This is a genomic window from Microbacterium sp. R1, assembly GCF_015159725.1.
GTDB lineage: Bacteria > Actinomycetota > Actinomycetes > Actinomycetales > Microbacteriaceae > Microbacterium > Microbacterium oxydans.
Genome location: NZ_JADDUD010000006.1, coordinates 1 through 55970, shown reverse-complemented (window position 1 = coordinate 55970; position 55970 = coordinate 1). Strand labels below are relative to the sequence as shown.

The 55970-nt window shown below is 64.8% G+C and carries 57 protein-coding genes (1 of these 57 running past the window's edge); 32 read left to right on the top strand and 25 right to left on the bottom strand.

The window, feature by feature from the left end:
• From ILP86_RS18315 to ILP86_RS18295, 5 genes are all read left to right on the top strand, one after another.
• Positions 1-1260 carry the 3' portion of an L-serine ammonia-lyase, iron-sulfur-dependent, subunit alpha gene (locus ILP86_RS18315; protein WP_193762599.1) on the top strand. 237 nt of this gene lie to the left of the window's left edge, so 1260 of the gene's 1497 nt are visible here — the last part of the coding sequence; the start codon falls outside the window, past its left edge; its stop codon occupies positions 1258-1260.
• Positions 1261-1330: 70 nt separating this feature from the next.
• Complete coding sequence (locus ILP86_RS18310; RefSeq protein ID WP_046746703.1) at positions 1331-2086, top strand: AAA family ATPase; 756 nt, start codon at positions 1331-1333, stop codon at positions 2084-2086.
• 42 nt (positions 2087-2128) lie between these two features.
• A complete protein-coding gene (locus ILP86_RS18305) occupies positions 2129-2725 on the top strand; it encodes a TetR family transcriptional regulator (RefSeq protein ID WP_058631477.1) in 597 nt (198 codons plus the stop codon).
• 83 nt (positions 2726-2808) lie between these two features.
• Positions 2809-3594, top strand: coding sequence for an ABC transporter ATP-binding protein (locus tag ILP86_RS18300; RefSeq protein WP_061016081.1), 786 nt, complete (start codon positions 2809-2811; stop codon positions 3592-3594).
• On the top strand, positions 3591-4325 hold the full coding sequence (locus ILP86_RS18295) for an ABC transporter permease (RefSeq protein ID WP_046746701.1): 735 nt from the start codon (positions 3591-3593) through the stop codon (positions 4323-4325). The genes ILP86_RS18300 and ILP86_RS18295 overlap by 4 nt, the downstream gene beginning before the upstream one ends.
• A gap of 20 nt (positions 4326-4345) precedes the next feature.
• On the opposite strand, the gene hrpB is transcribed toward ILP86_RS18295, so the two are convergent.
• From hrpB to ILP86_RS18280, 3 genes are all read right to left on the bottom strand, one after another.
• A complete protein-coding gene (gene hrpB, locus ILP86_RS18290) occupies positions 4346-6901 on the bottom strand; it encodes an ATP-dependent helicase HrpB (RefSeq protein ID WP_193762598.1) in 2556 nt (851 codons plus the stop codon).
• 76 nt (positions 6902-6977) lie between these two features.
• Positions 6978-8570: a flotillin family protein gene (locus ILP86_RS18285; RefSeq protein WP_046746700.1), complete on the bottom strand. Its 1593-nt coding sequence runs from the start codon at positions 8568-8570 to the stop codon at positions 6978-6980.
• A 169-nt stretch (positions 8571-8739) separates the two neighbouring features.
• Positions 8740-9168, bottom strand: coding sequence for a MarR family winged helix-turn-helix transcriptional regulator (locus ILP86_RS18280; RefSeq protein ID WP_045264204.1), 429 nt, complete (start codon positions 9166-9168; stop codon positions 8740-8742).
• A 447-nt stretch (positions 9169-9615) separates the two neighbouring features.
• On the opposite strand from ILP86_RS18280, the gene ILP86_RS18275 reads away from it, so the two are divergent.
• From ILP86_RS18275 to ILP86_RS18260, 5 genes are all read left to right on the top strand, one after another.
• Positions 9616-10353, top strand: coding sequence for a TnsA-like heteromeric transposase endonuclease subunit (locus tag ILP86_RS18275; protein ID WP_058631474.1), 738 nt, complete (start codon positions 9616-9618; stop codon positions 10351-10353).
• Positions 10353-12356 carry a Mu transposase C-terminal domain-containing protein gene (locus ILP86_RS18270; RefSeq protein ID WP_082682575.1) on the top strand — a complete coding sequence of 668 codons (2004 nt, stop codon included), beginning with the start codon at positions 10353-10355 and terminating at the stop codon, positions 12354-12356. Before ILP86_RS18275 ends, ILP86_RS18270 begins: the two co-directional genes overlap by 1 nt.
• Positions 12353-13381, top strand: coding sequence for an ATP-binding protein (locus ILP86_RS18265; RefSeq protein WP_058631472.1), 1029 nt, complete (start codon positions 12353-12355; stop codon positions 13379-13381). The genes ILP86_RS18270 and ILP86_RS18265 overlap by 4 nt, the downstream gene beginning before the upstream one ends.
• The gene (locus tag ILP86_RS20040) at positions 13378-14280 is read left to right on the top strand and encodes a TniQ family protein (RefSeq protein WP_363512367.1); all 903 of its coding nucleotides are present in this window, start codon (positions 13378-13380) and stop codon (positions 14278-14280) included. The genes ILP86_RS18265 and ILP86_RS20040 overlap by 4 nt, the downstream gene beginning before the upstream one ends.
• 482 nt (positions 14281-14762) lie before the next feature.
• Positions 14763-15425, top strand: coding sequence for a hypothetical protein (locus ILP86_RS18260; RefSeq protein ID WP_164743609.1), 663 nt, complete (start codon positions 14763-14765; stop codon positions 15423-15425).
• Here the strand turns inward: ILP86_RS18260 and ILP86_RS18255 are convergent.
• On the bottom strand, positions 15306-15590 hold the full coding sequence (locus tag ILP86_RS18255) for a helix-turn-helix domain-containing protein (protein WP_205802387.1): 285 nt from the start codon (positions 15588-15590) through the stop codon (positions 15306-15308). The genes ILP86_RS18260 and ILP86_RS18255 overlap by 120 nt on opposite strands.
• A 262-nt stretch (positions 15591-15852) precedes the next feature.
• On the opposite strand from ILP86_RS18255, the gene ILP86_RS18250 reads away from it, so the two are divergent.
• Positions 15853-16275 (top strand): hypothetical protein, encoded by a 423-nt coding sequence (locus ILP86_RS18250; protein WP_153002306.1) that lies wholly within the window; start codon positions 15853-15855, stop codon positions 16273-16275.
• An 86-nt stretch (positions 16276-16361) separates the two neighbouring features.
• Positions 16362-16739, top strand: coding sequence for a hypothetical protein (locus ILP86_RS18245; protein ID WP_058631468.1), 378 nt, complete (start codon positions 16362-16364; stop codon positions 16737-16739).
• Positions 16740-16762: 23 nt separating this feature from the next.
• On the opposite strand, the gene ILP86_RS18240 is transcribed toward ILP86_RS18245, so the two are convergent.
• The gene (locus ILP86_RS18240; RefSeq protein WP_127481839.1) at positions 16763-17275 is read right to left on the bottom strand and encodes an HAD domain-containing protein; all 513 of its coding nucleotides are present in this window, start codon (positions 17273-17275) and stop codon (positions 16763-16765) included.
• 395 nt (positions 17276-17670) lie between these two features.
• On the opposite strand from ILP86_RS18240, the gene ILP86_RS18235 reads away from it, so the two are divergent.
• From ILP86_RS18235 to ILP86_RS18205, 7 genes are all read left to right on the top strand, one after another.
• Entirely contained in the window at positions 17671-18696 is a 1026-nt protein-coding gene (locus tag ILP86_RS18235) for a RelA/SpoT domain-containing protein (protein WP_127481840.1), read from the top strand.
• Between the two features lie 319 nt (positions 18697-19015).
• A complete protein-coding gene (locus ILP86_RS18230) occupies positions 19016-20104 on the top strand; it encodes a nucleotidyltransferase (RefSeq protein ID WP_374706401.1) in 1089 nt (362 codons plus the stop codon).
• A gap of 227 nt (positions 20105-20331) precedes the next feature.
• Positions 20332-21648 (top strand): ThiF family adenylyltransferase, encoded by a 1317-nt coding sequence (locus ILP86_RS18225; RefSeq protein WP_164743634.1) that lies wholly within the window; start codon positions 20332-20334, stop codon positions 21646-21648.
• The gene (locus tag ILP86_RS18220) at positions 21645-22130 is read left to right on the top strand and encodes a Mov34/MPN/PAD-1 family protein (protein ID WP_082682572.1); all 486 of its coding nucleotides are present in this window, start codon (positions 21645-21647) and stop codon (positions 22128-22130) included. Before ILP86_RS18225 ends, ILP86_RS18220 begins: the two co-directional genes overlap by 4 nt.
• Positions 22087-23478: an SAVED domain-containing protein gene (locus ILP86_RS18215; RefSeq protein ID WP_206549486.1), complete on the top strand. Its 1392-nt coding sequence runs from the start codon at positions 22087-22089 to the stop codon at positions 23476-23478. Before ILP86_RS18220 ends, ILP86_RS18215 begins: the two co-directional genes overlap by 44 nt.
• A 359-nt stretch (positions 23479-23837) precedes the next feature.
• Entirely contained in the window at positions 23838-24407 is a 570-nt protein-coding gene (locus ILP86_RS18210; protein ID WP_058631462.1) for a TlpA disulfide reductase family protein, read from the top strand.
• The gene (locus ILP86_RS18205; protein ID WP_045278969.1) at positions 24404-25165 is read left to right on the top strand and encodes a cytochrome c biogenesis CcdA family protein; all 762 of its coding nucleotides are present in this window, start codon (positions 24404-24406) and stop codon (positions 25163-25165) included. The genes ILP86_RS18210 and ILP86_RS18205 overlap by 4 nt, the downstream gene beginning before the upstream one ends.
• Positions 25166-25262: 97 nt before the next feature.
• Here ILP86_RS18205 and ILP86_RS18200 read toward each other — a convergent pair whose 3' ends face one another.
• The 14 genes from ILP86_RS18200 to ILP86_RS18135 all read right to left on the bottom strand — a co-directional run bounded on the left by ILP86_RS18200 (position 25263) and on the right by ILP86_RS18135 (position 38162).
• Positions 25263-26621, bottom strand: a complete 1359-nt coding sequence (locus tag ILP86_RS18200) for a M23 family metallopeptidase (protein ID WP_058631461.1) — start codon at positions 26619-26621, stop codon at positions 25263-25265.
• A gap of 193 nt (positions 26622-26814) precedes the next feature.
• Positions 26815-27498, bottom strand: coding sequence for a copper resistance CopC family protein (locus ILP86_RS18195; protein WP_058631460.1), 684 nt, complete (start codon positions 27496-27498; stop codon positions 26815-26817).
• Positions 27495-29393: a cytochrome c oxidase assembly protein gene (locus ILP86_RS18190; RefSeq protein WP_058631459.1), complete on the bottom strand. Its 1899-nt coding sequence runs from the start codon at positions 29391-29393 to the stop codon at positions 27495-27497. The genes ILP86_RS18195 and ILP86_RS18190 overlap by 4 nt, the downstream gene beginning before the upstream one ends.
• Positions 29390-29905 (bottom strand): DUF3515 family protein, encoded by a 516-nt coding sequence (locus ILP86_RS18185; protein ID WP_058631458.1) that lies wholly within the window; start codon positions 29903-29905, stop codon positions 29390-29392. The genes ILP86_RS18190 and ILP86_RS18185 overlap by 4 nt, the downstream gene beginning before the upstream one ends.
• Positions 29890-31353, bottom strand: coding sequence for an apolipoprotein N-acyltransferase (lnt, locus tag ILP86_RS18180; protein ID WP_232762584.1), 1464 nt, complete (start codon positions 31351-31353; stop codon positions 29890-29892). Before lnt ends, ILP86_RS18185 begins: the two co-directional genes overlap by 16 nt.
• A 124-nt stretch (positions 31354-31477) precedes the next feature.
• Positions 31478-32428 carry a cytochrome c oxidase assembly protein gene (locus ILP86_RS18175; protein ID WP_058631457.1) on the bottom strand — a complete coding sequence of 317 codons (951 nt, stop codon included), beginning with the start codon at positions 32426-32428 and terminating at the stop codon, positions 31478-31480.
• Positions 32429-32453: 25 nt separating this feature from the next.
• Positions 32454-32789 carry a DUF6804 family protein gene (locus ILP86_RS18170; RefSeq protein ID WP_045278974.1) on the bottom strand — a complete coding sequence of 112 codons (336 nt, stop codon included), beginning with the start codon at positions 32787-32789 and terminating at the stop codon, positions 32454-32456.
• Complete coding sequence (lspA, locus tag ILP86_RS18165; RefSeq protein WP_058631456.1) at positions 32786-33319, bottom strand: signal peptidase II; 534 nt, start codon at positions 33317-33319, stop codon at positions 32786-32788. Before lspA ends, ILP86_RS18170 begins: the two co-directional genes overlap by 4 nt.
• Complete coding sequence (locus tag ILP86_RS18160; RefSeq protein ID WP_165875501.1) at positions 33312-33929, bottom strand: copper resistance CopC family protein; 618 nt, start codon at positions 33927-33929, stop codon at positions 33312-33314. Before ILP86_RS18160 ends, lspA begins: the two co-directional genes overlap by 8 nt.
• Before the next feature lie 43 nt (positions 33930-33972).
• Positions 33973-34887, bottom strand: a complete 915-nt coding sequence (locus ILP86_RS18155; protein WP_058631454.1) for a cation diffusion facilitator family transporter — start codon at positions 34885-34887, stop codon at positions 33973-33975.
• An 8-nt stretch (positions 34888-34895) separates the two neighbouring features.
• Positions 34896-35882: an NAD(P)/FAD-dependent oxidoreductase gene (locus ILP86_RS18150; protein WP_058631588.1), complete on the bottom strand. Its 987-nt coding sequence runs from the start codon at positions 35880-35882 to the stop codon at positions 34896-34898.
• Complete coding sequence (locus ILP86_RS18145) at positions 35882-36547, bottom strand: thioredoxin domain-containing protein (RefSeq protein WP_058631453.1); 666 nt, start codon at positions 36545-36547, stop codon at positions 35882-35884. The genes ILP86_RS18150 and ILP86_RS18145 overlap by 1 nt, the downstream gene beginning before the upstream one ends.
• A 70-nt stretch (positions 36548-36617) precedes the next feature.
• Entirely contained in the window at positions 36618-37091 is a 474-nt protein-coding gene (locus tag ILP86_RS18140) for a hypothetical protein (protein WP_153002304.1), read from the bottom strand.
• Between the two features lie 66 nt (positions 37092-37157).
• The gene (locus ILP86_RS18135) at positions 37158-38162 is read right to left on the bottom strand and encodes an acyltransferase family protein (RefSeq protein ID WP_058631452.1); all 1005 of its coding nucleotides are present in this window, start codon (positions 38160-38162) and stop codon (positions 37158-37160) included.
• Positions 38163-38291: 129 nt separating this feature from the next.
• On the opposite strand from ILP86_RS18135, the gene ILP86_RS18130 reads away from it, so the two are divergent.
• From ILP86_RS18130 to ILP86_RS18080, 11 genes are all read left to right on the top strand, one after another.
• Positions 38292-38651, top strand: coding sequence for a helix-turn-helix transcriptional regulator (locus tag ILP86_RS18130; protein ID WP_058631451.1), 360 nt, complete (start codon positions 38292-38294; stop codon positions 38649-38651).
• Positions 38648-40564, top strand: coding sequence for a cation-translocating P-type ATPase (locus ILP86_RS18125; protein WP_058631450.1), 1917 nt, complete (start codon positions 38648-38650; stop codon positions 40562-40564). The genes ILP86_RS18130 and ILP86_RS18125 overlap by 4 nt, the downstream gene beginning before the upstream one ends.
• A complete protein-coding gene (locus tag ILP86_RS18120) occupies positions 40564-41172 on the top strand; it encodes a cadmium resistance transporter (RefSeq protein WP_058631449.1) in 609 nt (202 codons plus the stop codon). Before ILP86_RS18125 ends, ILP86_RS18120 begins: the two co-directional genes overlap by 1 nt.
• Entirely contained in the window at positions 41169-41702 is a 534-nt protein-coding gene (locus tag ILP86_RS18115) for a signal peptidase II (RefSeq protein ID WP_227751395.1), read from the top strand. The genes ILP86_RS18120 and ILP86_RS18115 overlap by 4 nt, the downstream gene beginning before the upstream one ends.
• Positions 41699-42685, top strand: a complete 987-nt coding sequence (locus ILP86_RS18110) for an arsenic resistance protein (RefSeq protein ID WP_058631448.1) — start codon at positions 41699-41701, stop codon at positions 42683-42685. The genes ILP86_RS18115 and ILP86_RS18110 overlap by 4 nt, the downstream gene beginning before the upstream one ends.
• A 668-nt stretch (positions 42686-43353) precedes the next feature.
• Positions 43354-44013, top strand: coding sequence for a TlpA disulfide reductase family protein (locus tag ILP86_RS18105; protein WP_308431974.1), 660 nt, complete (start codon positions 43354-43356; stop codon positions 44011-44013).
• A complete protein-coding gene (locus ILP86_RS18100; RefSeq protein WP_058631446.1) occupies positions 44010-44759 on the top strand; it encodes a cytochrome c biogenesis CcdA family protein in 750 nt (249 codons plus the stop codon). The genes ILP86_RS18105 and ILP86_RS18100 overlap by 4 nt, the downstream gene beginning before the upstream one ends.
• A 124-nt stretch (positions 44760-44883) precedes the next feature.
• Positions 44884-46458, top strand: a complete 1575-nt coding sequence (locus ILP86_RS18095) for a cytochrome c biogenesis protein ResB (protein ID WP_307861169.1) — start codon at positions 44884-44886, stop codon at positions 46456-46458.
• A 335-nt stretch (positions 46459-46793) separates the two neighbouring features.
• Positions 46794-47810, top strand: coding sequence for a c-type cytochrome biogenesis protein CcsB (gene ccsB, locus ILP86_RS18090; protein WP_058631444.1), 1017 nt, complete (start codon positions 46794-46796; stop codon positions 47808-47810).
• Positions 47811-48001: 191 nt separating this feature from the next.
• Complete coding sequence (locus tag ILP86_RS18085; RefSeq protein ID WP_058631443.1) at positions 48002-48469, top strand: signal peptidase II; 468 nt, start codon at positions 48002-48004, stop codon at positions 48467-48469.
• 301 nt (positions 48470-48770) lie between these two features.
• Positions 48771-48962 (top strand): hypothetical protein, encoded by a 192-nt coding sequence (locus tag ILP86_RS18080; RefSeq protein WP_136054584.1) that lies wholly within the window; start codon positions 48771-48773, stop codon positions 48960-48962.
• 646 nt (positions 48963-49608) lie between these two features.
• Here the strand turns inward: ILP86_RS18080 and ILP86_RS18075 are convergent.
• The 6 genes from ILP86_RS18075 to ILP86_RS18050 all read right to left on the bottom strand — a co-directional run bounded on the left by ILP86_RS18075 (position 49609) and on the right by ILP86_RS18050 (position 54596).
• Complete coding sequence (locus tag ILP86_RS18075) at positions 49609-50454, bottom strand: F510_1955 family glycosylhydrolase (protein ID WP_058631439.1); 846 nt, start codon at positions 50452-50454, stop codon at positions 49609-49611.
• 143 nt (positions 50455-50597) lie between these two features.
• Positions 50598-51191, bottom strand: a complete 594-nt coding sequence (locus tag ILP86_RS18070; protein WP_058631438.1) for a DUF305 domain-containing protein — start codon at positions 51189-51191, stop codon at positions 50598-50600.
• A gap of 86 nt (positions 51192-51277) precedes the next feature.
• Positions 51278-51712, bottom strand: a complete 435-nt coding sequence (locus tag ILP86_RS18065) for a DUF6153 family protein (protein WP_058631437.1) — start codon at positions 51710-51712, stop codon at positions 51278-51280.
• 53 nt (positions 51713-51765) lie between these two features.
• Positions 51766-53904, bottom strand: a complete 2139-nt coding sequence (locus ILP86_RS18060; RefSeq protein WP_193752183.1) for a heavy metal translocating P-type ATPase — start codon at positions 53902-53904, stop codon at positions 51766-51768.
• Positions 53905-53959: 55 nt separating this feature from the next.
• Positions 53960-54283 carry a heavy-metal-associated domain-containing protein gene (locus ILP86_RS18055; protein ID WP_058631435.1) on the bottom strand — a complete coding sequence of 108 codons (324 nt, stop codon included), beginning with the start codon at positions 54281-54283 and terminating at the stop codon, positions 53960-53962.
• Positions 54284-54314: 31 nt separating this feature from the next.
• Positions 54315-54596, bottom strand: a complete 282-nt coding sequence (locus tag ILP86_RS18050) for a metal-sensitive transcriptional regulator (protein ID WP_058631434.1) — start codon at positions 54594-54596, stop codon at positions 54315-54317.
• 215 nt (positions 54597-54811) lie between these two features.
• On the opposite strand from ILP86_RS18050, the gene ILP86_RS18045 reads away from it, so the two are divergent.
• Both ILP86_RS18045 and ILP86_RS18040 read left to right on the top strand, forming a co-directional pair.
• The gene (locus tag ILP86_RS18045; RefSeq protein ID WP_058631433.1) at positions 54812-55213 is read left to right on the top strand and encodes a hypothetical protein; all 402 of its coding nucleotides are present in this window, start codon (positions 54812-54814) and stop codon (positions 55211-55213) included.
• Positions 55210-55728, top strand: coding sequence for a DUF305 domain-containing protein (locus ILP86_RS18040; protein WP_227751394.1), 519 nt, complete (start codon positions 55210-55212; stop codon positions 55726-55728). The genes ILP86_RS18045 and ILP86_RS18040 overlap by 4 nt, the downstream gene beginning before the upstream one ends.
• Positions 55729-55970 lie beyond the last annotated feature (242 nt).

The following is a 55970-nucleotide window of genomic DNA, read 5'->3' as shown; positions in this document are numbered from 1 at the left end:
ACCTGCGATCCTGCCGACGTCCGTGCAGCCTGGACCGATCTGCCCGCGCAGGCCATGATCCGCATCGACGGCACCCACGACGTCCCCTTCGCGAAGGACGACATCGTGTTCGCGCCGCGCACCCGGCTTCCCGGGCACCCGAACGCCATGACGATCACCGCCTGGGACGACTCGGGTGCGGTGCTCGCCGAGGAGACCTACTACTCGGTCGGCGGAGGTTTCATCCGACGCGACGGCGAGGAGGCGAAGCTCGCGACCGCCGGATTCCCGTATTCCTACGCGGATGCGGCGTCGCTGCTCGCCCTCTGCGACGAGAACGGACTGTCGATCGCCGAGGTGGCGCGACTGAACGAGACATCGCTGCGCTCGGAAGAGGAGGTCGCTGCCGGGCTCGATGCGATCTGGGATGCGATGTCGGGGTGTGTCGATGCCGGCCTCCACGCCGAGGGCACGCTCCCCGGGATCCTCAAGGTCAAGCGGCGTGCCGGTGTGATCCGCGGCCAGCTCGAGGAGGTGGAAGCCGACGGGCATCGCGAGCTTCCCGGGGAATGGCTCGGGGCTTTCGCGCTCGCCGTGAACGAGGAGAACGCGGCGGGCGGTCGCGTCGTCACGGCGCCGACCAATGGAGCCGCAGGCATCCTCCCAGCCGTCGCGATGTACTGGTGGCGTTTCCTTGCCGACTCGGGGCTCGGGGCGGGCAATGCGGTCACTCCGTACGGCGAGCTGGTCGGCAGTGCGCTGCTCGGTTTCGAGTCCGACGTGCGTGCGGTGAGCGACGGGAGCGAGCTCGACGAGGAGCAGACCGCTGAGGCGAATCGTCGACGCGGCATCCGTCGCTTCCTGCTGACCGCGACGGCACTCGGGTCGCTGTTCAAGGCCAACGCGTCGATCTCCGGCGCGGAGGGCGGGTGTCAGGCCGAGGTCGGCAGCGCCTGTGCCATGGCGGCCGGCGGCCTCACCGCGGTGATGGGCGGCACGAACCGGCAGATCGAGAACGCCGCCGAGATCGCGATGGAGCACCACCTCGGCCTCACGTGCGATCCGATCGGCGGGCTCGTGCAGATTCCGTGCATCGAGCGCAACGCGATCGCCGCCTCGACCGCCGTCACCGCTGCGCGGCTCGCCCTTCGCGGCGACGGCAGCCACTACGTCTCGCTGGACGCCGTCGTCGAGACGATGCGCCAGACGGGGGCCGACATGTCCACCAAGTACAAGGAGACGAGCGAGGGTGGCCTCGCTGTCAACGTCATCGAGTGCTGAGGCTCCTTCCCGTGTCCCTGTCGGGGGATGCGGGTAGCCTCTCCGAGACGCCACACGGGGAGGGATCACGATGGATGCGTTCTGGGAGCCGACCTCTCGGCGACGACGGCAGCAGCCCGTCGTCGCGGTCCGTCCGAACGATGAGGCGCCGACGACGGGCACGGGGTGGCCGACGAACATCCCCGCGGTCGCCCAGGTGCTGCGTGAGGGGATCGACCTCGACCCCGGGGTGACCTTCCTGGTCGGCGAGAACGGCAGCGGCAAGTCCACCCTGGTCGAGGGCGTCGCGATCGCGTACGGCCTCTCACCCGAGGGAGGTTCCCGGCAGGCTCGACACACCACGCGGGCGACCGAATCGCCATTGTCCGAGTGGTTGCGGCTGCAGCGGGGAGTGGGCTCGAGCCGTTGGGGGTTCTTCCTCCGTGCAGAGACGATGCACTCCTTCTACACCTACCTCGAGGAGAACCCGTCGACCAGCGCACCCGATGTGCCGTTCCACGAGATGAGCCACGGCGAGTCGTTCCTCGCACTGCTGGAGAGCCGTTTCGACGAGCCGGGCTTCTACTGCCTCGACGAGCCGGAGGCCGCGTTGTCCTTCAACTCCACCCTCGCCCTGATCGCCGTGCTCCGACGCATCGCCGACGAGGGAGGGCAGGTGCTGTGCGCCACCCACTCGCCGGTGCTGGCGGCCCTGCCGGGAGCGAAGATCCTCGAGGTCGGCGAGTGGGGTGTGCGCCCGGCCGAGTGGGACGACCTCGAGATCGTGAACCACTGGCGTTCGTTCCTCGAGCATCCGACGCGCTATCTGCGTCATCTGCTCGACTGACCGGCGCGCCGTGCCATCGCCGCGCATCATAGGCTGACGGGCATGACCGAGCACAAGCCCCCCAGGCGGCGTGGCCGTCCCCGCGGCGTCTCGGACTCGCGGGCGCGCATCATCGCGTCCGCCGTGGACGACTTCGGGGAGAAGGGCTACGACGGAGCGACGATCCGCTCCATCGCCGCGAGGGCCGGGGTGGACTCCGCCCTCGTGCACCACTACTTCGGCACCAAAGCCGACCTCTTCGCCGAAGCCGTGGGCATCCCGCTGCGTCCGGACATCGATGTGCCGGGGATCCTCACGGGTCCGCGTGACGAGGTCGGTGAACGTCTGATCCGATACGTCCTCGAGGCGTTCGAGCAGCCCGAGGTGCGCCGGCGCGGGGTCATGCTCCTGCGCACCGCGATCGGGAGTCGGGTGACGACACCGCTGCTGGCAGGTTTCCTCTCGCGTGAGCTCCTCTCCCGCATCTCGCGGAGCCTCGACGTCGACGACGCCGACCTCAGGGCATCGCTCGTCGCCTCGCAGATCGCCGGGATGCTGATCGCCCGATATGTGCTGAAGCTCCCGGCGCTCGCTGCCGCCCCGGTGGAGGACCTCGTCGCACGGCTGGGCCCCACGGTGCAGCGCTACCTCTTCGACTGAGCTCCACCCTCTTCTGCGCTCCACCTTTCTGCGCTCTGGAGAACCCGTTGACGCCGTCGAGCGGGAGGCGCATAATTCATCGCATGATGAATAATGCTGCCGTCGAGATCACGCAGCTGCGCGTGCGGCGCGGGGCCGTTCGTGTGTTCGACGGCATCGACCTCGCCGTGCCCCGCGGCCAGATCACGGGGCTGCTGGGTCCCTCGGGGTGCGGCAAGACCACGCTCATGCGGTCGATCGTCGGGGTGCAGCGGATCGCGTCGGGCGACGTGACCGTTCTCGGTGAGCCGGGCGGTTCCCGCCAGCTGCGGCATCGTGTCGCGTACGGCACGCAGGGCGCCTCGGTCTACGGCGATCTCAGCGTGCGGCAGAATCTCACCTACTTCGCCTCGCTCCTGAAGGCGCCGAAGGACGATGTCGACAGGGTCATCCAGGAGGTCGGTCTCGGCGCGCAGGCGGCGCAGCTCGTCGATTCGCTGAGCGGCGGCCAGGCGACGCGGGTGTCGCTCGCGGTCGCGTTGATCGGCGCCCCCGAGCTCATCGTGCTGGATGAGCCGACGGTCGGCCTCGACCCTGTACTGCGTGCCGAGCTGTGGAGCCTGTTCCGACGCCTTGCCGACCGGGGCGTCACACTCATCGTCTCGAGCCACGTGATGGACGAGGCTGTGCGCTGCGACCGGCTGCTCCTGATGCGGGAAGGGCGGATCATCGCCGACACGACACCATCGTCGCTGCTCGCCGACACCGGCACGAGCGACGCCGAAGCCGCGTTCCTCGCTCTGATCGAGCGCGACAGCGCGGCCGGCGCCGCGACCACCAGGCGGGCGCGGCGAGAGGCGCACGAGCGGAATGAGGAGGTCGAGGGATGAACGGCCGTCGGCTGTTCGCGACCGCCGGGCGCGTGCTCACGCAGCTGCGGCACGACCCGCGGTCGATCGCCCTGATGCTCATCGCCCCGAGCCTGCTCGTCGGTCTCTTCGCCTGGCTGTTCAGCGAGCAGGACGGTGTGTTCGACCAGTTCGGCGGTGCGATCCTGGCGCTGTTCCCGTTCATCGTGATGTTCCTCATCACATCGATCACCACCCTGCGCGAGCGCCGTTCCGGCACGCTCGAACGGCTGATGACCACGCCACTCGAGAAGGCCGACTTCATCCTCGGCTACGCACTCGCGTTCGGGCTGATGGCCCTGCTGCAGGCGGTGATCACGGTGTCGTTCGCGGTCGCGGTGTGCGGCCTCGACGTCGACGGGCCGCTGTGGCAGCTCGGCCTCGTCGCGGTTGTCGATGCTCTGCTCGGCACGGCGCTCGGGCTGCTGGCGAGCGCGTTCGCCCAGACCGAGTTTCAGGCCGTGCAGTTCATGCCGCTGCTGGTGTTCCCGCAGATCATCCTCGGCGGTCTGTTCATGCCCCGAGACCAGATGCCCGATGTGCTGCACGCCATCTCCGACTGGCTGCCGCTCAGCTACGCGATCGACACGATCAACGCGGTCGCGGCGGGGGACGAGGGCGCAGACGTGTTCGGTCCGCTGCTCATCGTCGTGGCGTTCGCCGTCGGCGCCCTGGCGCTTGCCGCCCTCACACTGCGGCGGCGAACTGGCTGAGACCGGCTCGGGGGTGCGGGTCAGCGAGCGGCGCGGTTCTTGGTGTGCTTGGTCGGCGCCGCGGCCCATGGGTCCTCGGGCCACGGGTGCCGGGGGTAGCGGCCGCGCATCTCGGCGCGCACCTGGGCGTAGGGACCGGACCAGAAGGAGGCGAGGTCGTCTGTGACGGCGAGCGGCCGCCCCGCCGGGGACAGCAGGTGGAAGAGCACGAGAACGCGTCCGTCCACCAGCCGCGGCGTCTCCGCCCAGCCGAAGCACTCCTGCAGCTTCACTGCCACGACGGGGCGTGCGGTCGCGTCGCCGTCAGGCTCCGGGTAGGTGATGCGCACCCGGGACCCGCTGGGCACGGCGAGCCGTTCCGGGGCGAGCGTATCCAGGTGCACGGCTTCCGGCCAGGGCAGCAGACGGCGAAGGGCGGACGTGAGATCCAGCCGGCTGGCGGGGGCGCCGGACGCGAGGGCATCGAGCTCCGTCGCCAGCCACGTGTCGAGCGATTCGAGCAGCCCCGAGTCCGACACGTCGGGCCAGGGTTCGCCGAGCTCGCGTCGCAGCAGCGCGAGTCGGCGGCGCAGGGCATCCGCACTCTCGGACCAGGTGAACATGCCGAGTCCGTCGCGTCGGAGCGCCCGCTCCACTGCATCCCGGCCTTCCGACGCCGCCGCCCGCACCGGCACCGATGAGCGGACGATCGCCCCGATTCGGCGCTCACGGCGGGCCTGCACGCGACCTCCGACGAACTCGGCCTCGATGCGGTCTGTCATCAGGTGGCTGGCCGCGCTCTCCATCTGCCCCTCCGTCAGCACCGCCGCCGATCGGATGACCGCGCCGGAGCCCGCCGCCGCCCGCGATGAGGCCCGGGTGACGTCGGCCACGGCCAGCCACTCCACGGCGGCGAGCGGACCGGTGACCCCGGCCCGGGTGCCCGAAGCCAGCAGGAAGGTCGCGCCCGACTCCGAGCGCTCGACGCGGTGGGCGACACGGTCAGGGAAGGCCAGCGCGATCACGAGACCCACTCCCTCGAGGCCCGAACGCGTGTCCGGCGTCGGATCGACCATCCGCTCCAGGCGACGCGCGTCCTCGTGCCAACGGCGAGCGTCGGGGGTCCGACTTCCGCGCAGTGCGATGAGAGCGTGGGCGACGTCGGCGTCGGGGACGCGCTGGTCTCCGCTCAGAAGCGCGACCACCTCAGCGGCGAGTCGGTTCCCCACCACGGGACTGCCGTCCCGCAGCGCCCTGGCCAGTCGCGGGTCGGTCGGGATACGTGCCAGCACTCGGCCGTCTGCCGTGGCGCGACCGTCGTCGTCGATCGCGCCGAGTCCGCGGAGCACGGCCACGGCGTCGGCGAGGCTGTCGGCTCGCAGCGGTTCGATCATGCGCAGACCCGCGCCACCCGGTGCGCCCCAGCAGGCGAGGAGGAGGGCGGCGTCGGCGAGGTCGGCCGTGGCGATCTCCGGCGACGGACGAGCGGGAGCCGCGGCGTAAGTGCGCTCGTCGACGCAGCGGATCACGGCGCCGGGGCCCTGCCGGGTGGCGCGTCCGGCACGCTGCACGCACGAGGAGCGTGAGGCGGCGGTGGTGACCAGACCCGTCATGCCACGGGCCGCGTCACGCTGGGGCTGCCGCGACAGGCAGGTGTCCACGACCAGCCGTACACCCGGCACGGTGAGAGATGACTCGGCCAGGGAGGTGGTGACGATGATGCGGGCGACCTCGCGCGGCGCGCGGCCGCGGATCACGGCGTCCTGTTCCGCCGGGGCGATCCGCCCGTGCAACTCGCGCACGTCGAAGGCGTCGCTGAGGGAGCGGACGCGTCGCGCGATCTCCGACACCTCACCAGCGCCGGGGGCGAAGACCAGCACATCGGCTTCCGGGTCTTGGCGGACCAGTTCGGCGGCTGCGGATGCGGTGATGCTCGCGACGTGGTCGAGGAACCCCCGGGTGACTCCCCGTTCGTCGAGGCGGGGCACGGGACTCGGAGCCCATCGCTCGGTGAGGGGGAAGGCCGGGACGTCATGGTCGACGACCGGCGCAGGGGACTCGTCGGTGCCGATGACGGCGGCGATCCGGGCGGCGTCGAGGGTGGCCGACATCGCCACGACCGTCAGGTCGTCCCGCAGCTCGCGCACCTCGGAGAGCAGACCGACGAGGAGGTCGGTCTCGATGGCGCGCTCGTGCACCTCGTCGATGATGACCGCGCCCACACCGTCGAGTCCCGGGTCGTCGAGCATCCGTCGCAGGAGGACCCCCGCCGTGACGAATTCGACTTTCGTGTCGGCTCCCGCGGAGCGCTCGCCGCGGACGGTGAATCCCACGCGCCCGCCGAGAGGCGAGCCGTCGAGCTGCGCGAGTCGGCGAGCGGCCGCGCGTGCGGCCACCCGGCGCGGTTGGGTGACGATCACCCGACCGGGGGTTCGCGAGGCGAGAAGCGGAGGCACCAGGGTGGTCTTGCCCGTGCCCGGCGGTGCGGTCACCACCACGGATGAACTCGTGTCGAGGGCGGCGGAGAGCTCCTCGACGGCGCCGGCGAACGACAGGCCGGCGCCGATCGTGGCGATGTCGAAGGCGGCGCGCGTCATCCGTCCAGTCTGCCCGGTCGGAGAAACGGCGGATGCCGCGACCGAATCGATCGCGGCATCTGCCGTCATGCGCCGACTACTCCGCGGGCGGCGCGGGCGGCGGTGGCGTGGTCGGCGTCGCGACGCGCGGCGTGGGCGCGGCCGCCGAAGCCTCTGCGACTCCTGCGCCGAAGCCGCGGCCCACGGCCTGACCCTGGATGATGCCGGCCAGGTCGAGCCCCGTAGCCGAGTGGACGCTGTCGAACACCGAGGCGAGTGCCTTGGCGCTGTCGGCGCCCACGACGGTGGATGCGCCGTCTTCGCCGGAGCTGCCGATGATCGACACGTTGCCGATCGCCGCATAGCCCTTCGAGAACTCGGCCATGATCGACGGCAGCACCTCGAGGACGCGCTGCGAGAGGAATGCGTCCTGGTTCGAGGCGATGGCCTTGGCCTCCGCCTCCAGGGCTGCCGCACGGGCGTCACCCTCGGCACGGATCGCGTCGGCCTCGGCGCTGGCGCGGAGGCGGCGGGCTTCTGCTTCGGCCTCGGCCTGGGCTCGGAGGGCATTCGCCTCACCGCTGGCCTTCGCGATCGCCGCTGCTGCTTCACCCTCGGCGCGGGCCTTGTCGGCCTGGGCCTGCTGTTCGGCGATGCGCGTGCGGGCCTCGGCCTGCTTGACCTGCTCGATCGCGGCGGCCTCCGCCGAGCGCTCACGCGTGTAGAGCTCGGCCTGGGCTCGGGTCTCCGCCTCGTAGCGCTGGGCGTCGGCGACGCGCTTCACGTCGGCGTCGAGCTGTGCCTGCTTGTTCTCGGCCTGCTGCTGCAGCACCGCCTGCTCGGCCTGCGCGCGGGCGAGTGCCTCGGCCTGCTCGGCTTCGGCGCGCGCCCGGCCGATGCCGGAGTCCGCGTTGGCGGTGTTGGTGTCGAGCGCGGTCTGCTCGATCAGGTTCGCTTCCTGGTTGGCGATGTTCTTCTGGTTGATCGCGCGGTCGGCGTTGGTCTGCGAGATCTCGGCGGACTGGCGCTTCGCCTGGATCTCGGGGGCGCCGAGCGACTGGATGTAGCCCACCTTGTCGGTGATGCCCTTGATCTGGAACGAGTCGAGGATCAGCCCCTGCTCGGCGAGCTCCTGCGAGACGTCTGCCGCGATCTGGTCCGAGAACTTCTTGCGCTCGCGCATCAGCTCGACGACCGACAGGGTGGCGACGATACCGCGGAGCGCACCTTCGAGCTGCTCGGTGGTGAACTGCTCGATGGCCTTGTCCTGCGAGGCGAATCGCTCGGCTGCGCGGCGGACCAGGATCGGGTCGGATCCGATCTTCACGATCGCGACACCGTCGACGTTCAGGGTCACGCTGTCGAGCGACTGCGCTTCGGCGTTCAGGGAGACCTGACGTGAACGCAGCGAGATGATCTCGTGACGCTGCGTGATCGGGTTCACGAGCGACTTGCCGTTCACGATCACGGTGACCGGCGACTCCGACATCTCGGACCTGCTCGAGCCGTCGGCCGAGAGCACTGCCGTCTGCACCTTCTGCTTGCGTCCCGAGATGACGAGTGCCTCGTCGGCGCGAGCGACCTTGATCCAGCTGCGCGCGAACAGCAGCAGGACGAGCAGTAGGACGACGGCGACGACGACGGCGATTCCGACGATGACGAGGATGCCGACGATTCCGGCGATCTCCATGGATGACCTCCCTGATTCCCCCCGAGGGGGCGGTCTCGGGCGCGCCGTGATGCGCGCCTTCGCCCCCACCCTGCCAGAAAAGCGCCCGGCACCGCCGCGGCGGACGTCATCTTCCACTCCCCGTGGGGAACTCATCCTCCCCAGAGAAGCTGTGGAGGAGAGTCGGACGTCAGCCCTTGCGGAGCTTCTCCGCGAGGTCGCGCAGGGCGCGGAGCTCGTCGTCGTCGAGGCGGGACATGCGCTCGGCGATCGAGCGTCCGTGCACAGTGGCGAGCGAGCGGAAGGCCCGTGCCCCCTCGTCCGTCGCGCGGATCAGTGCGCCGCGACCGTCGTCGGGGTCGGGGCACTTCGCCACGAGACCGCGCGCGACCATGCGGTCGACCAGTCGCGAGACGCTGGGTTGGCTGATGAGCATATTCGCCGTGATGTCCCGCAGCCGCGCTGTGAGGTCGGGGGAGCGGGTGACGGTGAGCAGCACGTCGTACTCGGCTTGCGCGATATCGCTGTGCTCGAAGTCGCCCATCATCTCGGTGAACAGCTCGTGCTGCGCGCGGAACAGGCTCTCCCAGGCCTCCAGGGCGAGCTTGCGATCGGTCATCCTCACAGAATAGTGCGAACAGTAAAGGGCCGGTCGGAGAGGCTCCCGACCGGCCCTTGTCCCTTGCACCAAGAGTGTCCTGCAATCACATGCGGTGGATGCCACAGCAAACATTCACCGTGCGATCACTGTATAACGGCGAGGTAACGAATGCAACGGTTTGATCACGGAATCTTGAGCGCAGGCATCGAGCTGTCCGATCTCACGAAAAGTGTCGGAGTCTCACGAAGGCTGTCGGAGAGTCTCACGAAAGTGTCGGAGTCTCACTAGACGTGTCGGAAGAGCGGCGTGTCGACCAGCCTCGTTGGGTGCCGGACATAGTCTGCCCGTGAGCAGATCCCCAGTTGGGGCATCTTTGTCAGGGCTCAGGACATAGGCCAGTACCGCTCCCCAGGAGAGAGGCTGACTGCCGAATAGGAAGTATCCGTCGATGTCGATTGGATCCCTATGGACCTGACTCAGCAGTGGCCTGTTCCTCCCACCACTGAAGCGAACCGGACGCGAGCTCGCGTTGAGTACCGTCTCGATGGCGTGCAATTAGAACTTGACGCCGTCGACTGCGACAGCGTGCCCTTCGAACGAGGCGATCCCGTTCGGAACTTTCCCAGTTGGCGGCTCAAGCGGCATTACGACGGCTACCACTGGATGGGAGCGCTTGGCGCGTCTGTCGGATTCGAGTCGCTGACGGAGCGGGGCTGCCTCATCGAATTGGACCGCACCCCGGGCGTGGTTGCGATCGCCAGCCAGCCCATGTGGATCCGATGGACCACGCCCGACGGCCCGCGCGAGCACTGCCCGGACTACTTCGTGCGTCTGGACGACGGGCACGCCGTGCTGATGGACGTCAAGCCGGCGACTCAGATCAAGGACGACGTCAGAAGACAGTTCGACATGACAGCGGTGTTCGCCGCTGAGCGCGGCTGGCGGTATGTCGTCTATGACGCGGAATCGGTAGTCCGCGAGGCCAACCTCCGATTCCTGGGCCCGTTCCGAGACTGGGCGAGCAGCGAAGAACTGCCAATGCTCCCAGAAGATGGGCTACCCCTGGCTGAGGTAGCTGCGCTGCTCGGTGTCGGATCCGAGGGCTTCGCACACTGCTACGCGCACCTCTGGTCAGGGGCGCTCGAGGCAGATCTCGATCAAGCCCTCAACATCAGAACGATCGTGTGGCAAAGGAGCGTGTGATGCGCGTTGTAGTTGGCGGGTCGCTCACGTGGCGTCAACGCAAGTTCTCGGTCTTGTTTATTGAGAAGGATTCGGCGATGCTCCGAGATGAGGACGGAAGTGAGGTCGAAGTCGCTCTCGACGAGCTTCGACATGATGCAACACCGGTGCCTAGCGACACTTCAGGTCTGCTGAACCTTTCTCTGCAGGTGCAGGACATCACGCCGGACATGGATCCGTGGCTGCAATCGTGCATACGCATCGAGGCGACCCGAGAAGAGATCGGGGTCGGGAAGGCTGTTGAAGCAGAGCGCGAGTGGCTGGAGGTGCGCCTAAGTAGAACTGTCTCCACGCGCGCCGTGGAGCGTCGGCTTAAAGCGTTCCGAGAGCAGGGGACGACCACTGCAGGCAAAGGCTCCCCACGCAAGAGCACATGGGATCCACGCCTCGTCGAGGCCATCAACCACGTACTCGGAGGAAAGAGCCGCGCCTCGACTGTGAGTCGAACTACAGCGATCGAACAAATCATGAGGCGCGTCGAACGTCTCCACGGCGATGCGGTGAAGCTGCCGAGCCGAGCGACGTTCTTCCGACTTCTCGAAGCAGACGAGCACGGGCAATTCACCTTCGGTTCGGCCAAGACTCGCGAGTCGCTTGCGCTTCAACCCGACGGCACATTCGGCACTCGCACCGCACTGCGTCCCGGCGAACTGGTCGAGATGGACTCCACGCGGATCGATGTCATGTTGCGGATCGATGACGAAACCGTCGGCCGGCCCGAACTGACGATTCTCCTTGACGTCGCAACTCGCTCGATTCTTGCCGCGATGCTGCGCCCCGAAGGGACGAAGAGCGTCGACCTGGTGGCTGTCCTTGCACGGGCCCTGGTGCCCTATGGCCGGCGTATGGAAGGGGTTCGCGAGACCCGACAGCTGATTTCGACGGCATGGGCTGACGATCAACTGATCGATCAGGAGCGATTTGAGCGATTGCGTCTCGCGCAGCCGTATGTGTTTCCCGACACGATCACCACCGACCGCGGACGAAACTATTTGTCGCGGCATTTCCGCGCTGCGTGTGAAACCTTGAATATCTCGCTGATCACCTCGGCGCCGCACACACCAACGGACAAACCGCACGTAGAGCGAGCGTTCGGGGCAATCAACTCAATGCTGCTGCAGCACGTGAAGGGATATGTCGGCCGCAGCGTCGAACATCGCGGTCGCGACACAGACACGGAATCCGACGAATTACTGACGATCGCACAGGCCCAGGAGCTCCTAGAGGACTGGATCGCGGTCGAGTGGCAGAATCGTCCGCATGACGGACTGCGGGACCCGTTGCATCCGCGTATCAAGTTGTCGCCGAACGAGATGTGTCGCGCGTTCCGTGCTTACGTGCCCGAACTCCACGTACCGCTGACGCGAGACGACTACATCGCGCTGCTACCTGTGGACTACCGAGTTCTGAACCGCTACGGCGTGCGCATCGATAACCGCGTCTACAACTCCGAGCGGCTCAAAGGCCTGTGGAGGCGCAAGTCTCCTGACAAAGCGCGGAACGGCCGATGGCCGATCCGCGTAGACCCCTACAATCTGCACGTCGTCTGGCTCGAGCGGGACGGCGAGTTCATCCCTCTGAGATGGTCCAATCAGGTCCATGAACTCCCGATGCTGGGTGATGTCTGGCGGTACGCCCGCACGTCGCGCTCCGGTGATGTCGCTGAGCTCGATGCTGAACGTCGCGAGCTTGCGATGGCGATCAAGGCGTTCGCCGGTCAAGGGAATCCAGCCCCTCGAAGCAACGGTCAGAAGCGAAGCGGGCGAGAGCGCGCTCGATTGGCAGCGATCGCTGAAGATCCGATGAACTTCACCAGTGTGAAGAGCATCGAGGACGAGAAACGACCTGCTGACGGTGACAACTCGTCCATCGAGACCACCTCTACCGAGGAATGGCCTAACAGCGGTGGCTTCCCTCTCATCGGAGACAGGCTCGACGAGGTGCGGCGGAGGATCGACGAATGATCGAGATCGCGACCAAGGAAGGCTGGCGCGAGCACGTTGACACCGCGTATGAGCGCCCGGCGCCGGTCACATCCGAGGAGCTTCGGGCCATGAGCTTCGGGGACCGCGCGTTATACAACCAGGGACGAGCTCAATACTCGCAGGCAGGCGCCTTCGTGCGGACACCGCAGTTCGAAGCCTTCCAGCGAGCCGTTCGGGATCGCGTCATGCTCAACGCCTACCGACGAGTCGGGAAGCTAGGCCTGATCCTCTCGGGGGAGCCAGGCCAGGGCAAGACCACTTCGCTAGTCGAGATCGGTAGAGCACACGAACGCAGGCGGCGAGACACCGGCCACCCGGCTGCGGGGCCGGGCATGCTCCCAGTCGTGTATGTCGCGGTACCCGCCCAGTGCTCAGCCAAAGCTCTGATGCATGAGTTCGCCCGATTCCTTGGTCTCCCGGTTCTCGGCAGGATGACCTACGGGGACCTGCTGGAAGCGGTCTCGAACGCCCTGCGCAGATGCTCCACCGAACTCGTCTTGGTCGATGACGTGCATCACCTCGATCTGAAGTACCGGCAGAACGTCGAGGCATCCGACATGCTCAAGCAGCTTTCTGAGCGATGTGGAGGCACGTTCGTCTACGCCGGAATCGCAGTTGAGGGGACCGGACTTCTCGACGGCTCACGTGGTGGGCAGATCGGGAAGCGATTCGAAGTGCACGTGGCCTTACCATTTCCTTTGATCTCGACCGCGGAGAAGGCTCGCTGGGGTGATCTGCTTCTCGCCATGGAGAGCTCACTGTGTCTAGCAGAGCAACGGCCAGGATCGATTCTGTCCGCGGCGCCGACACTGCACGCGCTGACGGGCGGGGAGATCGGACTGCTCAAGGACCTCTTGCAGTTCGCTGCCCTGAGCGCGATGGACGACGGAACCGAGAAGCTCGATGCGGCCGCATTCGAACGCGACCTTGCCCGCCGTCAGACGGCCGCAACGCTCCACACAAGCAAGCCGCGACGATCGCGAACGCCTGCGAGTGCGGCATGACCTCGCGTCTCGGGCTTCCGATTTCCGTTCGCCTGTATCCGGGGGAAACGGCGGCGAGCTACTGGGCGCGGCTTTGCGCCGCAAATGCAATCGGCGAAAAGGACCTCTGGTTGGCGTTGCGACGCGAGGATCGAACCCTCCCAATTCGGGTGACACCGAGAAGCGCCCTCTGGAAGATCGAGGCGTTAGGTGGGCTTCCGGATGGTGCATTGTTCCGCGAAGCCGGCGGTCGCGCCTGTGGACATGGTGGCGCCACGCGTCAAGTCGAATGCCCGAGTTGTCGCATGATTCCGGCAGCTGTGGCTCTCTGCAGACGGTGCGCCGGAGGCGATCAGGTCACAGTCGCGCGTATGCACGGTCCGGTCTGCGTGCGACACCGGAGGTGGCACGGAAGCGGTCGAGATATTCCCCTGCCGGGGAGGCACAAGCACCTGCTCGCGCAACGCCTGCTGAATGGAACTCTCACTCTTCGAGGTGTGCCGTATCGGTCACCCGAAGTTGATGCGGCCGCGGAGTTGCTGCGACTGCGAAATCTCGAAGGTGGGTGCGCAGCTGAACTTCTGGATGACGAGATTCCTCAATTTCCGCGGCGAATCGCGCTCACTGCGCGGCTCACTGACGCTCGTCTCGCGAACGTTCTGATGTCGCAGGGTCTCGGTGGGTACGCACTGGCAATGCTGTTCGATCGCGTAGTCGCCGCGCACTCTCTAGGGCATCGCGCCGTGGACGGCATCTTCGACAGCCTGAGGATTCAGGGACGGGAACTCTGGATCGGCAGGTCCGCGGTCGCTACGCAAGGCGGCTGCGTGCTTACGCCCGCTGCCAGGCGCATGCTTCCGAGGGTCAAGGCGATCAGGGCGCATGTGCTGAACCATCGTGTGGAACTGAGGTCGAGGTAGGCATGCGAACTTTTCCCTGTCGTGTGATTCCGCTGCCCGGGGAGACGCCTACCGGTTTCCTAGCTAGGTTGGCCGTCGCCAACTCGCTCGATCTCAGCGCGCTCACCCACTATTTGGAGCGGACGGTTGGTGCCAACAGGTCGAGCTCGACCAACGCTCGATTCACATCTGCGACTGAGGCAATCGGTGCGCTGCCTCCCGGATACTTCGCCAAGGAGCGCGCACGCTTCCGTCTGTATCGGCGCTGCCACCACGTTCGGTGGATGCTTCGACGCTGCGCCACGTGCGAAGTTGTTGATCGCGCTCGCTCCGCGTGCTTGGTATGCAGCGACGGAAACCCGACTGAGGTGTTCAGTAGGGGAGGTGGGTTTTGCATTCGCCACCGTCGATGGCACTTCCTCGGTGAAGATGAACTCCTGTCCACCCCGTCGGCGTGCCATCGCGCCGAACAGTCGATTTCAGGAATCCTTTGGAGACGCGGGGTGACGATGCACACGGGCGAATACGACCTTGCCCTGCGCTTGATCATCGACAGCTGGCAAGAGCGACCTGACGCGCGCTGGCTCCGAGCCTCGTGCTCGTATGCGCCGGCAGTTGACCTGCTCGTGACGCTAACGCACCCTGACGTCACGCTCAGCTTGTTTGCACTCGCCGAGAGCGACTCCCAGCAGGTCGAAGGGCTTATCGGGCTCGTCGTAGGCATTGGAGGTGGAAGCCGGACGGCGGAACTGGAATCGACCGCAGCCACGGTCGTAGCGGTTCACCGCGCCGCGATGTACACCGCGATCCGAATGCCGAAATCGAGCGGGGCGACGGTATCGAAAACGCCATTTGAGAAGGGGGTCGCGGAAGCGTCCTACCGTGAGAAAGCGGTTCTCCTGCGCCACGTCACGCGCTCCGGCAGAAGAGCGGACATCGTGGAGCGTGCTGTGCGTGCGGCACCTGCATCTCGGGTCGTATCCCGGCGCATCGTTCCCGGCTGGGCTGACGATGCACCGTGGGTCACGCAGGGGACTGAACAGCGCTCAGCGACTTCGAAGATCGGGAGCGTTCCCCGGGACCAGATCGGTCAAGGTGATGCCGAGCACCTGGGTGAGAGCCAGGAGAGTTCGCAACGTCGGGTTAGCCGAGTGGCCGGGGCGTGATTCGCCCTTCTCGTACTTCTGATACGTGTACCGGGTCAGCCCGGCGCGGTAGGCCACGTCTTCCTGGCTCAGATTGGCTTTGTGGCGAGCAGTGCGAAGGGAAGTGGCGAAGCGCTGCGCGAACGCAGCCCAATCTGCTTCCAAGTCGTCGTTCCGCTGGCGCACCTTCCAAGCGTCTAGATCCGGGCGCTCATGTTTGGCCTAATCGGTATGGCATAATTTGAGAGGCCATACGAAACAATCATCATCTTCGTCGGATTGCTCCGCTACTCCCTGCACGTGTGCTGCCCATCCCGGTGACTGGCGGTCGCGCCGCGGGATCGGCCCGTGCATGCGACCGCGAAATGTGATGGTGTGCGTCATGTGTGAGGCGTTCCCGATCTGGTGGCAGGACATCACGAGTCCGCCGCCTACAGAATGGGTGTACATGTTCGAAGAGTTCACCGGCGATGACACCGCGGAGGAATGGGCACTGGCTGCCGCCATCTTCATCGCGCAGACTCGACGCCGCACGGGCCTCGGTCCGACGTTCGCCGAACTCTTCACCCACCTGCTGCCCGACACCGGTGGATTGCCGGGTCCTTTCCCAGAACTCGAGTTCATGGAGCGCCGACGGGCGGTCACGGGATTTCGAGGTCACGCCGCTATCGAGTGGCGTCGTCGAGGAATGATTAGCTTCGACAGGGCCGTGATGCGCAGTCTGCGCGTAGGGCGCGCGTTCCGTGAGCATTCTCGACTGCGGCAACAGTCCCGAGCGTCCCTAGTTGCCCGTAACGGTTCGAAGCATTCCACACTGGTCCTGCTTGCGGAGCCGCTGGAGGTGGCTGACGAAACGAACGAAGGTACGTAGGCTCCCATCGAGCCGAGGTACCCGTGAGCCACCACTAGCCCGTTCGAGTCGTCTAGAGCGTAGAACGTCGATCAGGAGGGGACGATATGACTGAGAACGCTCCGCCGGGGCTTCGGCGGATCATTGCTCGTATCGAACCTGGCTGGCCTCAGCTCATCGATGTGAGTTCCGGCTGGTACCCGCTTCTCGACCGGCTTGACAGAAAGCTCGCGGCGATCGCTCCGGGCTACGTCGTTCAGCAGGTCAAATCAAAGTTCGGCTCTCTGAGCTTTTACGCTCGGGCATCCGAAGACGTCTACGACTACAACAACGAGTTCAGCGAAGCCATCCTCGCCGCTGAGTGGGAGAGCACGACGACCTGCGAAGAATGCGGGGCGCCGGCGAGGACCTACACGATCCGAATGTGGGTGTGGGCACTCTGCGCTTCTCACGCTCGTGCCAAGGCTGAGGAAGCCGCCGAATGAAGCCCGCAGTGCCCGGCGGGTGTTCAGAGTCCGAGCTGCTCGGCTAGAAACTGATCAATTCGCCCAATATCGTCAAGGGTGACGCCCACGAACTTGTCGGGGCGGACGACCAGCGATGGGACCTCCGTCATTGCGGTTAGCCGTTGCTCAGCGTCCTCGGGAGCTTGATCGTCTGCCCACACGACTGCGTTCGGGCTCGTCTGCCGAATGTGCGAGATCAGGCTCGCCGTCCGCCATCCACGCTTGGGCCAGTTCTGCCAAGGCACGTACGGGCCGATGAGCTTGCCTCGCAACGGCTCGCGGATCAACCAGCCGACCTGATCACGCGGCCACGTCGTCAGCCAGGCGACCTGCACGCCGGGTCGCTGGGCGAGGTCGTCAAGTGCGTCCACCAGGTCATCGTCGACCGTCATCCAGGAACGCCAGCCTTCATCGTTCTGATGCAGCGCGCGCTCTTCCTCGCGGTAGATCCTGGAGATTGTGCCATCGACATCGAGCGCAAGCAGTGCAGTGCGCTGATGAGAGCGCCTATTCACGATCAGACATCTCTGCGTGAGGTTGCGTTGTCGGACGGGCTTGGTGTTCGGCCGTCTTGGTGTGACAAATGGGGGGCTCCGAGGTGGCCATAGCGCGAGCCTAGGAGCATCGTGGCTCAGGCGCGAGCCTAGGAGCATCGTGGCTCAGGCGCGAGTCTCTCCTCGCATGGAGTATGACGGTCGCGGAGGAGGCGATAGCCGCCACGCGCAGTTGCACGCCATCGGCAACAGCAGCGGGGACTGGCTCACCCGCTGTCTGGGTGGGTCGTGCTCGTTGCCGAGGGCTGCGCGCAGCTGCTGCTTCGCTATAGAGACAGGAACCTCGTGGTCGACGGGTTCATTCGTAGGACGACTGTTGCTTCGTTCGAGCGCAGTTCACGGAATACAGTTCACCCATGACCAGAGAGTGGCCCCAATACACAGGTTCCAAGAAATCAGTGCGTCGCGCGGGCGAGGTTCTTCGGTCACCTAGTGCGTCCGTCGAGCAAAAGTCGGAAGCCCGAGAACTCGCAAAAGCGTGGCGCTCTGCACACCAGTATCCGATGAACACTTGGCAGGTGCGGGTACGGAACTACACCAGAGGCGATGGAGACGCTCTAGTCGCGCAGAGGCTGAAGCGCCTCCCGTCGATCGAACGAAAGCTCGCTCGCTTCGAGAACAGCCAACTCGACACGATGCAAGACCTCGGTGGAGTGCGCGCCGTGCTCGCGGACGTCGACCAGGTCCGTGCGGTCGAGAAACTGCTGTTGAGCAGACCGGGCAACCACGTTTTGAAGCAGCACGACGACTATTTATCGATGCCGAAGGACGACGGGTATCGTTCGGTTCACATTGCATACGCGTACGGCACGCGTCAACCAACACCCTGGGACTCCTACCGGATCGAGATCCAGCTGCGAACTCGGCTGCAGCATTTTTGGGCGACGGCAGTCGAGACCGTCGACCTGTTCTCCGGCCAAAACTTGAAGTTCGGGACCGGCGAGAACTGGTGGCGGGAGTTCTTCGCGTTGATGAGCTCGGAGATCGCCGAGCTCGAAGGAATGCCTCTCGTGCCAGGGACCCCTACGGCGCGAGAAGAGCGCCGACAACGCTTGGAAGATATCGATGCAGTGCACGAGGTGACAGCGCGTTTAGCTAGCTTCAAGCAAGTCATCCAGAGATCTACCGCCGAGGACGGGAAGTACATCCTCCTCGACCTTGACTTGGATGATGGAACGCTCGAGATGGTCGGGTACTCCGACGACGAGGCGGCGACCAATGCGTACGCCGACCTGGAAACGCGCACTCGGAGCAACCCGTTCCGGGACGTCGTGCTTGTATCCGTCGATGACGCGAGCAAATTGCAACAGGCTTACCCGAACTACTTCGTGAACATCGAGGTCTTCATCCATCTCGTGAATCGCGCCATCGCCGTCGGCTAGCGTCCGGAAGTGGGGAATCCGCGTTGCGCAGATTCTGACAACTTCGTTAGACAAACGCCCCCGCCGCAACTCACAGCTACCGCGTCATTCGCGGCTCTCGCGTCTCGTTTCGTGACCAATGTCGTGTGGTCGGACACACCTGCTCGTCCTCACGTGGTTTGTCGGATTCTCACGAAGCATTTCATGCACTGTCTGGTCAACGGTGAATCCACGGGCCCCGCCGAGAATGACCGCCGCACGCGCCGCGAGACGGATGCACGACGCCGACTGGAGAGTCGATTGCACGCGCATCGGCGCTGATGTCTGATGCAGGTCGTACATTGAAGCGTGCACGTCCTCTTCCCGACCCGAGGAGACCCGAATAGAAACCCTTCCGACGCAGTTCACCACTGCCGTCAGCAACGTCACTATCAGTGACGACAAAGAACGGCGCGCCATCGCCGCGCACACCGAGGTGCGTGAGCTTCTTGAAGCAGACGCCACGCTGAAGAGCTGGGACATAACACCGCTTCTCATTGGGTCCTATGGTCGCCAGACTGCCCGATACCCCGGCAAGGACGTGGACATCTTCCTTCGGTTCCTCAACCTGGGCATCGCCTTCGACCCTGCAGTCGTCTACGACGAAGTGTCCAGGGTCCTCCTGGCCGAGTACGGACATGTCGACGACGGCGGTCGGGTGACCCCGCAGCCGCGCAGCCTGAAGGTCGATTTCGCCTCCCCGAATGCGCAGGCTGACCTCGCGTTCAGCGTGGACGCTGTACCGGCTGTTCCGTGGGGCAGAGACTGGGCTATCCCCAATCGTGACCGCTCGACGTGGCAGAACGAAGCCGATCGCTGGGTTCGAACGAACCCTGTTGCTTTCGGTGAGGCCTCGCAGGCGCTGTCGACGAGCGACAAGAGCCCCGTCGTCAACGGTCGGAACGCATACAAGCCGATCGTGAGGCTGTTGCGACAGGTTCGCCATGTGCATCTTGGCGAAGCCAAGCCAGGCGGACTCTATGTCGAGGTAGCTGTGTACGAGGCGTGGCAGAACGGACGTGTGACCGGCGATTCATGGGCCGAGCTGTTCGCGTCCTCGCTTTACGAGGTATCCCGCATCTTTTTGACGGCGGCGGGCGACGGGCTCCTAGATCCGATTCTCCGCACGCCGCTCAAGCCTGCACTCGAGACTTCTGACTGCCTGCATGCGAGCCGGACGTTCGGTGCGCTCGCGGCTGATGCAGAGGAGGCACTTCGAGCGACTCCGTGCGCGGCAGCGAAGACCTGGCGGAACATCCTCGGCACGAACGACCGCGGTCAGGTGTTCCCGCTTCCTGACGGCTGCAGCGGGAGTGGTGTGCCCGTGCCGGCAGTAGCCGCCGTGAGCGCCAACGGGCCGACACGCGCTCGCGGTTTCGCGCTGCGATGAGACCGCCCTTCGTATACAGCCAACCCGCGTTTGAGGCCTTCTGTGCGGAACTGGTTATGGCCGGGTTCAGCCCAGTGCCTGGGACGCATCAGGCACGATGGGTGGGCCCATTGCCGGAGGCGCTTCGCCCGCTGACCGACCTCACTGAGATGCGGCTGTCCTTCCCGGACGGGTGGCCGGCGCTAGCGGTACGCGGCCATGTTCCCGGGTTCGTGTCTGACCATGTCATGCCCGACACGGGATACATCTGCCTTTGGGCCGACGATGACCCGGCGCAGGTCGTTGCGCAAACCTGGGGCGTGTACTTGGAGCGACTGGGAGCTTGGGCAGCGAGCGCGGCCCAAGACTTTCGACCGGAAGACCGCGCTCTCGATGCGTGGGTGATGTTCCCCGGGCGCGCCTCCCTCGCTGCCGAACTGGATATCCCGACACTGTTCGACACGCCACGCAACGGAAAGACCCATGTGGTCCATGGACGTGCCGACGGGGTGCTGACACTCAGCCGGCGGCCCGCCGAGAACTACCTGCTCTCAGGGCCGGTCTTCTTCCGAGACGCCGCGCTCGAGACCCCGCGCTCGCTTGACGACTTCCGAGCCGCATTGACACCTCGGCAGCGCAGCAACCTCGACAACGGTCTCCAGCGGCGACGTGACGCGAGAGAGAATCAACCGAGCGGCGGCTACGACTTCGCGGTCCTAGCTTGGCCAAAGTATGACCAGTACGAGGCGCTCGTGCTCACCTTCACCGGCGCGGAGGGCACGCTGGCGGCGTTCGCCAATCCCACCTCCCCCTCGGATACCGAGAGCCGCCTCCGTCGTGCGGGACCCGACGCTCCTCAGTTGCGCGGCAAGCGTGTCCTCATCGCTGGCGTCGGAGCGCTCGGCAGCCAGGTTGCGCGCACGTTGGCAACTAGTGGCGTCGGACGTCTCCGTCTCCACGACAACGACAGCATGCGCTCCACCAACTTGGTGCGCCACATCCTGCTTTCCCACTCCGTCGGGCACTCGAAAGCAGGGTTCACGAGCCTCTACATCGAGGACGTCGCGCCCTGGTGCAGGCCGACAATGCACGAGGACGTTCCGCTTCGGCCGGACGACATTGTTCCTTTATTGCGCGACGTCGACCTCGTCGTTGACTGCACAGGGGTCTTCGCCGCCACACTGGCTATCGCTTCGGCCTGCGATGAGACGAACGTGCCGCTCATCAGCGCGTCTCTCGCACGCGGCGGCGACGCTTTCCGCGTTCAACGCCAGACGGATGAAGATGTGCCGCTCATGCAGCGGACCGCGCCTGAGTTTCCACCCATCCCGCCTGGCGACGAATCAGAAGCGTTCGGGTTCCTCGAGCTCGGCTGCACTGCGCTTGTGCACAATGCGGCTCCGGCAAGCGTCCTGCGTGCTGCGTCCGAAACAACGCTGGCCTGCCTCGACCTCCTGCTCGGCCGGGCTGGGCGCACCGCAGATGCAGTGACCATACTCCGCCCCCTCGACGAAGCACCGTTCGATGTCGTCGGTGAACACAGATTCCCTACGGCGGCGCCATGATCGCGGAGCCGATCGTGTACGTGTCGGAATCGGCCCTGGAACGGCTGCGGGTTAGCGCCGCCCACTCTCACCCTCTCGAAACCGGCGGCATCCTGATTGGCGTGACAGCAGGCGACTCCCCCTGGGTGACCGAAGTCCGGACGTTCGATTCGCCAGGACGAGGCCCTGCCCAGTTCATCCTCCCGCGCGGCGTCACTCAGCGTGCGGTTCGCGACGCACGTCGAGCCGACGCGCGTCTCGGCTATATCGGCGACTGGCATTCCCATCCCGCCGACGTGCCGGCAAGCCGCACAGACCTCCTCACTACTCGCACGACGTCTCTGGCGATGCGTCGCTCAGTACTGCTGCTGGTTGCTCGCCACCGCGGCACAACCTATGCGCTGGACATGTCTATGGCGCGCGGCACCCGCATCGTGCCCTGCCGCATGATTCCAACCGGTGACCTTCCTCTACCTGCACATCAAACCGACACGACCAGTTAACCGAGGCATCATGAACATTCCTGTCAATGACGACGACATCGACGTCCGAGGTCCCCTGTTCCTTTCGTACCGACAGTCAGACGGAACGAAGACCGTCTCCTCGCTCGGATGGTTGCTGCGCGCGGCGGGGATCCCCGTGTGGCGGGACGTCGACGACCTCCCGCCCGGCGATACCGCGGACCGTCTGGAGCAAGCACTGGCCGACAGGTTGTCCGGCGGCGTAGTGGTCATCACGCCCGACATCGCAAACAGCCCCGTTGTGAAGTCCATTGAGGCGCCCGCACTCATCAGGCTAAATCGCGGCGACAATCGATTCCAACTGCTGGTCGCGAACGCCATTGAGCGCTCACCGGGCAAGGTCGACTACAGCGCACCAGACAGGCTCCTCGAACGCGTGCGTCGCGAACTGGAAGGGATCAACCAAAACCCCGTAACCGATGACGGGCTCTTCGAGATTGTCCGAGCGGCCGTCGCGCACCGCATGGCACAGCACCGTGCAATCGTGGAGGCGAACGGGTACTTCGAGCTCACGGTTCAAACCCGCAATATCGGACAGGTATACGACCGTACGGGCGCGCAGCTCGACGTGCGGGTCCGACGCTCATCCCACGAGCGCCTCCCCTGCGCAGAGGGTCTCGACGACCTGCGGCGAGCCCTCACGCTTCTTCCGGACGCAGTCGTCACGACCGGGGCGCGGAATGTCCGCATCTCCGGCGGCGGACACTTTTCGGTCGGGTTCGCGCTCGGAGCCGCGCTACCGTCGTCACGCGTCGGCAGCATCACGGTCATCGACCAGCGCGACGCCGAATGGGCGAGCACGACCGAGGCCGCCGTGCCCGCAGTGCCTCAGCTCACCTTCGACGCGGTGGATGCTGAGTCCACGGTCGGGGGCCGTCCGCGAGTCGTCGCGTACGTCGACCTGCTACCTACCCGGAGCGACGCTGCGCCGCTGCGATTCCTCGACGACCACGTCGGCGAGTACGTCGCGAGCGCCACGATTGCGTACGCGAATGGAGGCCTCATCGACCCGGCCGATGCAGGCAGCATCGCCGCAGAGGCGATGGCACTCGTACGTCAGCTTTCCGCTCGGCATGGCAACGCGGCGGTCGACCTGCTGCTGAGATGCCCCTTTCCGCTGTCCGTGCTGATGGGCAGACTCTCGAACACGCTGCGCGTACGGCTATTCGAGTGGGATGACAGCGACGTGGATGGCGATTTCACACCGCGGTACGTCGCCGCGCTCGATGTACACGCCGGCGCTCCAAATGGGCCAATCACTTCCGCTCTGCTCCCAAGTGACGGAGGCAGCGTTGGGGGCACGGCTGGAATCGGCGCTGACGATGCCTAGGCGCGCCGTCTTGCGTGGCAGAGGGGAGTAGCGGCCCACCAACCGACAACTTTCGTGAGATCGGACAGCCACTATTGTCGTTTCTCACGAAACCTGTCGCATTCTCACGAAACCTGTCGCTGTTCTCATGAAAGGTGGCGGATTCTCGCGGATGTTGTCACACGGTCTTCCGGGATCGACACCTGTGTCAGCAACGCCGAGGTCGCCTACACATCAACTAGCTCTGGAGAAGCGTCGGAAGCGGCAAGCGATTTCGACAGTGCGGTGGCGTGGTTCGGCGGACGCATAGGGGATCTGCGTACAGTGCGAATGTGCCTCGAGACCCACGCTTTCGTACCGTTCGTGGTGCGGTCGGAGTCATGCTCGCTGCGGTGTTCGCGATCGGTCTGAGCGGGTGTGCGCCGGATCCCGTCAGCGATTCCTTCCTCAAGGGTGAGAACACCGGGTATGTGGCCGCCGACGGCGCGATCGTCGAGATCCCGATCGCCGAGCGGAGCGAACCGGTCGACTTCAGCGGCATTACTGAAACTGGTGATGATTTCGACAGTGCGGACAACGCCGGCAAGGTCACGGTGGTGAACTTCTGGTACGCGGGGTGCGCGCCGTGCCGCATCGAGGCGAAGGATCTCGAAAGCGTCTGGCAGGAATACGGCGGCGAGGATGTAGCTTTCATCGGCATCAACACCCGCGACCAGGCCGACACTGCCCGAGCTTTCTCTGACGAGTTCGGCATCACCTACCCGAGCCTGATCGACGTGACCACGGCCGAGGCGAAACTCGCTTTCTCCGAGGCTGTGCCGATCCAGGCGACGCCGACGACTCTCGTGCTCGACAGACAGGGCCGTGTCGCCGCCCGCATCATCGGACCCATCGACGGCACCTCGATCCTTTCGACGCTCGTCAAGGACGCCCTAGCGGAGACACCGTGAACGCCGACACCATCATCGGGTCCGGTGCGCTTTGGCTCGCAGTCCCCGTGGCGATGCTCGCTGGCCTCGTGTCGTTCTTGTCGCCCTGCGTGCTCCCACTGGTCCCCGGCTACCTCGGCTTCCTCGGTGGAGCGGTCGCGCCGCGGACGAAGGGTGACGCGACGAACGCAGTCGCGCCTGAGCGCCGTCAGCTCGTGGTTGGCGTGCTTCTGTTCATCCTCGGCTTCAGTGTCGTCTTTGTTCTCATCACTGCGCTGGGCGGCACGGCTGGCGTGTTCTTCCTGCGCTGGGGTGACCTGGTCACGCGCATCCTCGGCGCCGTCATCATCCTGATGGGGCTTGTCTTCCTCGGGTTGTTCAGTTTCGCCCAGCGGGAGGTCCGCTTCCACGTCGGCTCCCGGGCCGGAGTCGTCGGGGCGCCGCTACTTGGAGTGGCACTCGGTATCGGCTGGGCACCGTGTATGGGTCCGACGCTTGCCGCGATCATCGCGCTTTCGTTCAACGCCGGCGACCCTGTCCGGGCCGGCTTCCTCGGACTCGCGTATTCGCTCGGCCTGGGCATCCCGTTTCTGTTGGTCGCGTTCGGGTTCGGTTGGGCGGCGAAGACGGTCGAGTTCCTCCGCCGTCACATCCGGGTGCTGAATGTCTGCGGCGGTATCCTCCTAATCGTCCTCGGCCTCCTGATGGTGACCGGGCTGTGGACCGACATCATGTCGCGGCTGACGGCGGTGATGGGCAGCGTCATCCTCCCGCTCTGAGATCCCTAGCAGGGATGTCGGGAGTGACGACTGGAGCAGCCCTCTCCACCCAACTGCTCATGTCGACGGCGCCACTTCGTGATCCTGTTTCGGAGCCTTAGATATAAACGCCGCGGTCTTCCATGAATCGGACGGGGTTGGTGTAACCACCGTTGATGTAGACCTCGAAATGCAGATGGCACCCGAAGGAGCGTCCGGTGTCACCCGCGTATGCGATGACCTGGCCGGAATTGACCCATTGCCCCCGGCTGACGGCGATGCCACCGGGTTTGATGTGGGCGTACCCGGTGCTGACGCCCCCGCCGTGTTGGATGCGGACGTAATTGCCGTAGTTGCCGTTGGCGGCGGCGTAGTCCACGGTTCCGGAGTTGGCGGCGTAGATCGCCGCTCCGCAGCCGTTGGCCAGGTCGGCGCCGTAGTGGTAGCTCGAGGAGCAGCCCTGCGAACCACAGATGGGGGTCCGCGGGCCGTAGCTTGAACTTCGGCCGCCCCCGTGGGGCCGAACCCAACCGCCGCTCCCGGCGGAGCCTCCGCCGCCACCGTTGCCGCCTCCGTTGGCTGCCGCTTCGGCGGCTTCGCGTTCGCGACGGGCGCGCTCTTCGGCCTCGCGCGCGGCTACACCCGCCTGGTAGCCGGCGACCGTCTGCGTGGTGGTGTCTTTCAGCGCGGCGAGCTGCGCCTGCATCGTCTCGAGGTTCGCGGCTTGCTCGTCGAGCGCGGCCTGTGCGGCGTCGGCCGCTTCTTGTGCGGCAATCATCTTCTGCTCCGCGACCTGCTGCAGGCGGTCTCGTTCGTCGCGGGCGACCTTCGCCTGATCGGTCAGCGATTGGGCGGTGTTGCGCGCCGAGATTGCGTCATCGTAGACCGACCGGTTGTACTCGAGCAGCTTGTCCATGGTGCCCAGCCGGGACAGGAGCTCATCGGCGTTGTCCGCGGAGCCGGAGAAGAACAGTTGCAGTGCTGAGTCGTCTCCACCGTTGCGGTACAGCTGTGCCGCAACTTGACCGGCCCTGCGCGCAGAGGTTTCGGCCATCGCTGATTGTTCGTCGGCCTGCGCCTGCAGGCTCTCGGCTTCCGTGATCGCAGCGAAGTATTCCTGTTGTGCTGCGTAGAACTCGTCGGAGGCTGTATCGGCGGCAGCCTGGGTCTCGGCGACTTTCTGCGTCAAGGACTGGATCAGCCCTTCGATTCGGGTGATCTCGGCGGCCTTGGCAGCTTCGTTGTTCTTGGCGCGTTGGACATCGTCCCAGCTCGGGTAGGACGCAGCGTACGCCGCTGAGACGCCGGAGCCGATACCGAATGCAGCGAATGCAGCGACGCCGAGGGCGCCGAGTCCGAAAGCGCCACGTCGAGTCACACTCAGCTTCCAGAATGAGTCGCGTTCGGCGGGCGTGGGTGCACACCCGCATTCTTCAGCCGCCTCCGTAGCAGCCGCGGAGACGCGTCGTTCGTTCACTGTGCCCTCTCCTCGAGTTCGGCTTCGTGGATTCTGCTGCCATGGGCGCGCCGATTGGCCATGCTCGCGTTGCCCGCTGTCTGGTCTATCGTCCGTTCGTGGGGGCCGAAGTCGCGCCGACTCGCCCGTGATCTCTGATCTGTGGCCCATATTTGACGCATCGAACTTGAGTTCGACTGTCCTGGCACGAGGCTCACTCTTTCGGGTCCGTGTGGACGTCGGCGCTCGACCGGTTGTGTTTTTTCTTCTTCACTTGCCGTACGACAACGGTGGCGGTGATCACCGCGGCACCGATGACAGTGACGGCGATGATGAGCGGGATCGCGATTGAAGCCACCTCGTTCTCGCCTGCAGATACCACCGGGGCAGGGGTGTCCGCTGCTGGCGGTTCGGTGGTTGGCGCGGTGGAGGGCGACGCCTTTGCCGGTTGGATCCGTGATTGTTCGTTCCCGCATGCTGGTTTGTCCCATCCCAGCCCTGGCTCGCTGCTGGTGGGAGCGTACGTGAACGTGAAGCTCTCGGAGATGGGGTGACCGTCGCTGGAGACGGCGTTCCACAGCACGGTGTAGACGCCCGGTTCTCCGAGTGCGACCGGGGTGGTGAGGATGTTGCGGTCGATGGTGGAGCAGCTGGATTCGTAGAAGAGGCCGTCGGGTCCTTGCACTTGGGCGAAGCTGGCCTGGCTGAAGTCAATGAGTTCCCCGCTGAACGTGAGAGCGACGTCGTCAAGTTGGGTGACGGTTTCGTCTGCCCCGGGCACGGTGTCCAGGAGGTTGTCGTGCGCGAGAGCTGCGGGGGCCGGTGCGGCCACGATTCCCAGTGTGATGAGAGCTAGAAGTGTGCTGGCGAGCCAGCGGGTGCGGTGGGTGGAGGTCACAGGTGCGGGTCCTTTCGTACGGCGGGCACGGGGGTGCTGTCGGTAGGTCGGTTGTTGCGTTTCGTGTGGAGGACGGAGAAGCCGGTGAGGATTGCGAGCATTCCCGCGATCACCAAGGTGGCGGCTCCGGCGAGGGCCTGGTCCTGGAGGGGGGTGGGTCCCCATGTCCGCCCCATGGCGCCAAACCATTCCGCGACGATGAGGTCGGAGCGAGTGATCGTGGCGATGCCGAAGAACGCTGCCACGCCTGTGAGCGCAGTGAGTGAGGCCACACGCCACCGCCCCTCGGGGGTTGTGGACGCGTTCAGGGAAAGCGATCGTATGAAAAGGCACCCGGTGACGAGGAGCTGGCTGATCATCCATTCCGCTCCGAGCTGGTCGTAGAGCGACCAGCGGAACAGGTCGGAGTAGTGGAACAACCACAGCGACGTGGCGAAAAGAGCCGCGGCGACGACGGGGCGCAGAGTAAATCTGGCCAGCGGGCTGTGGGCGGCCCAGAGAAGCCATTCCCGCGGTCCTCGGCTTCCATCGTCCCGTGGATGGATGACCAAGGCTGCGAGGGTGATCGGCGCCGCGAAGACAAGGAGCAAGGGGATCGCGAGGCTGAGGAGAGCGAAGGAGAGGAATCGCATACTGATGAGCGAGTCGTCGTAGGCGGCGAGCGGGCCACTGGTTGTCCACAGAAGCGCACCCATCCCCGCAATCCAGCTGACCGTCCGCCTGGCTGGCCACGGATACCCGCGGCGCCGTGCGCGTTGGACGCCGACGAGGTAGAAGACGATTCCGAAACCCGCGACGAGCACCCAGAGGAGGTCGGGGCTCCACGCCGTGAACCATCTCTGCAGGGTGAGTGCGATCGGGACGGGTGCGTCGGTGAGGATCTCCGCGGCGGTGTTCTGCGGCAGTGTGATCGTATCGGCGGGGGCGGCGGTGCGGGCGAGGGCGGCGGCCGCACCGCTCGCGATACCCATGAAACCGAGTTCGACGCTCACGATCATCCAGAAGGCGCCACGGCCCTCGCTGGCATTTGCGAGGAGTCGACGGCGGTAGGCGGCACCCAGGACGCCCATGACCAGAAGAGCGCCGATCTTTGTGAGAAGGATGAGGCCGTACGGTGAGGCCAAATCCTCCCACCGGCCGAGGGCAGTGAGCGCCCGCGCGTATCCCGAGACGGCGACACCGATGAACGCGATGAGCGCCACCGTCGAGTACCGGCGAAGCACGTTGTCGAGTTCGTGCGGAGAGCTGATCGGTCGCACGACGACGAGCAGGATGAGACCTCCGAGCCATATCGCTGCTGAAATGACGTGCAGGACGAGGGACATGACCGCGGGATCGTGGTTGGCGAGCTCACCCGAATGACCTTGGGTGGCCATGGGTATCAGGCTGATGATCGCAAGCATGGTTGTGATCAGCACCGCACCATAGCTGCGCACAGCGAATGCGAGGACTGTCACGACCGAGGCGAGGATCGCGGTGATAAGCCATGATCGTCCCAGTTCGGTGTCGAGGAGGAAGCGGCCCAGCTGCGCGCCGAACTCAGCGCTCAGGTTCACTTGCGGATTGAATGAGGACAGGAAGGTGAGGTAAGCCACCACCCCGCTTGTGATGGTGAGGGTCGCGGCGCCGGCGGAGGCTATATCGAGCGCGACGGTGAAGGGCTTCCCTGCCGAGGGGAGAGCGAACACCGCCAGTACCAGGGGCCCGAGCATCGCCGCACCGGAGAGATTGACGAACAGTTTCGCGGCCGGGAGTCCCCATCGCACGAGCGCTCCAGGGTCACTGGTGAGTCTTGGTGCAGCTCCTCCACCGATCGCGAGCCCGACGACCACAGCGATGAGTGCGGCGGCAACGAGGAGCGTCGGTCCAGCGATCCGGAGAACAACGGCATTCATGGAGTGGTATCCCCTGTCTCAGTGCCAGGAGCGTCCGGGTCTTCTGTCACAGGCGCCGTGCATTCACCGGTCTTGGTGAGCTGCTGGATCGCCCCGGCAAGAGATTCGAGAACCGCGTCCGCCGACAGGGTGGTGGTGTCCACGTACACCTGGGCAGCTGGCTCTCGGCCGTAGGTTGTGAGCCGCAGATTCGGGGTCTCCTCCTCGTCGACGATCCAATCGACGCCACCCAAGCTGACACATTGCAGGGTGGTGGGGGCCGGGGGCTCCAACCCGCAGGTGAGGAGCACGCTGCTGGGGGTACCCCATGCTGCGGTGGCCTGAGCGTCCGTCCAGACGCGAGCCTGGTCGCCAATTGAGTCCGGTAGTCGTACGGTGACCTCTGCGCACAGCGGGTCGTTCGCGTTTGCTGCGGGCTCGAGGTGGATGGTGGGTGCGCAGCTGGTGAGCACAAGCAGTGCGCACAGCGCCGCGACAGAGGTCAGAATCTTGAGCTTCACAACGTCATCCATCCGTCTTCCTGGGAGTCAGCACGAGTCCGTCGCGGTCGGATCGACATGACGAGCAGCGCTAGTACCGTTCCGATACTGAGCATCCAGTCGAGCCACGGCATCAGCACGACAGCGAGAGTCGTGCCGGTGCGGAGGGGGACCTCGGTGATCTTCGCCGCGGTCGTGTCCACCGCAACCTGCGCCAGCACCTTTCCATCGCGGCCGATGACTTGACTGGTCCCGGTGGTGGAGACGTTCACCGCAGTTCTCCCTGTTTCGAGCGCGCGCATGCGGGCGATGGCCAGCTGTTGGAGGTTCTCGTCGGTGCCTCTGAAGTCCGCGTTGTTGGTTTGAAACACGAACATTTGCGCGCCAGAGGCAGCGCTTTGGTGGATGACGTCGTCGTAGATGACGTCGAAACAGATCGCCAGACCGATGGGCACATCGTCAACGTTCATGAGGGGTGTGTTGGAGCCGGGCGTGTACTCGCGTTGTATCAATCCGATGAGGTCGGGGGCGATGGCTTCGTAGAACCAACGGTCCGGGACGTATTCGCCGAAAGGGACGGGGTTGACCTTGTCGTGGAGCTGCTGCGGCCCGGCGCTGGTCCACAGCATGGAGGTGTTGAACGTGTCGGCTCCGCGGGTGGTTGCCGCATTCACCAGTGCCGGAGTGCCGGCACTCTGCACGAGTCGATCAAGGCGGTCTGCGACGGCGGCATCGCGCAGGGGATCGGCGTCGACGGCCCCTTCTGGCCAGACGAGAAGGTCCATTTCACGCCCCAGGAGAGGAGATGTCGCTTCTTCCTGTGCGCGCAGGATGTCGCCTGGTGTCCTGGTGTCGAAGTAGCCGCTGGGTCCGTTGCCCTGTACCCATCCGACGCGCATCATTCCCGCTTGCTCGGTGGGGAACAGAGGGATGGCTATCGCGGCAACGACGATGACCACGGCCGTTGCTGCTGGCTCCCATCGGCGGAGGATGAGGGCTTCCACGACGCTCGCGCAGACGAGAACGGTCAGGAAGGACAGCCCCGTGGTTCCCACCCATGAAGCGGCTTCCGCGAGCGGGCTCTCGGCAAGGCTGAAACCGACGCGCGCCCATGGGAACCCGGTGTACGGCGTACTCCCCATCAGTGTTTCTCGCAGCATCCATACCCCGGCGACGAGCATGGGAGTGATCGCACGATACGCGTATCCCGCGCGGGTGGTGGTGACCCGATAGGCGAGTGCGATCAGCGCGCCGCCGGCACCGAACAGCAGGGATTCCAAGCCAGCCAGCGCGACCCATGGGATGGGTCCCAGAAACCGGGTCACCCATACCAGGTGGGTGAAGTAGAAGGTCGCGCCGTAGACGAGGGAGATCAGGAACGCCCCGGGTAGAGAGCGTCCGCGGAGCGTCCACAGCCCGATGGTTACGCTCACGAACGTTGCGGGCCACCACCCGTTTGCGGGGTAGGCGAGATCCAGCATGCCTCCTGCGATGGCGGACGCGACGATCGCTACGGGAAACGGCACCCCAGCTGGTAGGCGCGCATCGTGCGCTCGGGGGTTCCCGCGCCGTGGTCGAACGGAGAGGGCGTGTCTCACCAATGGGTCAGCGGTCACGGTCATGAGAGCTCAGTTTTTTGAGGTAGGCGTTGTACATGTCGAGGTCGGTGTTCCCGTGCACGTCGGCGTACCGGTCGGCCGCGGCAGCCCGGGCGGTGTCGCTGCGGAACCAGCGATGCATCACGTAGATCAACATCAGCACGGTCGGGGCTTCACCGTAGGACCATGCCAGAGCGCCGGCTAGCTGCTGATCGGCGAGGGGATCGATGCCCAGTGCTTTGGTGGGGGCGACGAATGAGCCGACCAGGATCGTGCTGGCCATCATGAGGAACACCCCGAAGAACGCGTGGAGCGCGGCTTCAGCAAACACGTCCAGTGCACGGGCACCATGACCCAACCTGACCGGCAGCGGATCGGAGGACAGGATGGGGATGGTGAAGAGCATGCCGGCGAGGAGGAATCCGACCTCGAGTGCGACGTGGCCCCCGGGGAGAGCGAGGATGGCATCGGCAGCACCCGCAAGGTAGATGCCGTAGAACGCGAACAGGTACAGCGGGACAGTGGCCCACGGGCTGAGTATCCATTTCGCGGCCGGGCTTCGAAGAGCACTGTGGGCCGCTGTGAGGACTACCCGTCCCGCCCCATGGTGCGGTGTTGATCGCAGAAGAAGGGTTCCGGGTGAGCCGAGGACCAGTAGCGGCGGCACCATCATCATCAGAGTGAGCTGCTGGAACATGAAAACGGACACCAGCGCCTGGCCGTAGGTTTCAACACCCAGACCGGTGACCGCCGCGAGGAGAACGCACCCGAGCAGGAAGCTGACCGTGCGCCACACGGGCCAACGACGCCCGTGCGTCCACAACCGGATCGCGCCGACGAGATACAGCGCAGCGAGGATCCCCGCAACGATCGGTAGCACTGGAAGCGGAATGTCGGCCGGTGCGAGGAACGCCTGCAGAGATGGGGGGCTGTCGGGGATCTCGCCGCTCATACGCATGGTCGTGACAAGAAGATCGCGCAGTTCACTTCCGGATCACCTTGATCGTCGCACCCGCTGCCAGGAACACCACGGCCGCGATGGGTTGTGCTGTGGTCCACACGACACCGGAGAAGGGGAAGGGCATCACCGGATTCCAGAGCACGGCAATGGCGAGGAAGACCGGGATCCACCACCAGTGGCGTGCCTGGAGCGCAAACCACGCGACGATCAGCCCGAAAATTGAGGCAATGAAGAGGACGAGCGGCGCCCAATTCGCCTGGAAGAGCGCCGGGGCCAGAAACAGGATCGCGGCGGCGACGAGGCTGGGGGCCAGGGCGTTCCGCTGGTAAGTGGAGGGGACGCGTTCTTTGGGACTCATGGGTGAACCGTTTCTTCGGCGGGTACAGGGTCGTCGGGGCGGGACGTGGGGTCTGGCCGGCGACGGCTCGTGCGCAGACCCGCGACGATGAGGAACACGGCACCGATGCCGAGAGCGATATCGGCGAGGTTGCCGATGAACAGGTTCCCGTAGGCGAGGAAATCGGTGACGTGCCCGATCCCGAACGCGGGCGGCGAGAATAAGCGATCGATGAGGTTCCCGATCGCACCGCCCACGATGAAACCGAAACCAACCGCCGACCACACGTTCCGGGCTCGGGTGGCGGCAACGATGAGGACCGCGGTGACAGCGACCCCGATGACGGTGATGACCCATGTGGAGCCTTCCCCGAGCGAGAAGATCGCCCCGGGGTTGAAGGCCAGTTGAAGACCGAGCCAGTCACCGATCAGCGGTATACGCGCATCCTGCCGCAACGTGTTCAGAGCAAGAGTCTTGGTGCCTTGATCGATCAGGATGACGATGGCGGCGACGATGAGCATCACGGCCGACCGGCGGACTCGATCACGCATCGGCGTCTTTCTCCTTAGCTGCAGCATCCTTGGCGGCCTGTGCGCGGTCGCGCTGGTGACGCTGGCGCCCGGCCATAACCACTCCCACAACGCCGATCCCCAGAATCAGTGCCAGACCCGAGAGGAAGAACAGGGGGAGCAGTTCGAAAGCACCGCCACCGGATGCCGTGCCACCGTATGTTTGCGCGGGTCGGGCCGGTTCCGGCTCCTCCGTTGGGGAGGTTTCAGGGGTGGGGCTTGTGGTCGGAGTGCTGGGTTCCGTGTCCGTCGCGGGCGTGACGGTGTACACATACTCCCCGTTGATCGGGTGTCCGTCGGCGGAGACGGTCTTCCAGCGGACGGTGAAGATGCCGGTTGCGGCGTCGGGGGAGAGGTGTTGAGTGATCGAGTCACCGCTCACCGTTGGCGGGTCGACGGCGACGTTTGCTCCGCTTTCATCGATAACCTCGACGACCGTTGCATCGTCACCACCGGTGAGGGCCCCGGTGAACATCAAAGAGATCTCGTCGGGGGAGCCGTTGATGGTCGAGTCGGCGGTGGGGTACGACGAAACGAAGTCGTCGTGAGCGGCCGCCGGAGATGCAGTCCCAAGGACGACGGATGCCGACAACAACAGGGTGGTGAGGACGGCAGCGGTGCGTGCCGAGAGGCGTTTATGCATGGGTGTCGTGCTCTCCGGGGTGGGATTCGGGTTCGATCTGAAAGGTGGAGTGTTCGATGCTCACGGCGAAATGTTCGCTGACGCATTGCTGAAGTGATGTCAGCAGTGCGGCGGAAGCTTCCATCGTGACGGTGTCATCGACCACGACATGGGCGGTGAGCGTGGGGAGGTCGGTCGAGACCTGGGTCGCGTGGAGGTCGTGCACAGCGACCACGTGCGGCAGGGCAAGGATGTGGCGGCGGACATCCTCGAGATCGAGGCCGGCAGGTGTGGACTCCATCAATACCCGGCCGGATGCTCGCAACAGGATGAGGGTGCGGGGGATGATGAGGAGCGCGATCAAGACGCCCGCGACGGCGTCCGCCTGATACCAACCGAAAACGGCGATGAGGATGGCGCTGGCGATGACGCCGACGGAACCGAGGGCATCGTTGACGACCTCGAGGAACGCGGCGCGCATGTTGAGGTTGCGTCCGCGGCCGCTGAACAATACGAGCATGGAGGCGATGTTGGCGACGAGACCGACGATGCCGAAGAACAGCAGACTTCCCGATGCGATCTCAGGGGGCTCGAACAGCCGCCGTACGCCTTCCACGAGCGCGAAGATACCCACCCCGAGCAGCAGAGCTGCTTGAGCGAGCGCACCGAGCACCTCCGTGCGTTGAAGACCGAAGGTGTACCTGGGAGTCGGGGGACGATTCATCAGATGCGCGGCGGTGACGGCCATCGCCAACCCGACGACATCGGTGAGCATGTGCGCCGCATCAACGAGCAGTGCGAGGCTGCCTGTGATAATCGCCCCGATCACTTCGACGATGAAGACCGAAGAGGTGATCGCGAACGCGATGACCAGGCGATTGCGAGGAGTGGCGTCACCAATACCGTGACTGTGCCCTGCTTCTGTCATGGTGCTCCTTACGGCCGTCCAACGATGAGTCGGGCGACGGTCGCCGCATCACGACCCGCCCCAACGAGGGTGTCCGCATCCGCCCGGGAGTAACGGGGCATGCCAACAGTGAACAGTCCCGGGATGCGTGCACTGACGTGCAAAGGCTGACCGGGCGGCTCCGAATCGGGCAGCCATGCGTCTGCCGGCCTGTACCCGGTCGCAAGGATCACGGAATGCGGCTTCACGGACGCCCCATCGGCGAACATCACGGTGTCTCCGTGAACCTCCGTCACGGCGACGGCATGAGTGACGTCTGTCGAAGCTACGCGGGGGCGTGCCTCGGAGAGCGCACCCTTACGTCGCAGCCTCGACCAGATAGGCCGCTCCGACACCCCTGAGGGTTCCGCTCGAGTGGAGAGGGTGACGTCGTGGGAGGACGCGAGCTCCTCAGCAATCTCCACTCCGCTGAATCCGCCGCCAACGATCAACACGTGGCCGGGAGGTATCTGGGCGGGGTAGAGGTACTGGCTGGAATGCAGCACAACACCGGGTACGGCCAATCCCGGGCGCCAGCCCGGTATGCGCGGCACCGCGGCAGCTCCCGTTGCACAGACCACATTTCGGGTTTGCACTTCCCCGGCGGAGGTCGACAGATGCAGCGTGGATCCGTCGCCCAACCGGTTGATTCCAAGAGCACGAGTGCCCCACACGGTCTTCACACCGAGGGCTTTCTCCACCGAAGACAGGTAATCGGACATCTCATCCACACTCGGATGACGGTCTCCATCGCCCGGGAAAGGGAACCCGCGGACGACACTGTGGCGTGCCGCGCTGCGCAGTTTCATCGACTGCCACCGTGTGGCCCAGCTTCGTCGACCGGGGGGTGCAGAATCGATGATCACGAAGTCTTTCTGTGGCTCAAGCCCAGAGGACCTGAGCGCGGCGGCTGTCGCCAATCCGGAGTGCCCGGCACCGACGATGATGACTCGACGGTGCGATAGCGAACGCGCCATCATTCAGCACCGTTCACGGCGGCTTCAATGCTGTCCTCCAGATCGGTCCACGTTTCCAGCACGACAGGCTCCCCATCGATGAAGAACGAGGGGGTACTGCTGACACCGAGCTGCTCACCCTCGTCGAGATCGAATTGAACCCGTTCCGCTGTCGCCGGATCAGCGACCGCATCATCGAACGCGGCCATGTCCAATCCGAGTTCCTCCGCAAACCCCCGGAACAGGTCCGCACGAGACTCTTGAGCCTCACCCCATTGAGACTGCGTCTCGAACAGGCGGTGATACATGTCTTCGAGCCGTCCCTGCTGCGCTGCGGCTTCGGCAGCGATTGCGGCGTTCTTTGAGTTGAGGTGACCAGGCAGCGGGAAGTAGCGGATCACGTAGGTGATCTCGCCATCGAACTTGCCGCGGAGATCCTCGACGAGGGGATAGAAAGCACCGCAGGCCTCGCACTCGAAATCGAGGAACTCGACCACCGTCACCGCCCCTTCTCCTCCGTCATCGAGGACGTGCGAGTTCTCACGGACGACTTGTGGACCGTCAGCGGTCCCCGTCTCGGGTGCGGCAGCTTGATTCTGATTAATCAGGACGAAGACCAGTGCGACGACCAGCAACACCACGGCGAGAGACACGGTGACAAGTACCGCTTTCACGGAAGATTTCATAACACTCCAGACACACACAACGAACGGGGACGACCAGTGGAGCGCCATCGAAGAGATGGCGCCGCCGGAGTCAGGTCCGCGACAGAGAAAGCTGTGTGAGAGAAGGAGGCAATGCGAACAGGCGCCCCGTCATAGCTGCCAGTGATGGTGCGCGCGGCAAACGTTCGCGAATGTGAGAAGAGGGGACGTGACGGCGGAAGTTCCGCGTGACGATGAGCACCAAGAAGCAGCAGATGATACCCAAGAGGCACCCGGCAACGCCGATCACGATGTCGTTCGCGCTATCCCCGGCCAGGAATTGTTCCGCGGTCGCGCCGACAACGCTTTCACCCGAACCCGCCGAAAAATGACCAGCAGAAGGCGTCCCTAGTGACGACGAGGATGTGGTGCTCAGATACGGAGTCGCATCTGTCGCATCACGATGGCCGCCCGGCCACGCTCCAACAACGAGAAGAAGCGCCAGCCCGAGGGCTGTAATGATCTTCGTTATCAGGAACTCGTCGGCTCGGCTAACGCATTTGTGAGCGCGACCGTGGACGACCATGACCTCAGGATGGTACCAGCCCGACCAATCAAGTCTTCTTGCGAGCCCCAGAGCCACGCACCCGCTCTACCGGCGAAGCGAGGAAGACTTGGGACGTCCGCTGAGCCAGCCCATCACCCATTCAACTGGGCCAGTTCCAACGAACCGCCACCACAACCAACCCACCACGATCATGCCCGGAACGATCACCAGCCAGCCCAAGTAGAAGTTCTCGGCAGGGCGGCCATACGCGTTACTCCAAAATGCGATGAGACTGCCGTGCAGCAAGTACAGAGACAACGCCACCTGACCGCAGGCGCACAAGGGAACAAAGACAGCACCCCAAAAACGTTCTGCGTGCTCCCGCCGCACCGTAGCCCCCAGCACAACGCAGACGTAGACGGCGAACACCAAGCCAATATCCCTCAGAGAGTCCAGGTAGTCCCCCGATAACACCGTGCCGAAGCGCTGCCCGAAACCCCAGGCAAGATACGCCAACAGCGCCACAGCCGCCATGATCCACAACAAGCGATCGCGTTTCAAGCCGTGACGGATCAACAGGGCACCGATGAGGAACACCGGCAACAGGTTGACCACCCGATACTGAGGGCCCAGGAACATCCAGGTCGTGACCTCACGCACGGGCGGCGGCGCGGTGTAGACCCAAATCCAGGTGCGTGCGACGCTCAGCAATGGCTGACTGGCCAGGACAAGGACCGCTGTCGCGGCAATCACGACCGAGCTGCGCAGGAGTAGAAGGGGCGCGCCGATGATGATCAGCAGCCCGAGATAGCTCAGGATGACCGCCAGCCAGGAGCCCCACGTGGCCATCCAAACACCCAGGACGATGAGGAACAGGCCACGCAGAGTCTGTTGCAGCAACGTCACCCCCACAGCGCCGCCGCGTCTCCACACAAGCTCCGCCGACATGCCCATGACAAGAGCGAAGAGCGGCGACGCGACACTACTGAAGTTCGCCGTGACGAATTGCACCGCCCACGGTGCGTTCGGCACGAAAGGAGCCGCGTGCGCGATGAGCATCGCGACAATCGCGAACCCGCGGAGCGCGTCCGGAACCAGAAGACGGCTCATGTCAGAGACGCGTCGAGCTCGCCTGTGCATTCTGGGCGGCAGCGTTCTTTCGGGCTCGAAGACCATGCCCTGAGGGCATTGGCTTGACCGCATAGGAAATAGGTCAGCGGAGACTGTATAGTTCAGCTTATGCTGACCATTGCTTCTCGTCTCGACGTCATGAACCGGCTCGGCCGCGCCATGGCTGATCCTACGCGTTCTCGGATTCTCATGACTCTGCTCGGTGGCCCGAGCTACCCCGCAGTCCTGTCCCGTGAGCTAGAGCTGACGCGCTCCAACGTGTCGAACCATCTCACCTGCCTGCGTGACTGCGGGATCGTTGTCGCCGAGCCTGAGGGCCGCCAAACCCGCTACGAGATCGCCGACCCGCATCTTGCGGCTGCGCTCGTCGCGCTCGTGGACGTGACACTGGCGGTCGATGAGCACGCGCCCTGCGTGGACTCAGCGTGCATGGTGGCTGGCTGCTGTGGGACGGGGGCTGACGCGTGAGCGAGGCGTGTGGCTGCGAGCACGAGCCTGCCGCGACGGCAGGCGAAGAGATCGAAGAGGCCGAGCGGCCCTGGTGGAGAGACCGCGGGGTCATGGTGCCGGTGTTCTCCGGCGTTGCGTTCCTGGCCGGTCTGATCTTCGAGTGGTCCGGGCTCGAGATCCCGGCACTGGTGCTGTTCTGGGTCGGACTGCTGCTGGGCGCATCGACGTTCACGCCCGGCGCGATCCGGAAACTGTTCAAGGGCAAGCTCGGCATCGGGCTGCTGATGACGATCAGCGCGATCGGTGCCGTCATCCTCGGGTACGTGGAGGAGGCTGCAGCTCTGGCGTTCTTGTACTCGATCGCGGAGGCGCTTGAGGACAAGGCGATGGACCGCGCCCGCGGCGGACTGAGGGCACTACTGAAGCTCGTGCCGGAAACAGCGACCGTGCTTCAGAGCGGTGTCTCCGCGCAGGTGCCGGCGAAAGAGTTGACGGTCGGCCAGGTCATGGTGGTCCGCCCGGGTGAGCGGATCGCGACTGATGGGGTCGTGCGTTCTGGTCGCTCCAGCCTGGATACCTCGGCGATCACCGGGGAGTCGATCCCGGTCGAAGTTGAGCCCGGGAATGCGGTGTCGGCCGGTGCGATCAACAGCGCCGGTGTCCTGGAAGTCGAGGCGACCGCTGCGGGCACCGATAACTCGCTCACGACGATCGTGGAGCTGGTAGAGAAAGCGCAGACCGAGAAGGGCGAGCGTGCCCGTCTGGCGGACAGGATCGCCCGCCCGCTCGTACCCGGAGTACTGATCCTCGCTGCGCTCGTCGCGATCATCGGGTCGCTGCTGGGCGACCCGGAGGTGTGGATCACTCGCGCACTCGTCGTGCTGGTCGCCGCTTCTCCGTGTGCGCTGGCAATCTCGGTTCCGCTGACGGTCGTCGCGGCGATCGGTGCGGCGAGCAAGTTCGGCGTGATCATCAAGTCCGGCGCCGTTTTCGAGCGCTTCGGCACGGTCCGCCACGTTGCCGTCGACAAGACCGGCACCCTCACCCGCAACGAACCGGCGGTCACCGCCGTGCTCACCACAGATGGCGTTACGGAGGCTCAGGCGCTGGCGTGGGCGGCCGCGTTGGAGCAGCACAGCACCCATCCTCTCGCCTCAGCGATCACTGCCGCAGCCCCGGGGACACCGGGAGCTGCAGATGTGACCGAGCAGGCCGGGCACGGCATCGACGGCACCGTCGACGGATCGAGAATCACCGTCGGCAGTCCCCGCTGGCTGAACGCCGGCGACCTCGCGGAGCGGGTCGGCGAGTTGGAAGAGCAGGGCATGACCGTCGTGATCGTCCACCGCGACGGGTCACCGGTCGCCGCGATCGGCGTTCGGGACGAGCTGCGCCCGGAAGTCCCCGAGGTCGTCCGGACACTCACCGGCCAGGGCGTCGGGGTGACGATGCTCACCGGCGACAACGCCCGGACCGCTCGTGCACTGGCGGCACAGGCAGGGATCAGCGACGTGCGCGCGGAGCTGCGCCCGGAGGACAAGGCGACCGCGATCGGGGAACTGTCGACGGCGGGACCGGTCGCGATGATCGGCGACGGCATTAACGATGCCCCGGCCCTCGCTGGCGCGGACATCGGTATCGCGATGGGCGCGACCGGCTCCGACGCAGCGATCGAATCCGCCGACGTGGCCTTCACCGGCCATGATCTGCGCCTCATCCCGCGGGCGTTCGACCACGCCCGGCGCGGTCGACGGATCATCAACCAGAACATCGTCCTGTCGCTGCTGATTATCACCGCACTGCTCCCGCTCGCGCTCTTTGGCGTGCTGGGGCTCGCCGCGGTCGTCCTGGTCCACGAGGTTGCGGAGGTCATCGTGATCCTCAATGGTCTGCGTGCCGCCCGCACCCGCACGCCACGGTTGGGAAGCTGATGCTCGCCACCATCGGTTCAGCGATCGGCCTGTTCGCGGCGACCAACATCGACGACATCGTCGTGCTTACCGTGCTGTTCCTCGCTTCCAGTCGAGGGAAGCCCCGGCCGTGGCAGATCGTCGCGGGCCAGTATCTCGGGTTCATCACCCTCGTCGTGATCAGCGTGATCGCCGCTCTCGGTCTCACCATCGTTCCGGACGAATGGGTCGGTTTCCTGGGTCTGATCCCGCTCGGCATCGGCATCTGGACGCTCATTCGCGGCCTGCGCCGTAACGGCGATGACGATGATGACGACTCCAAGATCACCGCGGTCGGACTATGGGGTGTCGCGGGTATCACGATCGCCAACGGGGCCGACAACATCTCCCTCTACACGCCGATCTTCCGCACCAGCGCCCCCAGCGACGTCGCGATCATGATCGTCGTGTTCCTGGTCCTCGTCGCGGTCTGGTGCGCGGCCGGCCGGCTGATCGGCACCAACAAGGCTGTCACCGAGGGGCTGGAGCGCGTCGAGCACTGGCTCGTACCGGCCGTGTTCATCGGCCTGGGCCTGTTCATCCTGATCGAATCTGGGGTCATCGTCCGTCTGATCGAGGTGCTCGCATGACCTCCTCCCAGGCAGAGGCTCATCCGCCCGCTGCGAGCAAGCTGTCGTCGACCCGGCGGCGGCAGCTCACTGGTGGAGCGCTCTTGATCGCCGTGGTCGTCGTGCTGATCGATCAGGGAACCAAGGTGTGGGCCGAAGCGACCCTCACCGAGCGTGAGCGCATCCCGCTGATCGGTGACCTGCTGGGTTTGCAGCTCGCCTATAACCCCGGAGCGGCATTCTCCTTCGGGGAAGGCTTCACCTGGGTGTTCGCACTGCTCGCTGTCGCAGCCACCATCACAGCGATCGTGTTCGCGTTCCGAGTGCAACGCGTGGGATGGGCGATCGTCATCGGCGCGCTCGGCGGCGCTGCCGCCTCACACGCAGGCGACCGCCTCTTCCGCGACCCCGGATTCGCCCGGGGGCACGTCGTAGACTTCCTCGCCTACGGCAACTGGTTCATCGGGAACATCGCCGACATCGTGATCTTCGCCGCAGCGATCACCGGAGCAGTTTTCATGATCCGCACAGGCGATGAGACCACCGAGTGAGATCCGTTGTGCGGTGGTGGGATATCCGTCAACTGGCTCTCTACATCGGCGCGATCGCCGTGGGGGCGGCCGTCGGGCTGATAACGCCGCAACTTGCTCCGAGCCTCGAGCATTCGATTGAACCGGCACTGATGCTGCTGTTGTTCGCGACGTTTCTCGGCGTCCCGCTCATCGAGGTGAAACGCGCGTTCCGCGATATCAGGTTTCTAGGCACGGTGCTGGTGGCGAACTTCGTCATCGTGCCGATGCTCGCCTGGGGCCTCTCGCGCTTCGTGGTCGATGACCGGGGACTGTTGCTCGGGGTGTTGTTCGTCCTGCTGACCCCGTGCATCGATTACGTCATCGTGTTCGCCGGTCTCGCAGGTGGCGCTGGCGCACGACTGCTCGCAGCCGCGCCACTGCTGATGTTGGTCCAGATCCTGCTTCTGCCGGTGTTCCTGTTCCTCTTCGCGGGCGGCGCTGCGCTCGATGTGGTCGACATCGGCCCATTCATCCGGGCATTCCTGTTGCTGATCGTGGTCCCCCTCTCCGCAGCAACGGTGGTGCAGGCTGTTGCGCGTCGTCACCGGGGAGGCCGCTTCATAGAGAAGATCATGGCGGGCGCGATGGTGCCGCTGATGATGGTGACCCTCGCTGTGGTCATCGGCTCCCAGATCGCCGCTGTTGGATCGCAGATCACCGCCCTCCTGCGCGTCGTACCGCTCTACATCGCCTTCGTCATCCTCGCCGTCGCGATCGGGAAGCTCGCCGGCCGGGTCGCACGACTAGAGGTCCCCGCCACCCGCGCGGTGATGTTCTCCGCCGCGACGCGCAACTCGATCGTCGTCCTACCGCTCGCTCTCGCTCTCCCTGCCTCGATGAGCATCGCCCCGCTCGCGGTAGTCACACAAACCCTTGTCGAACTGGTCGCGATGATCATCCTCGTCCGTGTCGTCTCCCTCCGCGGGCGCGAACCGCGGCCCAGCCTCCCGGGAAACAGCTAGGGGCCAAGAAGCGACAAGAGAATCCGAAAGTGATCGGGTCGGGCATCGTGTGAACGTGAACTATCACCCCCGCTACAGCAACCGTCAACATGCGCTGACTGTACAGCTGGTAGTGTCTAATCGTCGGCTACCCTGATTCCACTTCGAACGTAGGACCGTCCAATGATCCGCGCGCCCTCACTGAGCGCGCTACCGCTGCGCGCACGAGTGGGCTAGCGGCGAGGCTGCTGATCGGCCTGGGGCTAGCATTGACGCTCCTGGTCGGATCGTGGGTGGCGACGCACGCGGGGACCGAGGACCTGCAGGTAGCGCCTATCGCGGAGCTGATCGCCACGAACGACTTGGGTGTCGTGCCCGGCGTGATGGCAGACGGTCATGCTGGCGAGGCTGAAGACCTTGGTGCCGCCCTATGTCTTTTGGGAGTGGCGTGCGTGCTGGCGCTCGTCATCTCTGCCTGGCGAGCACCGTCTCGCACATGCAGCACTGGACGTGTGACGCGGAGGGTGCGAGAGACAGTCGCGCGCCAGCCGTCCCAATCACCGATGCTCACACTCACGCAACTGCGCGTTTCCCGAACCTGAATCACGATCAACTCCCTCTCATCCGTGAAAGCACGCGGATTCTCGCGCTATCAAGCGCGTTTACTGAGTTCCCAATTTGGAGTAGTCGTGACCAACCCGTTCGGGGTGGCTTCCACCACCCGCGCCACACCATCTGATCCCCAGCGAAAGTTTGAACACACGTTTCGTGCCGTCGCCGCGATGGTCGCCGTCGCCACCGTGCTTACAGTCACGGGCTGCACGTCCCAAAGTGACCTCGCTGATGCGATGAACAACGGCACCGGTTCCACCAGCGTCGACGAGCGCGTCGTCGAGATACCTGCGGACGAGCGCGGCGAGACGGTGGTATTTGCCGGCGTCGACGAGCGCGACAACCCGATCAGTAGCGGCGAATTCGCTGGCGAGGTCTACGTCGTGAACTTCTGGTATGCGGCGTGCGGGCCGTGCCGGGTCGAGGCGCCGCTGCTGGAGGAGGTGTGGCAGAGCTATCAGACCGAGGGGGTGGGTTTCATCGGGGTGAATATCTACGACCAGCCTGCCACCGCGTTGTCCTTCACGGAGGACTACGGGATCACGTACCGCAGCGTGATCGACATCGTCGACGGGAAGACGAAGCTCGCGTTTGCGGCGGTCGCCCCCATTCAGGCGACGCCGACGACTCTTGTTATGGACCGCGAGGGTAGGGTCGCCGCGCGAATCATCGGTCAGCTACCGGCCGCGTCTATCCTGTCCACCCTGATCGCAGACGCGCTGGCGGAAAGCGAATGAATGCCGAGGGGCTCATTTTCGACGGTGCGCTGTGGGTGGCTGTGCTCATCGCCATGCTGGCGGGGCTGATCTCCTTCGTCTCCCCGTGTGTGCTCCCGTTGGTGCCCGGCTACTTCGGCTACCTCGGCTCTTCCCTCTCCAGCTCGCCGACACGGACTCCCGCTTCTGGTCGTGGACGACTGTTCGGTGGGGTGGCATTGTTTGTGGCAGGGTTCACGCTCGTGTTCATGACCGTCACGGTGCTCGGTGGGGTCGCGGGGATGTTTTTCCTCGAGTACGCCAACATCCTCACTCGGGTGCTCGGAGTGGTCGTCGTCGTTCTGGGTCTGGTCTTCATCGGGGCATTCCCCCGCACGCAACGCACCCTCCGACCCCGTTTCCGCGGCAACCTAGGCCTGCTCAGCGCGCCGCTGCTGGGAATAGCGCTCGGGATCGGGTGGACGCCCTGCATCGGACCGACGCTCGCGGCGATTATGTCGGTGTCGTGGAATCTCGGGGACCCCGGCCGTGCTGCGCTGCTGGGGCTGGCGTACTCACTCGGCCTGGGCATTCCGTTTTTCCTACTCGCGCTCGGACTGGGCTGGGCCACCCGATCGGTTGCTTTCCTCCGCCGTCATATCCGGGTAGTCAACATCATTGGCGGCAGCATGCTGATCGCGCTGGGTGTGCTGATGGTCACGGGCATCTGGGGCATGCTGATGTCAGTTCTGCAGGGGGTGATGCTCAGTGTCACGCTCCCTCTCTGACCAGCTTCCTGCCGACCCCTCTCGACCCGCCGATCACATCGATCAGGAAGAGCCGGACACCGTCACGTCCCCGACGCTGGGAGCCGTCGGGTGGCTGCGGTGGGGGTGGCGGCAGCTGACCAGCATGCGCACCGCCATCCTGCTACTGCTCCTGTTGGCCATCGCATCAGTTCCCGGGTCCATTTTCCCTCAGCGCACTGCGGACCCCAACGGGGTCGTCCAATACTTCCGGGACAACCCGGACCTGGCGTCTTTCCTCGACGGCATCCAGGTGTTCGATCTGTACAACTCTGCCTGGTTCTCAGGTATCTACCTGTTGCTTTTCATCTCCTTGATCGGCTGCATCATTCCTCGCACCCGACACCATTGGAAGGCGCTCCGCTCCCGTCCACCACGCACCCCGGCGCGGCTCAGTCGGCTGGGCACCCACCTCCACGTTGACGTCCCGCCGAAAGCTGAGGACATAGGCGCGGACGCGGACGCGGCGATCACCGCCGCGACAACAGATCTGCGTCGACGCGGATACCGTGTTCAGCGGTATGACACCGCCCGCTCGTGGTCGGTGTCGGCCGAACGCGGGTACCTTCGAGAAACCGGCAACCTTCTCTTTCACGCATCTCTCGTTGGGGTGCTGGTCGCTGTGCTCGCCTCCAGCGGGTTTTCCTACACCGGGCAAAGGGTCATCGTTGAGGGGACCACCTTCGTCAACACCCTCAACGACTACTCCTCGTTCAGCCCCGGCAGGTTCGTGAACGGTACACAGCTGGACCCATACTCGCTGACCCTCGACAGCTTCGAGGTCAACTACGTGCCCTTGGGGTCTGCCGGGGCCGGCCAAGCAGGCGACTTCGCCGCCAACCTCACTATCCGTGATGCCCGCGCCGGGACAGAGGGCACGGAGAAGGTGCGCGTGAACCACCCCATCACTGTCGGCAGTGAACGGGTTTACCTGCTTGGAAATGGCTACGCACCCACCATCACCGTCAGAGATCCTGAGGGGACGATCGTGTACAGCGAGTCGCAGCCCTTCCTCCCGCAGGACTCCATGATGACCTCGCTCGGCGTCATTAAGGTGCCGGATGGGCTTGCCGAACAGATCGGGCTCATCGGGTTCTTCTACCCAACCCAAGGTGTTCTTGACTCCGGGGCGTTCACCTCGGTGTATCCCGACCTGCTGAATCCGGTCGTCACGTTTAACGTGTTCTCCGGCAGCCTCGGCATCGACGACGGCGTACCCCGGTCGGTGTACACCCTCGACACCACCGACATGACCCAGCTCACGGGCGGCGGTAGCGGCACGGAGTCGATCGAGCTCACGCCCGGGCAGACCGCAGACCTTCCCAACGGGTGGGGAACTGTCACCTTCGAGGATGCGTCCGACGGCTCGGATCCGCTGGCAGCAGTGAAGAGGTTCGCGTCGTTGGATATCAAACGTGACACGGGTGGAACATGGGTGCTCGCCTTCGCCACCCTCGCCACCCTGGGCCTAATCATCGGCCTTCTCGTTCCCCGACGGCGGGTGTTCGTCAAGGCATCCGTCGTCGGCTCCCCGGTAGCACCCTCCCTGCACCTGGAATTCGCCGGCCTCGCGCGAGGAGAGGACCCGCAGCTTCCGGACGAAATAGCCCACCTCCGCGACAACCACATGGCCCGCCGCGGAGGCTCAAGCCCACAGATGCCCCGCCGAAGGAAGCCATGATGAAGTCCTCCCGGAAAGTCACCCTCATCACAATCGCTACCGTGATCGCGCTGTCACCGGCGCGATTATCTACACGATCGCCACCCGTCCAAAAGCGTCCACAGACGACAATGCCGCCGCACTTATTGGTGCTCGCGCCAACTCGCACGTGTTGGACAGCGCTGGACCCGATCCCCCGACACTGGTGGAATTTCTCGACTTCGAATGCGAGGCCTGCGGGGCGTTCTACCCGTTCACCACGGTGATCGCACTTGGTGCGATCACCGGTTTCGCGATGGCTGGAATCAGCCATCGGCACTTCCACTCCAGCCCCCGTTCCGCCCGAGGAGAGACTGATGCCTGAACCCGAATCCCTGACCATGGACGGCATCGCTCTGCTGTTGGTGTGGACCGCAATTGCCGTATATCTGCTCGCGTTCGTCGCCTACGCAATCGACCTTGCCCAACGCTCAGTGCGCCGCGATGAGGTCCAACGGGTACCCGCGCTCGTGGCCGCCAACGGCGAAGCAAAGGCGCACGATACCGACGACGAACGCCCAACACTGAACGAAGTCCGTACCCGGCCAGGCCAGCGGCAACGTCTGCTCTGGGCGCGCATCGGCACTGTCCTGACCGGGTTCGCGTTTATCTTTCACCTCGCTGGCACTTTAGGGCGAGGGATCGCCGCAGACCGGGTCCCGTGGGCGAACATGTACGAGTTCGCCCTCACCGGTACCCTGCTGGTCGTCGCGGTCTACATGGTCGTACTCCGCCGGTACGACCTACGCTTCCTAGGCTCGTTCCTCATCGGCATGGTCGCGCTACTGCTCGGGGGAGCGACCCTTGCCTTCTACGTCGAGATAACCCCTCTGATGGATCCACTCAAGAGCGTATGGCTCGTCATCCACGTCTTCGTCGCCTCCCTCGGCACCGCCCTCTTCGCCATCTCCTGCGGACTATCAGCCACACAACTCATGCAGGCCCGACGCGAGCGACGGATCGCGGCGAAAGGCGAGGCGGCGAAGATGGCCGGGGCGGGATATCTGCGCACGCTCCCGACCGCCGAAACGCTGGAGTCCCTCGCCTATAGGTTCGCGATCGTCGGGTTCATCTTCTGGACGTTCACCTTGGTCGCCGGATCAATCTGGGCCAACGATTCCTGGGGACGATACTGGGGATTCGACACCAAGGAAGTTTGGACGTTCGTGATCTGGGTGCTGTACGCAGGCTACATCCACGCGCGGGCGACCCGCGGCTGGCGGGGCAACCCGTCGGCATGGCTGTCGATCGTCGGCTTCACCGCAGTGCTGTTCAACTTCACGATCGTGAACGTGTTCTTCAAGGGCCTGCATGCATACTCCGGCCTCAACTGACGATCAACGCCGCTTCACTAACAAAGGACGCACCGCTCCGTGTTCACAGCACTGCTAGATCCCGGCCGGCCTCCACGGTCGCAGGCGGGTACGGCTACCCTCCACCGTCGCAATAACTTCTACGTGTGGGACCCACGTTGAGGGGCGATCGTAGTCGAAGATTGGTAACCGCGTGCCTGGTTGCACTCTCGATGGCTGTCATCGACCAGGGCACGAAGGCCCTGGCGCTTGCGCAACTGAGCGAGCAAGAGCGCACTCCGCTAGTCGGTGATCTGTTCGGCATGCAGCTCGCTTTCAACCCCGGCACCATTATGTCTTTCGGCTCAAGCAGCACCTTTGTGTTCACGGTGATCGGAACCGTAGCCGTAATTGCGTTGTTCTACGCCGCATGGCGGGCGACATCCACAACGTGGGCAGTCGCCATCGGATTTGTTTGGGGTGGAGCGGCCGGGAACCTCATCGACCGCCTCTTCGCCCCTCCCGGGTTCGCCCGCGGTCACGTCACCGATTTCCTCGCCTATGGCAACCTCTTCATCGGAAATATCGCCGACGTCGCCCTCGGAATCGGTGTCGGACTCGGCATCCTCCAGATGCTCCGCAGCCGCCAACCGCAACCGTCCAGTGAACATGCAACGGAGATCTCCGCCGACGAGAAGTAACCTCGGTTTATCAAGGTGAAACGCGCATTCCGTGACATCTACGCTTATGGCACGACGTGAGGAGGAGATATGGCGGCTGTGCGCCTGATCTACAAGCGGCCCGATGGTAAGTGGGCATGGAAGCTCACATCCCAGGGCCACGTCATCGCCACCGACGGGGGACGAGGCTATAGAAACGAAGCGGATTGCCGGCGGATTGCCGACGCCGTCATCGGGGGAGCCTTTTCCGACGCTGAGACGAGAGTTCTCCGCTAGCTCACATCAGGCAGACATCCTTAGTAGCACTCAACGAGGGGTGTTCATGTTCAGTCTCGGCAGTGGCAGCGTTGATGAGGCACTCGCGGTCGGCGATCCGCTCCGATATGAATTCTTTGACGCGGCGACCACGCCGGAAACGATCGTTTCCGGCGAACTCGCGTTACACGTCACCGGACGCTCGCCGCTAACGCCCGCCGGTATCTGCTTTCGGCAGGCGTTTCCGGCGTTCAGGTAGCTGATCTGGCTGCCCTCGCTCGTCGTCTGTCGATGCGAGTTGGCGTGGTTGGTTTCGTTCCGCGCGGAGTTGTGGCTCGATCTTGGCGTGTGCTTATCGCTCGCTGCGGTCGGCTCTGACGATGGACCGCAGGACGAACCAGAATGCCGCGACGACGGCGATCGTGGGGATGACGGACCAAAAGGCGTTGGTCCAGTAGTCATTGAGATTCATCCGCGCCTCCCGGGGGGTTCACGCAGCACGAGCGCCAGTCCGACGATCGCGAGGATGAACGCTGTTTCGTAGCTTCCAAGCGTGTATGCCCAGAATGACCATTGGTCTGGGACGGTTGTGTCGATGAGGAGATGAGCTGCGATCAGTGCGACGGCGACCAGGAGGAGGATGGCCCCGCCACGTACGAGACGATCGTGACGCAGCCGCGGGGACAGGCGGCTGGTGGGCGTGACTGGTTGAGCAGGAACGTCTCGTTGTGGTCTGAGAGGAGCAGGGTACGGGTGGCGGGTCATCTGAATATGGCTCCGATGAGGTAGAAGCTCGCAAGGGCGAGAAGTAGGGCGAGGACTGTGGCGCACGCGACGAAGACGGATATGCGTCGGAAGGGATTGCGGCGGGGGACCATGGGTGGCCGTTCTGGTGGTGGCTTTCTCTACCGGGCGGGGGCGAGGATGGTTGTGTCGTCTGCTGTGATCTGGACGATGCCGCGGTCGTCGACAACGATGAAGCGTTCGTCATCGATCGCGGTGAAGGCCTGAGCGGCCCCTTGAAGCGCGTCGAGGCGTTGCCATGTTCCTTCGGTATTCTGTGACCAGAGGGCACCGTCGGTTCCGACTCCTGCGAGCGAGCCATTGGGTTTGGCGTCGAGTGTGTAGAGCAGGGGGGCGTCGGCGATGGGGGTGAAGGTGGCGCCGTTGTCGGTGCTGAGGAGCAGTCCTTCTTCTGAGGCCGCGTAGAGACCGTCGCCGTTGGCGGCGAGGTCTGCCGCGGCAAGCGTTGCGCCGCGGGTCCATTCGAGACCGTCGTCAGTGCTGATGAGCAGATCGACGCCATCGGACGCGATCCCGTAGAGAGTGCCGTCCGGTCCGGCGGTGAGGACATGGAAGTCCGTGCTGCCAGTGAGCGCGATCGGTGACCACGACTCGCCGAAGTCGTCACTGCGAATGACACCTAGGTTCGGGGAGCCGAGCTCTGCGGGTGTCTGTGTGCCCGGGTGTCCGGATGCGAAGAGGGCGTCGTCGAGGACGGTAAAGCCCATCGCATCGAAATCGTGGCCTCCGATGGGACCGGCGATCGCACCTTCGGGTGTGAGGGTGAAGAGCCCTCCGTGGGTGGCTACGAAGAGGTCCTCACCGCGGGGGTCAGCGGCAACACCGTGAATGTGTTGGATGACGGGGGGGACCGCGTTGGTGCCGGAGGCCTGCGGCACGGCGCAGCCGGTGAGGGCGACGGCTACGAGAGCGATCGCGAAAGCGGGTAGGGGCGAGTGGCGGTTCATGAGACTCCGACTTGAAGAAATGCATGCGGGTGCGCGAGCGGTACGCGAATGAGAGTCGCGACAGGGCACCAGCGCGGTGGCGTGGGTTACTGCGAGATGGCCAGTTCGGGGGTGCGGGCGAGCGCCGCACCCCCGAAGGTAGATCAGAGTGTGGCGAGGAGATCTTTCATCGTGGCGATCTCCGTGGTCTGCGCCTCGATGATCGTCTCGGCCAGAGCGACCGCGTCGCTGTTCTGGCCGTTGTCGACCTCTTCTTGGGCCATCTCGACGGCACCCTCGTGGTGCTGAATCATCTGCTCGAGGAACAGGCGGCTGGCGTCCGCACCGGTGGCATCCTCGAGAGCCTGCATGTCATCCTCCGACATCATGCCACCGCCGTGATCCATGCCCTCCATGTCGGAGGTATCAGCGCCCCACTCTTCGAGCCACTGGTCCATCTTCTGGATCTCGGGCTCCTGCGCGGCCTTGATCTCTTCCGCAAGAGCGACGACACGTTCGTCGACACCCTCCTTGCTAAGGAGCATGTCGGACATGTCGATGGCCTGGGCGTGGTGCTCTTTCATCATGCTGGCGAACATGATGTCGGCGTCGTTGGCGTCCGCGGACGCCGGGGCCGAGGTGCTGCTTTCGTGGTTCATGCCGGGCATGTCGCCGCCGGAGGTGGTACCGGCGCAGCCGGCGAGTCCAAGCACTGCGGCGAGGGTGAGTGCGGCTGTCGCCGCAAACCGGGTCTTCATGATGGGGTTCTCCAAGAGTCGATGATGGTGCCCAGCGAGAGAGGCTGGGCGAGGGCGTTACCCGCGGAAAGCGGGCGCGCCTGCCATCACGTGCGACTGATGCAGAGAACGGTGAGAGACGGAGGCCGCAGCGGATGCAGCGCATCCCGGAGATGTAGGCGGGACACGGGCGTTCCCGGGGAATGTGCGACGGTTCGCCACCAGGCGGACGGCCGGGCGAGCAGCACGACAGCGATGAGGAGCGCGAGAACGCAGGCCATCCACGCCATGCCGTGATCGTCAGAACACGTGGCGCACCCCGCCTCGTCCACCGCTGCGGCGTCGCCAGAGGCGTGTGCGGGGTGAGCATCGGCATGCGCGGGTGCGACGGCGATGGTCTCACTGTGCCCGGAGGGCATGGTGTGCGTGTTCATCGAGTGCATCGCCAGAAGCCCGAAGATCACGGAAAAGGCGACGGCGACGACGGTCAGGAGGGTGCGGGTGAGGGTGCGCTGGTCATGCACGCGCCGTGCGATCGTCATCAACACTGTCCCACCTCCCTTTCTTCCAGGGTACGTCGCCGCCGCCCATGCGCCTACTTGTCGACGACGGCGTCCGGGCTGAGGTTCAGCCGTCGCAGCAACTGCGCATTCAGCGCGACAACGATCGTGGATAGTGACATCAACACCGCACCGACCGACATCGGCAACACGAACCCGACGGGGGCGAGCACACCGGCAGCCAACGGCACCGAGAGAAGGTTGTACCCGGCGGCCCACCAGAGGTTCTGTTTCATCTTCCGGTAACTGGCCCGCGACAGCTCAATCACGGAGATCACCGATCGGGGGTCGTCGCTGGCGAGGATGACACCTGCGGAGGCGATCGCAACGTCCGTTCCTGCACCGATCGCAATCCCTACGTCTGCCTGGGCGAGGGCGGGGGCGTCGTTCACGCCGTCACCGACCATCGCGACCTTGCGGCCTTCGTTTTGCAGTTCTTTCACCTTGGAGGCTTTGTCCTCCGGACGGACCCCGGCGAAGTACCGGTCGATACCCAGCTCGCCGGCGACGGACGCGGCGACCGCATCGGCGTCACCGGTGATCATCACCACCTGCACGCCCCGTTCGTGGAGCGCATCGACCGCGTTACGCGACTCGGACCGGATCTCATCCGCCAGGCGCAGCGCGCCCGTCACCTGACCGTCAACGAGCACGTGGAGGATGATCGCACCCTCACCGCGCCACTCGTCGGCCACCGGCAGCTCGGTGGCGTGTTCTTGCTCGAGCATGTACGGGCCACCGACCTGCACGACACGTCCGTCGACACGGGCACGCACCCCCACGGCGGGGGAGGATTCAAAATCGGTCGAGCGCGGAACGGTGAGGTTCTTCTCCTTCGCTGCGTTGACGATCGCACGGGCGAGGGGGTGCTCGGAGTCCGCTTCCGCGGCCGCCGCCCACGCCAGCAGCTGATCGGCGTCGGCTCCTGTGACGGGATCAATCGCGGTCACGGCGGGGGTGCCCTTGGTGAGCGTGCCGGTCTTGTCGAACAGGATCGTGTCGACGGTGCGCATGCTCTCCAGGGCGAGCCGATCCTTGATCAGCACGCCCCCTCGGGCGGCGCGTTCGGTCGCGATCGACACGACCAGTGGGATCGCGAGACCCAGCGCGTGCGGGCAGGCGATCACCAGCACCGTGATGGTGCGGATCACCGCCGCGTCGGGTTGGCCGACGAGAGTCCAGACAATCGCGGTGATCGCGGCAGCGCCGAGCGCGAACCAGAACAGCCACCCCGCTGCCTTATCCGCGAGTCGTTGCGCCCGCGACGATGAACTCTGCGCCTCCGTGACCAGCTTCTGGATACCCGCGAGAGCGGTGTCCTCGCCGATAGCGGTGATCTCTACCCGCACCCCGGAGTCGGTGGCGACCGTGCCGGCAATCACCGGATCACCATCGCTGCGGCGAACCGGGCGGGATTCGCCGGTGATCATTGACTCGTCCATGCTGGCCGAGCCCTGCACGATCCGCCCATCCGCGGGGACCCGCCCGCCGGGGCGCACCACAACGACATCCCCCACCTGCAGATCAGCCGGTGCGACGGTGACGGTGGTGTCTCCGTCGACCTTCTCCGCCTCGTCGGGCAGCAATGCGGCGAGGGAGTCCAATGCCGACGTCGTCTGGGCGAGCGAGCGCATCTCGATCCAGTGACCGAGCAGCATGATCACGATCAGGAGCGCCAGCTCCCACCAGAAGTCCAGCTCGTGGTGCAGCAGCCCGATGCTCGCCCCCCACGAGGCGAGGAACGCCACGGTGATCGCGAGGGCGATCAGCAGCATCATCCCCGGTTTGCGGGCACGGAGTTCGCTCACGGCGCCGGTGAGGAACGGTGCCCCGCCCCACACGTACATGACCGTTCCAAGAACCGGCGACACCCACGCGACCCACGCCGCGTCCGGCAGCGAGTACCCCAGGATCATCGAGAACATCATGGAGAGCCCGACCACCGGCACGGCGAGGAGCAGCATGATCCAGAACAGGCGCCGGAACTGCCCCACATGATCCCCGTGGCCGCTATGCCCGCTGTGACCCTCGTGGCCATCGTGGCCACCGTGCCCGGTGCGTTCGTGCGGTGCAGCCGGTTCGGGGCTCATCGCCGCGTGGTCGTGCTCCGTTGTGGCGGCCGCCGTGTGGTTGTGGTGCGCGGTGTGATCGGTGTGTTCGTCGTGCTGGCTCATCGGGGACTCCTTGCTCAGGTGCGCCCGGGGTAAGCCGGACGCCGACAGATGCAACTCAGGGCTGGCTGGTTGCGAGGGCGTAGCCGGCCTCTTCCACCGCACTCTTCACGGCAGCGGGGTCGACCGGGGTGGTGCTGTGGATCGTCACCCGGGAGGTGCCGCCCGCGTTCAGATCCACGGTGACGGATTCGACGCCTTCGACAGCGCCCAGTTCCTCAGTGACGCTCGACGCACAATGCGAGCACGTCATCCCGTTGACAAGCACCTCCGCCGTCACCGCGGCATCAACAGGCGCCGATGTCTCCGTGTTCGATGGGACAGCGCAGCATGCGCAACCAGCGTTCGCGTCCTTCAGCCCGAGCTCAATGCGATCAGTCATGGTGTTCTCCTTCAGTTAGACAGACGTGTGGTCATGAACGAACCAGGCGAGCAATCGCTTCGTTAGCCTCACGGACCTTCTCGGCCGCGACCTCCCCACCCTCCGCACTCGCTTCCGCGACACAGTGGCTCAGGTGATCACTGAGCAGTGACAACGCCACCGTCTCGAGGGCCTTCGTCGCCGCAGAGACCTGCGTGAGGATGTCGATGCAGTACTTGTCCTCATCAACCATCCGGGAGATCCCCCGCACCTGGCCTTCGACGCGATTCAACCGCTTGCGCAGGTCGTCCTTGCTTCCGTCGTACCCGTTCATGCCTCGAGCATACCCCCTGGGGGTATCTAACTCAATGTTTTCGCTTCTATTCCCGCTAGGCGAACGTGGTCGCCGACTCTGTTCAGCTCACAGGCTGATCTGCGCAGCGCGGCGGCATATCAATACCGGGTTACCAGACCCCAGCGGGGTATTCAAGGGCCTCAGTGCGCGGGCGATGCGAGCGTACTTTCGTGGCTCACGAAAGGAGTTCTCTCATGACCGTCACCGAAGAAATGCTCAGCACGTATCCGAAAGATCTGGGCGGAATTGATCAGAAGAAGCTCGTCGACTGCATCGACGCGTGTCTCGCGTGCGCGCAAGCCTGCACCGCATGTGCCGACGCTTGCCTCAGCGAGGACATGGTTGCTGACCTAATCAAGTGCATTCGCGCGAACCAGGACTGTGCAGACCTTTGCATAACCACCGCCCGGATCCTCTCCCGTCGCACCGGGCACGACGCCAGCGTCACCCGTGCCGCGCTCGAAGCTTGCCGAGCGGCGTGCCTGAGCTGTGCTAACGAATGTGAACAGCACACCATGCACGAACACTGCACGATCTGCGCTGAAGCATGCCGACGCTGCGAACAGGCGTGCGTTGCACTGCTGGAGTCGCTATGACAAGCCAGCACGCCGACAACGGTTCACGCCCGCCGGCCGGCCACTCCCAGGGGAAGAATCAGGGCGGGATGTCGAGCTACCTTAAGCTCGCCGTCTCGCTATCGCTCAGCTTCGTTGTGATGTACTTCCTCACGTTTGCGATGATCAACGTCCTGGACGATCTCTTCCTCAACATCAGCAACCTCTACATGGCACTGATGATGGTCTTCCCCATGGGCATCATCATGGTCATCGTCATGTGGAAGATGTTCCCGAACAAGGCCGCGAACATCAGCTTGCTCGTAGGTTTCGCCGCGCTTTTCCTTGTCGCCTTCTTCATGGGACGCTCGGAAGCGTTCGTCGGTAACGACCAGTTCCTCCGTTCCATGATCCCGCATCACTCTCGAGCGATTCTGGTGTGTGAGCAATCAGACATCAGCGACCCGGAGATCCAAGATATCTGTGAGCAGATCATCTCGTCACAGCAGGAAGAGATCGACCAGATGAATGAGATTCTCGACCGTCTCGACGATTAGTGGGGCGTCGGCACCACCCTTGCGACAAGTGGACCGGCTACCGCGCTCATGACGAGCGGACCGGATCACCGCCGTCGACAGGGTCCGGGTCGACCAGGCAACCTTACGCCTCAGCCTTACGCGAGAGCTGCCGAAAACGATCGTTTTCGGTGACCAGCGTGCTGAACGAGTGGCAGGCTCGGAGAGTAAGCCGAACGGGGACAGATAATAGGTACGAGCTTGAGCCAAGCTGTGTCGGCCAG

Bases quoted from the DNA above. Each gene is read 5' to 3' on its own strand.
- ILP86_RS18310 (WP_046746703.1), top strand. From the start codon at position 1,331: ATGGATGCGTTCTGGGAGCCGACCTCTCGGCGACGACGGCAGCAGCCC.
- ILP86_RS18305 (WP_058631477.1), top strand. From the start codon at position 2,129: ATGACCGAGCACAAGCCCCCCAGGCGGCGTGGCCGTCCCCGCGGCGTC.
- ILP86_RS18300 (WP_061016081.1), top strand. From the start codon at position 2,809: ATGATGAATAATGCTGCCGTCGAGATCACGCAGCTGCGCGTGCGGCGC.
- ILP86_RS18295 (WP_046746701.1), top strand. From the start codon at position 3,591: ATGAACGGCCGTCGGCTGTTCGCGACCGCCGGGCGCGTGCTCACGCAG.
- hrpB (WP_193762598.1), bottom strand. From the start codon at position 6,901: ATGACGCGCGCCGCCTTCGACATCGCCACGATCGGCGCCGGCCTGTCG.
- ILP86_RS18285 (WP_046746700.1), bottom strand. From the start codon at position 8,570: ATGGAGATCGCCGGAATCGTCGGCATCCTCGTCATCGTCGGAATCGCC.
- ILP86_RS18280 (WP_045264204.1), bottom strand. From the start codon at position 9,168: ATGACCGATCGCAAGCTCGCCCTGGAGGCCTGGGAGAGCCTGTTCCGC.
- ILP86_RS18275 (WP_058631474.1), top strand. From the start codon at position 9,616: ATGGACCTGACTCAGCAGTGGCCTGTTCCTCCCACCACTGAAGCGAAC.
- ILP86_RS18270 (WP_082682575.1), top strand. From the start codon at position 10,353: ATGCGCGTTGTAGTTGGCGGGTCGCTCACGTGGCGTCAACGCAAGTTC.
- ILP86_RS18265 (WP_058631472.1), top strand. From the start codon at position 12,353: ATGATCGAGATCGCGACCAAGGAAGGCTGGCGCGAGCACGTTGACACC.
- ILP86_RS20040 (WP_363512367.1), top strand. From the start codon at position 13,378: ATGACCTCGCGTCTCGGGCTTCCGATTTCCGTTCGCCTGTATCCGGGG.
- ILP86_RS18250 (WP_153002306.1), top strand. From the start codon at position 15,853: ATGTTCGAAGAGTTCACCGGCGATGACACCGCGGAGGAATGGGCACTG.
- ILP86_RS18245 (WP_058631468.1), top strand. From the start codon at position 16,362: ATGACTGAGAACGCTCCGCCGGGGCTTCGGCGGATCATTGCTCGTATC.
- ILP86_RS18235 (WP_127481840.1), top strand. From the start codon at position 17,671: ATGACCAGAGAGTGGCCCCAATACACAGGTTCCAAGAAATCAGTGCGT.
- ILP86_RS18225 (WP_164743634.1), top strand. From the start codon at position 20,332: ATGCCCGACACGGGATACATCTGCCTTTGGGCCGACGATGACCCGGCG.
- ILP86_RS18220 (WP_082682572.1), top strand. From the start codon at position 21,645: ATGATCGCGGAGCCGATCGTGTACGTGTCGGAATCGGCCCTGGAACGG.
- ILP86_RS18210 (WP_058631462.1), top strand. From the start codon at position 23,838: ATGCTCGCTGCGGTGTTCGCGATCGGTCTGAGCGGGTGTGCGCCGGAT.
- ILP86_RS18190 (WP_058631459.1), bottom strand. From the start codon at position 29,393: ATGAATGCCGTTGTTCTCCGGATCGCTGGACCGACGCTCCTCGTTGCC.
- ILP86_RS18185 (WP_058631458.1), bottom strand. From the start codon at position 29,905: ATGGATGACGTTGTGAAGCTCAAGATTCTGACCTCTGTCGCGGCGCTG.
- lnt (WP_232762584.1), bottom strand. From the start codon at position 31,353: ATGCTGGATCTCGCCTACCCCGCAAACGGGTGGTGGCCCGCAACGTTC.
- ILP86_RS18175 (WP_058631457.1), bottom strand. From the start codon at position 32,428: ATGCGTATGAGCGGCGAGATCCCCGACAGCCCCCCATCTCTGCAGGCG.
- ILP86_RS18170 (WP_045278974.1), bottom strand. From the start codon at position 32,789: ATGAGTCCCAAAGAACGCGTCCCCTCCACTTACCAGCGGAACGCCCTG.
- lspA (WP_058631456.1), bottom strand. From the start codon at position 33,319: ATGCGTGATCGAGTCCGCCGGTCGGCCGTGATGCTCATCGTCGCCGCC.
- ILP86_RS18155 (WP_058631454.1), bottom strand. From the start codon at position 34,887: ATGACAGAAGCAGGGCACAGTCACGGTATTGGTGACGCCACTCCTCGC.
- ILP86_RS18150 (WP_058631588.1), bottom strand. From the start codon at position 35,882: ATGGCGCGTTCGCTATCGCACCGTCGAGTCATCATCGTCGGTGCCGGG.
- ILP86_RS18145 (WP_058631453.1), bottom strand. From the start codon at position 36,547: ATGAAATCTTCCGTGAAAGCGGTACTTGTCACCGTGTCTCTCGCCGTG.
- ILP86_RS18140 (WP_153002304.1), bottom strand. From the start codon at position 37,091: ATGGTCGTCCACGGTCGCGCTCACAAATGCGTTAGCCGAGCCGACGAG.
- ILP86_RS18135 (WP_058631452.1), bottom strand. From the start codon at position 38,162: ATGAGCCGTCTTCTGGTTCCGGACGCGCTCCGCGGGTTCGCGATTGTC.
- ILP86_RS18130 (WP_058631451.1), top strand. From the start codon at position 38,292: ATGCTGACCATTGCTTCTCGTCTCGACGTCATGAACCGGCTCGGCCGC.
- ILP86_RS18120 (WP_058631449.1), top strand. From the start codon at position 40,564: ATGCTCGCCACCATCGGTTCAGCGATCGGCCTGTTCGCGGCGACCAAC.
- ILP86_RS18115 (WP_227751395.1), top strand. From the start codon at position 41,169: ATGACCTCCTCCCAGGCAGAGGCTCATCCGCCCGCTGCGAGCAAGCTG.
- ILP86_RS18100 (WP_058631446.1), top strand. From the start codon at position 44,010: ATGAATGCCGAGGGGCTCATTTTCGACGGTGCGCTGTGGGTGGCTGTG.
- ILP86_RS18095 (WP_307861169.1), top strand. From the start codon at position 44,884: ATGCGCACCGCCATCCTGCTACTGCTCCTGTTGGCCATCGCATCAGTT.
- ccsB (WP_058631444.1), top strand. From the start codon at position 46,794: ATGCCTGAACCCGAATCCCTGACCATGGACGGCATCGCTCTGCTGTTG.
- ILP86_RS18085 (WP_058631443.1), top strand. From the start codon at position 48,002: ATGGCTGTCATCGACCAGGGCACGAAGGCCCTGGCGCTTGCGCAACTG.
- ILP86_RS18080 (WP_136054584.1), top strand. From the start codon at position 48,771: ATGTTCAGTCTCGGCAGTGGCAGCGTTGATGAGGCACTCGCGGTCGGC.
- ILP86_RS18075 (WP_058631439.1), bottom strand. From the start codon at position 50,454: ATGAACCGCCACTCGCCCCTACCCGCTTTCGCGATCGCTCTCGTAGCC.
- ILP86_RS18070 (WP_058631438.1), bottom strand. From the start codon at position 51,191: ATGAAGACCCGGTTTGCGGCGACAGCCGCACTCACCCTCGCCGCAGTG.
- ILP86_RS18065 (WP_058631437.1), bottom strand. From the start codon at position 51,712: ATGACGATCGCACGGCGCGTGCATGACCAGCGCACCCTCACCCGCACC.
- ILP86_RS18060 (WP_193752183.1), bottom strand. From the start codon at position 53,904: ATGAGCCAGCACGACGAACACACCGATCACACCGCGCACCACAACCAC.
- ILP86_RS18055 (WP_058631435.1), bottom strand. From the start codon at position 54,283: ATGACTGATCGCATTGAGCTCGGGCTGAAGGACGCGAACGCTGGTTGC.
- ILP86_RS18050 (WP_058631434.1), bottom strand. From the start codon at position 54,596: ATGAACGGGTACGACGGAAGCAAGGACGACCTGCGCAAGCGGTTGAAT.
- ILP86_RS18045 (WP_058631433.1), top strand. From the start codon at position 54,812: ATGACCGTCACCGAAGAAATGCTCAGCACGTATCCGAAAGATCTGGGC.
- ILP86_RS18040 (WP_227751394.1), top strand. From the start codon at position 55,210: ATGACAAGCCAGCACGCCGACAACGGTTCACGCCCGCCGGCCGGCCAC.